General features: G+C 72.8%; 55 protein-coding genes (2 of these 55 running past the window's edge). 15 read left to right on the top strand and 40 right to left on the bottom strand.

Features of this window, described 5'->3' with window-relative positions:
* The 9 genes from ACIRVF_RS13030 to ACIRVF_RS12990 all read right to left on the bottom strand — a co-directional run.
* Positions 1–68: the 5' end (the start) of a GNAT family N-acetyltransferase gene (locus tag ACIRVF_RS13030; RefSeq protein ID WP_402816360.1), read on the bottom strand. Its footprint begins 436 nt before the window's first position; 68 of the gene's 504 nt are visible here — the first part of the coding sequence; the start codon lies at positions 66–68; its stop codon lies off the left edge, out of view.
* A 349-nt stretch (positions 69–417) separates the two neighbouring features.
* A complete protein-coding gene (locus ACIRVF_RS13025; RefSeq protein WP_402816359.1) occupies positions 418–675 on the bottom strand; it encodes a hypothetical protein in 258 nt (85 codons plus the stop codon).
* A gap of 109 nt (positions 676–784) precedes the next feature.
* On the bottom strand, positions 785–2,209 hold the full coding sequence (gene argH, locus ACIRVF_RS13020; protein ID WP_402816358.1) for an argininosuccinate lyase: 1,425 nt from the start codon (positions 2,207–2,209) through the stop codon (positions 785–787).
* Positions 2,210–2,321: 112 nt separating this feature from the next.
* Positions 2,322–2,870, bottom strand: a complete 549-nt coding sequence (locus tag ACIRVF_RS13015; RefSeq protein ID WP_270148298.1) for an arginine repressor — start codon at positions 2,868–2,870, stop codon at positions 2,322–2,324.
* A 23-nt stretch (positions 2,871–2,893) separates the two neighbouring features.
* On the bottom strand, positions 2,894–4,099 hold the full coding sequence (locus ACIRVF_RS13010) for an acetylornithine transaminase (protein ID WP_402816357.1): 1,206 nt from the start codon (positions 4,097–4,099) through the stop codon (positions 2,894–2,896).
* Positions 4,096–4,971, bottom strand: coding sequence for an acetylglutamate kinase (gene argB / locus ACIRVF_RS13005; RefSeq protein ID WP_402816834.1), 876 nt, complete (start codon positions 4,969–4,971; stop codon positions 4,096–4,098). Before argB ends, ACIRVF_RS13010 begins: the two co-directional genes overlap by 4 nt.
* 209 nt (positions 4,972–5,180) lie before the next feature.
* Complete coding sequence (gene argJ / locus ACIRVF_RS13000) at positions 5,181–6,329, bottom strand: bifunctional glutamate N-acetyltransferase/amino-acid acetyltransferase ArgJ (RefSeq protein ID WP_402816832.1); 1,149 nt, start codon at positions 6,327–6,329, stop codon at positions 5,181–5,183.
* A gap of 17 nt (positions 6,330–6,346) precedes the next feature.
* Entirely contained in the window at positions 6,347–7,375 is a 1,029-nt protein-coding gene (gene argC, locus ACIRVF_RS12995) for an N-acetyl-gamma-glutamyl-phosphate reductase (RefSeq protein WP_402816356.1), read from the bottom strand.
* A 264-nt stretch (positions 7,376–7,639) separates the two neighbouring features.
* Positions 7,640–8,851: a methyltransferase gene (locus tag ACIRVF_RS12990; RefSeq protein ID WP_402816355.1), complete on the bottom strand. Its 1,212-nt coding sequence runs from the start codon at positions 8,849–8,851 to the stop codon at positions 7,640–7,642.
* 82 nt (positions 8,852–8,933) lie between these two features.
* On the opposite strand from ACIRVF_RS12990, the gene ACIRVF_RS12985 reads away from it, so the two are divergent.
* Both ACIRVF_RS12985 and ACIRVF_RS12980 read left to right on the top strand, forming a co-directional pair.
* Positions 8,934–9,338 (top strand): VOC family protein, encoded by a 405-nt coding sequence (locus ACIRVF_RS12985; RefSeq protein WP_402816354.1) that lies wholly within the window; start codon positions 8,934–8,936, stop codon positions 9,336–9,338.
* Between the two features lie 90 nt (positions 9,339–9,428).
* Positions 9,429–9,803, top strand: coding sequence for an RNA-binding S4 domain-containing protein (locus tag ACIRVF_RS12980; RefSeq protein WP_402816353.1), 375 nt, complete (start codon positions 9,429–9,431; stop codon positions 9,801–9,803).
* A gap of 13 nt (positions 9,804–9,816) precedes the next feature.
* Here the strand turns inward: ACIRVF_RS12980 and ACIRVF_RS12975 are convergent, their stop codons facing one another.
* The 3 genes from ACIRVF_RS12975 to ACIRVF_RS12965 all read right to left on the bottom strand — a co-directional run bounded on the left by ACIRVF_RS12975 (position 9,817) and on the right by ACIRVF_RS12965 (position 11,957).
* Positions 9,817–10,326 carry an FBP domain-containing protein gene (locus ACIRVF_RS12975; protein WP_402816352.1) on the bottom strand — a complete coding sequence of 170 codons (510 nt, stop codon included), beginning with the start codon at positions 10,324–10,326 and terminating at the stop codon, positions 9,817–9,819.
* Positions 10,327–10,364: 38 nt separating this feature from the next.
* Positions 10,365–10,931, bottom strand: coding sequence for an HD domain-containing protein (locus tag ACIRVF_RS12970; protein WP_402816351.1), 567 nt, complete (start codon positions 10,929–10,931; stop codon positions 10,365–10,367).
* A gap of 141 nt (positions 10,932–11,072) precedes the next feature.
* Positions 11,073–11,957, bottom strand: a complete 885-nt coding sequence (locus tag ACIRVF_RS12965) for an SAM-dependent methyltransferase (RefSeq protein WP_402816350.1) — start codon at positions 11,955–11,957, stop codon at positions 11,073–11,075.
* A gap of 206 nt (positions 11,958–12,163) precedes the next feature.
* Here ACIRVF_RS12965 and ACIRVF_RS12960 point away from each other — a divergent pair, with 206 nt between their 5' ends.
* Positions 12,164–13,066 (top strand): polysaccharide deacetylase family protein, encoded by a 903-nt coding sequence (locus ACIRVF_RS12960; protein ID WP_402816349.1) that lies wholly within the window; start codon positions 12,164–12,166, stop codon positions 13,064–13,066.
* Positions 13,067–13,110: 44 nt separating this feature from the next.
* Here ACIRVF_RS12960 and ACIRVF_RS12955 read toward each other — a convergent pair whose 3' ends face one another.
* Entirely contained in the window at positions 13,111–13,929 is an 819-nt protein-coding gene (locus ACIRVF_RS12955) for an SDR family NAD(P)-dependent oxidoreductase (protein WP_402816348.1), read from the bottom strand.
* Positions 13,930–14,235: 306 nt separating this feature from the next.
* On the opposite strand from ACIRVF_RS12955, the gene ACIRVF_RS12950 reads away from it, so the two are divergent.
* Positions 14,236–15,105, top strand: coding sequence for a 3-hydroxybutyryl-CoA dehydrogenase (locus ACIRVF_RS12950; protein ID WP_402816347.1), 870 nt, complete (start codon positions 14,236–14,238; stop codon positions 15,103–15,105).
* Positions 15,106–15,177: 72 nt separating this feature from the next.
* Here the strand turns inward: ACIRVF_RS12950 and ACIRVF_RS12945 are convergent, their stop codons facing one another.
* The 12 genes from ACIRVF_RS12945 to infC form a co-directional block, all read right to left on the bottom strand.
* Complete coding sequence (locus ACIRVF_RS12945; RefSeq protein ID WP_402816346.1) at positions 15,178–16,266, bottom strand: substrate-binding domain-containing protein; 1,089 nt, start codon at positions 16,264–16,266, stop codon at positions 15,178–15,180.
* 234 nt (positions 16,267–16,500) lie between these two features.
* Entirely contained in the window at positions 16,501–17,343 is an 843-nt protein-coding gene (locus tag ACIRVF_RS12940) for a chitosanase (RefSeq protein ID WP_402816345.1), read from the bottom strand.
* 118 nt (positions 17,344–17,461) lie between these two features.
* The gene (locus ACIRVF_RS12935) at positions 17,462–18,427 is read right to left on the bottom strand and encodes a hypothetical protein (protein WP_402816344.1); all 966 of its coding nucleotides are present in this window, start codon (positions 18,425–18,427) and stop codon (positions 17,462–17,464) included.
* Positions 18,424–19,362, bottom strand: a complete 939-nt coding sequence (locus ACIRVF_RS12930; protein ID WP_402816343.1) for an ATP-binding cassette domain-containing protein — start codon at positions 19,360–19,362, stop codon at positions 18,424–18,426. Before ACIRVF_RS12930 ends, ACIRVF_RS12935 begins: the two co-directional genes overlap by 4 nt.
* Positions 19,362–19,799, bottom strand: coding sequence for a GntR family transcriptional regulator (locus ACIRVF_RS12925; RefSeq protein ID WP_402816342.1), 438 nt, complete (start codon positions 19,797–19,799; stop codon positions 19,362–19,364). The genes ACIRVF_RS12930 and ACIRVF_RS12925 overlap by 1 nt, the downstream gene beginning before the upstream one ends.
* Positions 19,800–19,912: 113 nt before the next feature.
* Entirely contained in the window at positions 19,913–22,414 is a 2,502-nt protein-coding gene (gene pheT / locus ACIRVF_RS12920; protein ID WP_402816341.1) for a phenylalanine--tRNA ligase subunit beta, read from the bottom strand.
* Entirely contained in the window at positions 22,414–23,535 is a 1,122-nt protein-coding gene (gene pheS / locus ACIRVF_RS12915; protein ID WP_402816340.1) for a phenylalanine--tRNA ligase subunit alpha, read from the bottom strand. Before pheS ends, pheT begins: the two co-directional genes overlap by 1 nt.
* A 256-nt stretch (positions 23,536–23,791) precedes the next feature.
* The gene (locus ACIRVF_RS12910; protein WP_402816339.1) at positions 23,792–24,895 is read right to left on the bottom strand and encodes an ATP-binding protein; all 1,104 of its coding nucleotides are present in this window, start codon (positions 24,893–24,895) and stop codon (positions 23,792–23,794) included.
* A gap of 164 nt (positions 24,896–25,059) precedes the next feature.
* Positions 25,060–25,926 (bottom strand): RNA methyltransferase, encoded by an 867-nt coding sequence (locus ACIRVF_RS12905; protein WP_030286229.1) that lies wholly within the window; start codon positions 25,924–25,926, stop codon positions 25,060–25,062.
* A gap of 118 nt (positions 25,927–26,044) precedes the next feature.
* Positions 26,045–26,440 (bottom strand): 50S ribosomal protein L20, encoded by a 396-nt coding sequence (gene rplT, locus ACIRVF_RS12900; protein WP_030055649.1) that lies wholly within the window; start codon positions 26,438–26,440, stop codon positions 26,045–26,047.
* A 109-nt stretch (positions 26,441–26,549) separates the two neighbouring features.
* The gene (rpmI, locus tag ACIRVF_RS12895) at positions 26,550–26,744 is read right to left on the bottom strand and encodes a 50S ribosomal protein L35 (RefSeq protein ID WP_153460093.1); all 195 of its coding nucleotides are present in this window, start codon (positions 26,742–26,744) and stop codon (positions 26,550–26,552) included.
* Between the two features lie 139 nt (positions 26,745–26,883).
* A complete protein-coding gene (gene infC, locus ACIRVF_RS12890; RefSeq protein WP_402816830.1) occupies positions 26,884–27,624 on the bottom strand; it encodes a translation initiation factor IF-3 in 741 nt (246 codons plus the stop codon).
* Positions 27,625–28,121: 497 nt separating this feature from the next.
* Between infC and ACIRVF_RS12885 the strand changes: the two genes are divergently transcribed.
* A complete protein-coding gene (locus ACIRVF_RS12885; protein WP_270148261.1) occupies positions 28,122–28,499 on the top strand; it encodes a DUF1844 domain-containing protein in 378 nt (125 codons plus the stop codon).
* 58 nt (positions 28,500–28,557) lie between these two features.
* Here ACIRVF_RS12885 and ACIRVF_RS12880 read toward each other — a convergent pair whose 3' ends face one another.
* Entirely contained in the window at positions 28,558–29,331 is a 774-nt protein-coding gene (locus ACIRVF_RS12880) for an SseB family protein (protein WP_402816338.1), read from the bottom strand.
* A gap of 91 nt (positions 29,332–29,422) precedes the next feature.
* On the opposite strand from ACIRVF_RS12880, the gene ACIRVF_RS12875 reads away from it, so the two are divergent.
* From ACIRVF_RS12875 to ACIRVF_RS12865, 3 genes are all read left to right on the top strand, one after another.
* On the top strand, positions 29,423–30,634 hold the full coding sequence (locus tag ACIRVF_RS12875) for an amino acid deaminase/aldolase (RefSeq protein WP_402816337.1): 1,212 nt from the start codon (positions 29,423–29,425) through the stop codon (positions 30,632–30,634).
* Positions 30,635–30,694: 60 nt separating this feature from the next.
* On the top strand, positions 30,695–31,108 hold the full coding sequence (locus ACIRVF_RS12870) for a hypothetical protein (protein ID WP_402816336.1): 414 nt from the start codon (positions 30,695–30,697) through the stop codon (positions 31,106–31,108).
* A gap of 247 nt (positions 31,109–31,355) precedes the next feature.
* Positions 31,356–32,276 carry a lytic polysaccharide monooxygenase gene (locus ACIRVF_RS12865; protein WP_402816335.1) on the top strand — a complete coding sequence of 307 codons (921 nt, stop codon included), beginning with the start codon at positions 31,356–31,358 and terminating at the stop codon, positions 32,274–32,276.
* 132 nt (positions 32,277–32,408) lie between these two features.
* On the opposite strand, the gene ACIRVF_RS12860 is transcribed toward ACIRVF_RS12865, so the two are convergent.
* From ACIRVF_RS12860 to ACIRVF_RS12850, 3 genes are all read right to left on the bottom strand, one after another.
* The gene (locus ACIRVF_RS12860; protein WP_402816334.1) at positions 32,409–33,566 is read right to left on the bottom strand and encodes a DUF2510 domain-containing protein; all 1,158 of its coding nucleotides are present in this window, start codon (positions 33,564–33,566) and stop codon (positions 32,409–32,411) included.
* Between the two features lie 133 nt (positions 33,567–33,699).
* Positions 33,700–34,515: a 3-oxoacyl-ACP reductase gene (locus ACIRVF_RS12855; RefSeq protein ID WP_402816333.1), complete on the bottom strand. Its 816-nt coding sequence runs from the start codon at positions 34,513–34,515 to the stop codon at positions 33,700–33,702.
* A 107-nt stretch (positions 34,516–34,622) separates the two neighbouring features.
* On the bottom strand, positions 34,623–36,008 hold the full coding sequence (locus ACIRVF_RS12850; protein ID WP_402816332.1) for a glutamine synthetase family protein: 1,386 nt from the start codon (positions 36,006–36,008) through the stop codon (positions 34,623–34,625).
* Between the two features lie 155 nt (positions 36,009–36,163).
* Here ACIRVF_RS12850 and ACIRVF_RS12845 point away from each other — a divergent pair, with 155 nt between their 5' ends.
* From ACIRVF_RS12845 to ACIRVF_RS12835, 3 genes are all read left to right on the top strand, one after another.
* Positions 36,164–36,892, top strand: a complete 729-nt coding sequence (locus ACIRVF_RS12845) for a gamma-glutamyl-gamma-aminobutyrate hydrolase family protein (RefSeq protein ID WP_402816331.1) — start codon at positions 36,164–36,166, stop codon at positions 36,890–36,892.
* 164 nt (positions 36,893–37,056) lie between these two features.
* Positions 37,057–38,130: a cation diffusion facilitator family transporter gene (locus ACIRVF_RS12840; protein ID WP_402816330.1), complete on the top strand. Its 1,074-nt coding sequence runs from the start codon at positions 37,057–37,059 to the stop codon at positions 38,128–38,130.
* Between the two features lie 59 nt (positions 38,131–38,189).
* Complete coding sequence (locus tag ACIRVF_RS12835; RefSeq protein WP_402816828.1) at positions 38,190–39,092, top strand: 5'-3' exonuclease H3TH domain-containing protein; 903 nt, start codon at positions 38,190–38,192, stop codon at positions 39,090–39,092.
* A gap of 73 nt (positions 39,093–39,165) precedes the next feature.
* On the opposite strand, the gene ACIRVF_RS12830 is transcribed toward ACIRVF_RS12835, so the two are convergent.
* Positions 39,166–42,021, bottom strand: coding sequence for a DEAD/DEAH box helicase (locus ACIRVF_RS12830; protein WP_402816826.1), 2,856 nt, complete (start codon positions 42,019–42,021; stop codon positions 39,166–39,168).
* 261 nt (positions 42,022–42,282) lie between these two features.
* Here ACIRVF_RS12830 and ACIRVF_RS12825 point away from each other — a divergent pair, with 261 nt between their 5' ends.
* Together ACIRVF_RS12825 and ACIRVF_RS12820 are read left to right on the top strand one after the other, a co-directional pair.
* Complete coding sequence (locus ACIRVF_RS12825; protein ID WP_030286200.1) at positions 42,283–42,657, top strand: hypothetical protein; 375 nt, start codon at positions 42,283–42,285, stop codon at positions 42,655–42,657.
* A gap of 29 nt (positions 42,658–42,686) precedes the next feature.
* Positions 42,687–43,031, top strand: a complete 345-nt coding sequence (locus ACIRVF_RS12820) for an ArsR/SmtB family transcription factor (RefSeq protein ID WP_402816329.1) — start codon at positions 42,687–42,689, stop codon at positions 43,029–43,031.
* On the opposite strand, the gene ACIRVF_RS12815 is transcribed toward ACIRVF_RS12820, so the two are convergent.
* Positions 43,028–44,200, bottom strand: a complete 1,173-nt coding sequence (locus tag ACIRVF_RS12815; RefSeq protein WP_402816328.1) for an aminotransferase class V-fold PLP-dependent enzyme — start codon at positions 44,198–44,200, stop codon at positions 43,028–43,030. The genes ACIRVF_RS12820 and ACIRVF_RS12815 overlap by 4 nt on opposite strands.
* A gap of 151 nt (positions 44,201–44,351) precedes the next feature.
* On the opposite strand from ACIRVF_RS12815, the gene ACIRVF_RS12810 reads away from it, so the two are divergent.
* Positions 44,352–44,729: a YrdB family protein gene (locus ACIRVF_RS12810; RefSeq protein WP_402816327.1), complete on the top strand. Its 378-nt coding sequence runs from the start codon at positions 44,352–44,354 to the stop codon at positions 44,727–44,729.
* A 382-nt stretch (positions 44,730–45,111) separates the two neighbouring features.
* Here ACIRVF_RS12810 and ACIRVF_RS12805 read toward each other — a convergent pair whose 3' ends face one another.
* The 5 genes from ACIRVF_RS12805 to ACIRVF_RS12785 are packed head-to-tail and all read right to left on the bottom strand — an operon-like array spanning position 45,112 to position 50,838.
* Entirely contained in the window at positions 45,112–46,089 is a 978-nt protein-coding gene (locus ACIRVF_RS12805) for an ABC transporter ATP-binding protein (protein ID WP_402816326.1), read from the bottom strand.
* Positions 46,089–47,096, bottom strand: a complete 1,008-nt coding sequence (locus tag ACIRVF_RS12800; RefSeq protein ID WP_402816325.1) for an ABC transporter ATP-binding protein — start codon at positions 47,094–47,096, stop codon at positions 46,089–46,091. The genes ACIRVF_RS12805 and ACIRVF_RS12800 overlap by 1 nt, the downstream gene beginning before the upstream one ends.
* A 1-nt stretch (position 47,097) precedes the next feature.
* Positions 47,098–48,084, bottom strand: a complete 987-nt coding sequence (locus ACIRVF_RS12795; protein WP_402816324.1) for an ABC transporter permease — start codon at positions 48,082–48,084, stop codon at positions 47,098–47,100.
* Between the two features lie 31 nt (positions 48,085–48,115).
* Complete coding sequence (locus ACIRVF_RS12790) at positions 48,116–49,072, bottom strand: ABC transporter permease (protein WP_402816323.1); 957 nt, start codon at positions 49,070–49,072, stop codon at positions 48,116–48,118.
* Between the two features lie 11 nt (positions 49,073–49,083).
* Positions 49,084–50,838, bottom strand: a complete 1,755-nt coding sequence (locus tag ACIRVF_RS12785) for an ABC transporter substrate-binding protein (protein WP_402816322.1) — start codon at positions 50,836–50,838, stop codon at positions 49,084–49,086.
* Between the two features lie 194 nt (positions 50,839–51,032).
* Here ACIRVF_RS12785 and ACIRVF_RS12780 point away from each other — a divergent pair, with 194 nt between their 5' ends.
* Positions 51,033–52,484: an aminopeptidase P family protein gene (locus ACIRVF_RS12780; RefSeq protein ID WP_402816321.1), complete on the top strand. Its 1,452-nt coding sequence runs from the start codon at positions 51,033–51,035 to the stop codon at positions 52,482–52,484.
* An 18-nt stretch (positions 52,485–52,502) separates the two neighbouring features.
* Here ACIRVF_RS12780 and ACIRVF_RS12775 read toward each other — a convergent pair whose 3' ends face one another.
* The 4 genes from ACIRVF_RS12775 to ACIRVF_RS12760 all read right to left on the bottom strand — a co-directional run.
* Entirely contained in the window at positions 52,503–52,832 is a 330-nt protein-coding gene (locus ACIRVF_RS12775; protein WP_402816320.1) for an XRE family transcriptional regulator, read from the bottom strand.
* A 213-nt stretch (positions 52,833–53,045) separates the two neighbouring features.
* On the bottom strand, positions 53,046–54,068 hold the full coding sequence (locus ACIRVF_RS12770) for a nitronate monooxygenase (protein WP_402816319.1): 1,023 nt from the start codon (positions 54,066–54,068) through the stop codon (positions 53,046–53,048).
* Positions 54,069–54,112: 44 nt separating this feature from the next.
* Positions 54,113–54,739, bottom strand: coding sequence for a response regulator transcription factor (locus tag ACIRVF_RS12765; protein ID WP_402816318.1), 627 nt, complete (start codon positions 54,737–54,739; stop codon positions 54,113–54,115).
* On the bottom strand, positions 54,736–55,015 hold the 3' portion of the coding sequence (locus ACIRVF_RS12760) for a sensor histidine kinase (protein ID WP_402816317.1). It continues 926 nt past the right edge of the window; 280 of the gene's 1,206 nt are visible here — the last part of the coding sequence; the start codon falls outside the window, past its right edge; its stop codon occupies positions 54,736–54,738. Before ACIRVF_RS12760 ends, ACIRVF_RS12765 begins: the two co-directional genes overlap by 4 nt.

The raw sequence follows: 55,015 nt of genomic DNA, 5'->3' as shown, positions 1-55,015 counted from the left end.
TACTGGAGCTTGAGGATCTGCTCCGCGTCCTCGGCCGCAGCGGCCGAGATGATCACGCTCATGCCCATGTGGAGGGGCCTCCCCAGTCGTCGTGCCCGGCGCGCACAGGGTGACGCGCTCACGCTCAGTATCCGAGCGTATGCGCCACCGTCAAGAGTGACGTTCGCCAGCGTGCTACCCGGGTGTCAGCTTCCCTCAACCTTCGGAGGGGCAGACGTGGCAAGGGTCACGCCGCGGCGGGGGTGGGGGCGCGGCGGGGCCGGAGGGGCACGGGAGGGCGCGGGGGGCACCCGGTGAGACGGGCCCGGCGGCCCGGCGGAGGTCACACAGGGCGAGATGAGGGGCGGGACGGTCGACCGGGGCCGGGGCGGACGTGACGAGGCTCAGGCAGGGCGGGGCAACGGGCGGGGCGCGTGGTCAGGGATAGCGCTCGGCGTGGAGCAGGAGGCGCAGGCAGGCCAGGCAGCGGGAGCGGGTGGGCCCGATGGAGCCCCGCGGCATGCCGAGGCGCTCGGAGAGTTCCCGGTACGTGGGTGGCGGATCCTCGGCCAGGGCGGCGATCAGCTGGGGGCAGCGGCCGGGCAGGGCGGCGACGGTCTCGCGGACCACGCGGCGGCGGTCCTCGGCGAGGTAGACGTCCTCGGCGGAGGGGCCGGACGGAAGGGGGGTGCACACACCGTGCATGACGGGCCCGGGCGGGGCCGGTTACGCCCGGACCGGGGCGCGCACGCGGGAGGGGCGCGCCGGTCGGCCCGCCGCGCCCCTCCCCCGGCCGCTCCGGGGATCAGCCCCGGGCCCACTCCTGCTGCCGCGCCAGGTCCGCCTTCACCTCGGCGAGCTGGACCGCGACGGCCGAGGGGGCGGTGCCGCCGCGCCCGTTGCGGGCGGCGATGGCGCCGTGCACGCTGAGCACCGAGCGGACCTCGGGGGTCAGGTGCTCGGAGATCGAGGCGAACTGCTCGTCCGTGAGGTCCCCGAGCTCGATGCCCTCGGCCTCGCAGACCTTGACGCAGGCCCCGGCGACCTCGTGCGCGACCCGGAACGGAACGCCCTGCTTGACCAGCCACTCGGCGATGTCGGTGGCGAGCGAGAAGCCGGCCGGGGCCAGCTCCTCCAGCCGCTCCCGGTGCACGGTGAGGGTGGCCATCATCCCGGTGAACGCGGGCAGCAGCACCTCCAGCGTGTCGCAGGAGTCGAAGACCGGCTCCTTGTCCTCCTGGAGGTCCCGGTTGTAGGCCAGCGGCAGCGCCTTGAGGGTGGCCAGCAGGCCGGTCAGGTTGCCGATCAGCCGGCCGGACTTGCCGCGGGCGAGCTCGGCGATGTCCGGGTTCTTCTTCTGCGGCATGATCGAGGAGCCGGTGGAGAAGGCGTCGTGCAGGGTGATGAAGCCGAACTCCTTGGTGTTCCAGATGATCACCTCCTCCGCGATCCGGGAGAGGTTGACGCCGATCATGGCGGCGACGAAGGCGAACTCGGCGACGAAGTCCCGCGAGGCGGTGCCGTCGATGGAGTTGCCGGCCGACCCGCCCTCGAAGCCGAGGTCGGCGGCGACCGCCTGCGGGTCGAGACCGAGCGAGGAGCCGGCCAGCGCACCGGAGCCGTACGGCGAGACGGCGGTGCGGGCATCCCACTGGCGCAGCCGCTCGGCGTCCCGGCCGAGGGCCTGCACGTGCGCGAGGACGTGGTGGGCGAAGAGCACCGGCTGGGCGTGCTGGAGGTGGGTGCGGCCCGGCATCGCGGTGTCCGGGTGCGCCTCGGCGAGGCCGACCAGGGCGTGCTGGAGGTCGAGCAGCAGGCCGCCGATGGTCCTGGCGTGGTCCCGCAGGTACATCCGGAACAGGGTGGCGATCTGGTCGTTGCGCGAGCGCCCGGCCCGCAGCTTGCCGCCGAGGTCGGCGCCGAGGCGCTCCAGCAGCCCGCGCTCCAGCGCGGTGTGGACGTCCTCGTCGGCGACGGTGCCGACGAAGGTGCCCGCCCGGACGTCGGCGAGCAGCTGGTCGAGACCGGCCAGCATGCCGGATAGCTCCTCGTCGGAGAGCAGGCCGGCCTTGTGCAGCACCCGGGCGTGGGCCTTGGAACCGGCGATGTCGTACGGGGCGAGGCGCCAGTCGAAGTGGACGGAGGCCGAGAGCCTGGCCAGCGCCTCGGACGGGCCGTCGGCGAAGCGCGCGCCCCAGAGGCGGACGTCGGAGGACTGCTGGGCGGTCATCGCGGTGGCTCCTTACACTTGTGCAGTGGGTGGCATAAGTATGCATGATGCCGTATGGAACACAAAACCCCTGCCGCGGGCCACCGCGGCAGGGGTCGAGGTCGGACGGGTGCTACTGCGCCTTGGCCTGGGCGAGTTGCATGAGGTGGTCGGCCAGCGCCTGGCCGCCGGCCGGGTCACGGCTGATCAGCAGCACGGTGTCGTCACCGGCGATGGTGCCGATGATCTCGAACACCTCGGCCTGGTCGATCGCCGAGGCGAGGAACTGCGCGGCCCCGGGCGGGGTGCGCAGCACGACCAGGTTGCCGGAGGCCGTGGCGGAGACCATGAGTTCGCCGGCCAGCCGGGCCATCCGGCCCTCGCTGGCCGACTCCCCCATCGGCGCGCGCGGCGTGCGGTCGCCGCCCTCGGCCGGGACGGCGTAGATCAGCGCACCGTCCCGGTTGCGGATCTTGACCGCGCCCAGCTCGTCCAGGTCCCGGGAGAGGGTGGCCTGGGTGACCACGAGACCGTCGTCGGCGAGCAGCTTCGCGAGCTGGCTCTGCGAACGCACGGGCTGGCGGGTGAGCAGGTCCACGATCCGCCGGTGGCGCGCGGTGCGGGTCTGCGGGACCTGCGGCGTCGGGCCGGCGGCGGACGGGCCGGAGCGGGAATCGGTCATGTGATTATTCTCCCGGACGACGGTCAACTCGCATCGGCCGGGGCGCTCTCGCGCACCGTCCGGAGGATGTCCGGCAGCGCCGCGACGAAGGCGTCCGCCTCCTGCTCGGTGAGCACCAGCGGCGGCGCCAGCCGTACGGCGTCCGGGACGGCCGCGTTGACCAGGAAGCCCGCCTGCTGGGCGGCGGCCTGGATCCGGGCGGAGACCGGCTGGGTGAGGACGATGCCGAGCAGCAGGCCGGCCCCGCGCACGTGCGAGACCAGCGGGTCGCCGATCGCCTCGATGCCGTGCCGCAGTCGGTCGCCGATCTTGCGGGCGTGCTCCAGCAGGCCCTCGGACTCGATGGTGTCCAGCACCGCGAGGCCGGCCGCGGCGGCCACCGGGTTGCCGCCGAAGGTGGTGCCGTGCTGGCCCGGGGTGAGCAGTTCGGCGGCCTCGCCGAAGGCCAGGACCGCGCCCATCGGCAGGCCACCGCCGAGCGCCTTGGCCAGGGTGACGACGTCCGGCTCGACGTCCTCGAAGGCCTGGTGGGCGAACCAGTGGCCGGTGCGGCCGATGCCGGTCTGGATCTCGTCCAGGATCAGCAGGGTGCCGGTGGCCCGGGTGATCGCGCGGGCGGCCGCCAGGTAGCCCTCGGGCAGCGGGATCGCGCCGTTCTCGCCCTGGACCGGCTCCAGGAAGACGGCCGCGGTCCCGGTGGTGACGGCCGCGCGCAGCGCCTCGACGTCGCCGAACGGGACGTGGGTGACGTCCCCGGGCAGCGGGCGGAACGGGTCCTGCTTGGCGGGCTGGCCGGTGAGCGCGAGGGCACCCATCGTCCGGCCGTGGAAGCCGCCCTGGAGGGCGACCAGGTGGGTGCGGCCGGTGCGCCGGCTGATCTTGAAGGCGGCCTCGTTGGCCTCGGCGCCGGAGTTGCAGAAGAAGACCCGGCCACCCTCGCGCCCGTCCAGCCGCAGCAGCCGCTCGGCGAGGGCGATGGTCGGCTCGGCCATGAAGAGGTTGGAGACGTGGCCGAGGGTGGCGATCTGCTTGCTGACGGCCTCGACGACGGCCGGGTGGGCGGTGCCGAGGACGTTGACGGCGATGCCGCCGAGCAGGTCGGTGTACTGCTTGCCGTCCGCGTCCCAGAACGTGGCGCCCTCGCCGCGCACCAGCGGGATCCGGGGGGTGCCGTAGTTGTCGGTGAAGCTGTGCTGCCACCGCTCGGTGAGCTGCTCGTTGTGCGTCATGCCAGTCCCCCGGTCACGGTCGGTTCGTCGTCCGGCACGACCATCGTGCCGATGCCCTCGTCGGTGAAGATCTCCAGCAGCAGGCTGTGCTGCACCCGGCCGTCCAGCACCCGGGCGGTGCCCACGCCGGAGCGGACGGCACGCAGGCAGCCCTCCATCTTGGGGAGCATGCCGCTGGCCAGACCGGGCAGCAGGGCCTCCAGTTCGCCGGCGTTGAGCTGGCTGATCACGTCGTCGGAGTTCGGCCAGTCCTTGTAGAGGCCCTCGACGTCGGTCAGCACCACCAGCATCTCGGCGCCGAGGGCGACCGCCAGGGCGGAGGCCGCGGTGTCGGCGTTGATGTTGTAGACGTGGCCGTCGGCGCCGCGAGCGATCGAGGAGATGACCGGGATCCGGCCGTCGGCGATCAGCGCCTTCACCGCGCCGGCCTCGATGTTGACGATGTCGCCGACCAGGCCGATGTCGACCTGCTCGCCGTCGACCACCGCGTAGCGCTTGACGGCCGTCATGGTGTGGGCGTCCTCGCCGGTCATGCCGACGGCGAACGGTCCGTGCCCGTTGAGCAGGCCGACCAGCTCGCGCTGGACCTGGCCGGCCAGCACCATCCGGACCACGTCCATGGTCTCGGGGGTGGTGACGCGCAGGCCGTTGGTGAAGTTGGACTCCAGGCCGAGCTTGTCCAGCTGGGCGCTGATCTGCGGGCCGCCGCCGTGCACCACGACGGGGTGCAGTCCGGCGTAGCGGAGGAAGACGACGTCCTGGGCGAAGGCCGCCTTGAGACTCTCGTCGACCATGGCGTTGCCACCGAACTTGATCACGATGGTCTTGCCGTGGAAGCGCTCCAGCCAGGGCAGCGCCTCGATCAGCGTCATGGCCTTGGGCAACGCGGTGTTGTTGCGGGCCTGTTCGCCCTTGGGTGCGATCTGCACGGGATTCCTCGTCGTGGGGGTCCCCCGGCCGGAGGCTGGGGGAGGATGTCGCGGATCAGCGGACGGTGGCCGCCGGACCGGCCCTCGGCGGACCGGCTCTCGGCGGACCGGCTCTCGGCGGACCGGCTCTCGGCGGACCGGCTCTCGGCGGATCAGCTGGAGTAGGCGCTGTTCTCGTGGACGTAGTCGGCCGTGAGGTCGTTGGTCCACAGCGAGGCGCTCGCCGTACCGGCGTTGAGGTTCGCGGTGATGACGACGTCGCGGGCCTTCATGTCCACCAGGTCGCGGTCCTCGCCCACGCCGCCGTCCTTGCACACCCAGACGCCGTTGATGGCCACGTCGAGCCGGTCGGGGTCGAAGGCGGCGCTGGTGGTGCCGATCGCGGACAGCACCCGGCCCCAGTTGGGGTCCTCGCCGTGGATGGCGCACTTGAGCAGGTTGTTGCGGCTGATCGTGCGGGCGACCTCGACGGCCTCGTCCTCGGTGGCGGCGCCGGTGACGTCGATCCGGATGTCCTTGCTGGCGCCCTCGGCGTCGCCGATCAGCTGGCGGGCCAGGTCGGCGCTGACGGTGCGGACGGCCTCGGCGAACTCGGCGCGGTCCGGCGTGATGCCGGTGGCGCCGGAGGCGAGCAGCAGCACGGTGTCGTTGGTCGACATGCAGCCGTCGGAGTCGATCCGGTCGAAGGTGGTGCGGGTGGCGCCGCGCAGCGCCGCGTCCAGCTCGGCGGAGTCCAGGTCGGCGTCGGTGGTGAGCACGACCAGCATGGTGGCCAGGCTCGGGGCGAGCATGCCCGCGCCCTTGGCCATGCCGCCGACCGTCCAGCCGGCCGGGCTGGTGAACCGGGCGGTCTTGTGCACGGTGTCGGTGGTCTTGATGGCGATCGCGGCGGCCTCGCCGCCGGTCTCGCTGAGCTGCCGGGCGGCCAGGGTGACGCCGGGCAGCAGGACGTCCATCGGCAGCCGGACTCCGATCAGGCCGGTGGAGGCGACGGCGACCTCGCCGGCGTTGAGCTCCAGCTCCGCGGCGACGTGCTCCGCGGTGGCGTGGGTGTCCTGGAAGCCGGCCGGTCCGGTGCAGGCGTTGGCGCCACCGGAGTTGAGGACGACGGCGGAGACCCGACCGCCCTTGAGCACCTGCTGGGACCAGAGCACGGGCGCGGCCTTGACCCGGTTGGCGGTGAAGACGCCGGCCGCGGCGAGCGAGGGGCCGTCGTTGACCACCAGGGCCAGGTCCGGGGTGCCGGAGGCCTTGATGCCCGCGGTCACGCCGGCGGCGCGGAAGCCCTTGGCGGCGGTCACGCCGGTGTTCTGGGTGGTCACGGTGCGACTCCGTTCAGCGGAAGGCCCAGCTCCTCGGGCAGGCCGAGGGCGATGTTCATGCTCTGCACCGCGCCGCCCGCGGTGCCCTTGACGAGGTTGTCGATCGCGCTGATCGCGATGATCCGCCCGGCGGTGGCGTCCAGGGCGACCTGGACCAGGGCGGTGTTGGCGCCGTAGACGCTGCTGGTCTGCGGCCACTGCCCCTCGGGCAGCAGGTGGACGAAGGGCTCGTCCCCGTACGCCTCGGCGTAGGCGGCGCGCAGGCTCTCGGCACTCACGCCCGGCTTCGCCTTGGCGGAGCAGGTGGCGAGGATGCCGCGCGGCATCGGGACGAGGGTGGGGGTGAAGGAGACGGTCACCGGCTCGCCGGCCACCGGGGTGAGGTTCTGCACCATCTCCGGGGTGTGCCGGTGCACGCCGCCGACGCCGTACGGGCTGACGCTGCCCATGACCTCGCTGCCGAGCAGGTGCGGCTTGGCGGCCTTGCCGGCGCCGGAGGTGCCGGACGCGGCGACCACCACGGCCTCCGGCTCGGCGAGCCGGGAGGCGTACGCCGGGAACAGCGCGAGGGAGACGGCCGTCGGGTAGCAGCCGGGCACGGCGATCCGGTTGGTGCCCTTCAACGCGGTGCGGTGTCCGGGCAGTTCGGGCAGGCCGTAGGGCCAGGTGCCGGCGTGGGAGGTGCCGTAGAACTGCTCCCAGTCGGTGGCGGCCTTGAGCCGGAAGTCGGCACCGCAGTCGATCACCAGGACGTTCTGGCCGAGGGCCTCGGCGACGGCGGCGGACTGGCCGTGCGGCAGCGCCAGGAACACCACGTCGTGGTCGGCCAGCACCTCGGGGGTGGTGGGCTGGAGGACGCGGTCGGCCAGCGGGACCAGGTGCGGCTGGAGCTCGCCCAGCCTGCTGCCCGCGTTCGAGCCGCCGGTCAGCGCCCCGATTTCCATCTCGGGGTGGCCGAGCAGCAGTCGCAGCACCTCGCCGCCCGCGTATCCGCTCGCACCGGCGACGGCGACTCGCAATGCCATGGCGTTCCTCCTTCGTTGTGGCATGAATATACGCGGGAGGGAAAATCCATGCAAGACTGGGTGTCGGACTCCCCCGGGCCGGTGTCAGAGGCGGGGGGATCGAAGTGATCACCGTGGACCGGCCCGGGTGCCGGTGGTGGCCGGCCGGTGGCGGGAGTTCGAGGAGTGCACCGGACTCCCACCGACCGGGCCGGGTGGCCACCGAGGCGTGGCGGCGCGGCTGGGGCGTGACCGGACCGCACTGCCGGCCGGGGCCGCCACGCGCTACCGCTTGACCGCGCGCAGCACCACGAACTTGGGGTTCCCGGCGACCAGTTGGCAGTTGCCGAACAGCTTGCGCAGCTTCACGTGGTACCCGAGGTGCCGGTTGCCGACCACCCAGAGCTCGCCGCCGGGCCGCAGCGCCCGCCGGGCACCGGTGAACATCCGCCAGGCGGTGGCGTCGGTGGTGGCCTGGTGGGAGTGGAACGGCGGGTTGTTGAGCACCAGGTCCACCGAACCGGCCGCGAACACCGCCGGGTCGAGCGCGTCGGCGGTGCGGAACTCGGCCGGGGCGTCCGGGCCCAGGTTGGCGCGGAAGGTCTCCTCGGCGGAGGCCACCGCCTGGTGGGACTCGTCCACGAACACCAGCTCGGCGCCCGGCCCGGCCAGCGCGGCGGCCGTGCCGACCACGCCGTTGCCGCAGCCGAGGTCGACCACCCGGTCGCCGGGGGCGGGGGCGGGCAGGTGGGCCAGGAAGAAGCGGGTGCCGATGTCGAGCCGCTCGGCGCAGAAGGTGCCCGCGTGGTTGACCACCGTACGGCCGGCGGCCGGGCCGATGTCCGGCGGCAGTGCGTAGCGGTGCGGCCACGGGCTGGGACCGGGGTCGAGCGCCGGGTCGGGGGTGCAGAAGACCAGCCGGGCCTTGCGGACGGCCAGCGAGGTGCGAGTCGGGCCGAGGACCTTCTCGAACAGCTGCAGGGTGGAGGTGTGGATCTCGGTCACCATGCCGGTGCCGACCACGACGGTGCCGGGGTGGATCGCCGGGGCGAGCCGGTGCAGCTGGTCCTCCAGCAGGGCCAGGCTCTTGGGGACGCGCACCAGCAGGACGTCGATCCGCTCCGGCGGGGTGTCCCGGGTGGTGAGCAGCCGGGCCTCGTCGACGGCGGCGCCGGCCCGGGCGAGGTTCTCCCGGGTGGCCTGCCGGCCGAGGTGGGAGTCGGCGATCTGGACCGGTTCGTACGGCGCCAGCGCGGTGGTGAGCGCGCCCCAGCGGTCACCGAGGACGGCGATCCGGCGGCCGGCCAGCTCGGTCGGGACGCCGTCGGCGCTGTCGGCCTCGCCGGCGAGGTGACGCAGCAGGTACTCGTCGGCCGCGTCCCAGGCCCGCAGCCGCTCGCGCGGGTCCACCGGGAACCGGGTGAGGTCGAGGGCGCCCCAGGGCGTGGCGAACGAGGTGGCCGGCGCGGGCCCGGCGGACGTGGTCTGCGGATTCATCGTGTTCTCAGGCTATCCGAAGGCCCACCGGGGAACGGTTCGGGCAGATACTGGAAGTGCCCGACCGAGAGGGGTGAGGGCAATGGATTGGAAGCTCGAAGTCGTGGTGCTCCCGGTGACGGACGTGGACCGCGCGAAGCTCTTCTACGAGGAGCAGGCCGGCTTCACGGTGGACCACGACACGCGGCTGCGCGACGGGGTCCGGGTGGTCCAGCTGACTCCCCCGGGCTCGCGCTGCTCGATCGTGGTCGGCACGGGGGTGATCGACGCGGCGCCCGGCTCGGTGAAGGGGCTCCAGCTGGTGGTCGCCGACATAGAGAAGGCGCACGCGGAACTGCTGGCGCGCGGTGTGGAGGTGAGCCCGGTCCAGCACTTCGTGGCGGGGACGCGGGTGAACGGGCACGGCGAGGCCTGGAACAACTTCGTGTTCTTCAACGACCCGGACGGCAACGGCTGGGCCGTCCAGGAGGCGCCCGCCGCCGCTTAGGAAGCGGCTCGGAGCCGCACGGCTCGGCTGCTCGGCTGCTCGGCTCGGCACGGGACGCGGCTCGGGAAGCGGCTTGGGTAGGCTCCGGGGATGGCTGAACACGAGGGAAGCGTGCGGGTGGACGTCTGGATCTGGTCCGTCCGCCTGGCCAAGACGCGCTCGCTGGCGGCGGCCGCCTGCAAGGCCGGCCACGTACGGGTGAACGGCGAGCGGGCCAAGCCCGCCCAGACGCTCAAGCCCGGGGACGAGGTCCGGGTCCGTGAGGAGGGCTACGAGCGGGTCGTCGAGGTGCGCAAGCTGATCCGCAAGCGCGTCGGGGCCCCGGTCGCGGCGGAGTGCCTGGTCGACAACAGCCCGCCGCGACCGCCGCGCGAGCTCACGGCGCCCGTCTTCGAGCGGGACCGCGGCGCGGGGCGCCCGACCAAGCGGGAGCGCCGCGACCTGGACCAGCTGCGCCGCCGGTAGCCGGTCGCGGCCCTCAGGCCGCCACGGTGTCGGTGAGCACCCGGGCCAGGAAGGCGTCGAGGTTGAGCACCGTGCGGGCGACCTGGTCCTCCAGCGGCATCGACTCGTCGGGGCGGGTCACCAGGGTGGACTTCTTCAGCCCGCGGACGTAGAGCGAACAGGCCAGGTCCGCGCAGATGTACGTGCCGACGGTGTTGCCCTCGCGCCCGGCGGCCCCGGCCCGGCGGGCGGCCAGCAGCGCCACGCCCGACCCGGCGTGCGCGGTGATGCACAGCGAGCACACGTTGGTCTTGGTCAGGCTGCGCCGGACCATCGGCGAGCGCAGCGTCACCCCGACCAGCTCGCCCCCGTACGGCGCCACCAGGTACGCCCGGTCGGGCGCGCCCTGGTCCCGCCAGCCGAGGAAGTCCAGGCTCTCCCAGGGCAGTTCGGCCAGGCCCCGGGGCAGGTTGAGCCGACGGGCCTCGCCCTTGGAGCAGTTGACGAAGGACGCGCGGATCTCTGGGTCGCTGAGGGGTTCCATGCCGCGGAAGCTAGCACCGTCCGACGGGCCCTGTCGCGTCAATTTCGCCCGGTACGCACCGGATGGGCGGCCTGCACCGCGAGCCGCCGCGGGGCGTCCTCGCCGATCCGGGTGAGCAGGTCGTCCAGGGCGAGGAAGGCCTCCCAGCGCTCCCGGCCGGTGGCCTCGGCGAGCCGGTCGACCACGAGATCCTCCAGGTCCTGGACGCGCTGGTTCTTCCAGGCCTTGTCGGCCAGGCTGACCAGCAGTTCCTCGGTGGTGGTGCCGGGTTCGCCCCAGCTCGCGTGGCTGCGGGCGAAGCGGGCCAGCGGCTCGGCCACGCCGTGGGCCAACAGCAGGGCGTGGCCCGCGGGTTCGTGCGCGGAGCCGGGGCCGGAGAGTTCTTCCGGATGGACGGCCTTGCCGATGTCGTGGGTGGCGGCTCCGAAGCGGACGGCCTCGCCGTCGAGGGTGAGGCCCTCGGCGGCGCAGAACTCGGCGATCCGCTCGGCGACCTGGTGCACGAGCGCGAGGTGGGCGACCAGTCGGGGCGGGGCGTCGACGGCCCGCAGCAGCTCGGCGGCGGCGGGCGGCAGGGGCGGGAGCGGCGGCAGTGCGGTGGTCACGCCGCAGGGTATCCGGGCCGGTGCGGGGTTGTCAGTGCTCGCCCGTAGCCTGCGAAGGCCGGTCCCGGCGCCGGCGGGGGGCGCCGGGACGGGCCACGGCTCAGGGCCGGTACGCCCTTACGGCTCCATGCCCTTACGGCCTCACGCCTTGACCGCGACGCCCGCGTACGCGGAGACGTCCTGCCACCCCTCCGGCAGATCGGCGGTGCGGACGTGCCCCGCGACCGGGCGCCAGAGCGGCAGTTGGACGAGCCCGGGGCCGACGAACTCGAAGTCGCCGAAGAAGGGTTCGACGGCCGCCCGGGGCCGCAGCACCAGCGGAGCGCTGGCGCTCCGGTAGATCCGGGTGCCCTCGGCGGCGCTCTCCCGGGAGGCGAAGTCCGGGCTGCCGTGGGAGAGGATCAGGGCGCTGCCGGGGGCGAGCGCGTCGCGCAGGGTGCGGACGATCCGCTCGGCGCCCTCCTCGTCGCGGATGAAGTGCAGCACCGCGACGAGCATCAGCGCGACGGGCTGGGAGAGGTCGACGGCGGCGGCCAGCGCGGGGTGGCCGAGGATCGCCTCCGGGTCGCGCAGGTCGGCCTCGATGACCGAGGTGTGGCCGGCCGGGTGGCCGGCCAGCAGGGCACGGGCGTGGGTGGCGACGATGGGGTCGTTGTCCACGTAGACGACCCGGGCGTCCGGGGCGACCCGCTGGGCGACCTCGCTGGTGGAACCCACGGCCGGGATCCCGGTGCCGATGTCGACGAACTGGCGGATCCCCCGGCCCGCCGCGAACTCGACGGCCCGACCGAGGAACTGCCGGTTGGTGCGGGCCAGCAGCGGCAGCGCCGGGTAGGCGGCTATCGCGGCCTGGGCGGCTTTGCGGTCCGCCTCGAAGTTGTCCTTGCCGCCCAGGTAGTAGTCGTACATCCGGGCGGTGTGCGGGATGCCGGTGTCGAGCTCGCTCGGCGGCTGCCAGTCGTCGGCTCTGGCCCACTCCCAGTCGGTGCGGGTGTCCCGGTCGACGGCCGCGGTGTCCTCGTGCATCCTGTTCCGCCCCCAATGCGCAATGCCGGAATGTGCCTACTGCCCCGTAACACGCGGTGCGCGGTGATCGTATCCAAGGACCCGCCTTGGAAACAGCGGGAGTTCAGGTTTACGCAACACCCGCAAAAGAGAGTGTGTGCACGTCAAAGCCACGAACGGCGGCACCGGATCGCCTGGCGGTGCCGCGCTCTCTATGCTGGCTGCCGATGACTGCCGACCGCCGCACCGTACTGCGCACCGCCGCCAAGCTGGCCGCCCTGTCCGCCTCCGGCGGACTCCTCACGTCCTGCGGCAGCCGCACGCCCCGCCGCGCCGAGCCCGGGGCGGCGCTCGCCGCGCACCCCGGCAGTGTCGACCCCCAGCACACCACCGACCCGGCCTGGAACGGCGGCGAGGGGCCTGCCTCCTCCGCCGCGCCCTCCCCGGCGCCCACCGCCACGGCGGCCCCGGCCACCGCCCAGGCCTCCGCCCCGCCGACCCCGCCGGTGCTGCCGCCGCTGGCCGCCGGCACGCCGTACGAGGTGGTGCACGGGCCACGCACCGGCAAGAACGTGGCGCTCACCTGCCACGGGAGCGGCGACCCGAAGCTCGCCACCGCCCTGCTGGAGGCCGCCGAGCAGCACGGCGCCAGGCTGACCGTGATGGCGGTCGGCAGCTGGCTGGACCAGCAGCCGCAGATGGTCCGGCGGATCCTGGACGCCGGCCACGAGCTGGGCAACCACACCCAGAACCACCTCAACATCTCGGCGATGACCCCGGATCAGGCCCGCGCCGAGATCGCCCAGTGCGCCGACCGGCTGAAGGCGCTGACCGGCTCGATCGGCCGCTGGTTCCGCCCCTCCGCCGCGCAGTACGCCACGTCGATGGTGGCCGAGCAGGCCAAGGCCGTCGGCTACGAGCACGTGCTGTCCTTCGACGTCGACCCGCGCGACTACAACGACCCGACCGCCGCCGAGCTGCAGCGCCGGGTGCTGAACGCGGTGCGCGGCGGTTCGGTGGTGGCCCTGCACATGGGCCACCAGTGCACCATCGACGCGCTGCCGGCGATCCTGGACGGGCTGGCCAAGGCGGGGCTCAAGGCGGTCACCGCCAGCCAGCTGTGCGCCTGAGCGGGCGGGCGACCGGATGACCGGATGACCGGGCGCCGACCCGGTCAGGCCATCGGGTCGTCTTCCTTGTACGGGCGCAGCCGCAGCGTCCGGGCGTCCGACGTCCGGATCTGCTCGGCCCGCTGGACCAGCTCCTCCAGGTCGTCCCGCCCGGCGTGGATGAACCGCCCGTGCAGCGCGTCGAAGCGGCCCCGGGCGGCGTCCACGGTGACCGCGACCATGTACGGGATGGAGCCCCAGGCCTTCATGTCCCGGAACATCGGCATCCCGGCGGTCATGTCGGTGGCCACCGCGCCGGGGCTGATGTCGAGGACCACGACGTCGTGCCGGGCCAGCGAGTCCGCCATGTTGTCGGAGAGCTGGAGCAGCGCGCCCTTGGAGGTCGCGTACGCGGTGTAGTTGCCGTCCGGGCGCAGCGCGAACCCGGAGTTGAGGTTGACCACCCGGCCGCTGCGGCGGGCGACCATGCCGGGCAGGACGCAGCGCAGCAGGTTGTAGGGGCCGCGCAGATTGGTCTCGACCACCTGCCACCACTGGGTGGGGTCGGTCTCCCACAGCGGCACCTCGTCCCGGTCGACCAGGCCGGCGTTGTTGACCAGCAGGTCGGTCGGACCGAGGTCGCGCTCGATCAGCCGGACCGCCTCGCGCACCGAGCCGTGGCGGCAGACGTCGGCGGTGACGGCGACACCCCGGGAGCCGTGCTTGACGCACTCCTTGAGGGTGGCGGTCAGCGTGTCGTGGGTACGGCCGACCAGGCCGACGGCCATGCCCTCGGCGGCCAGCCCGATGGCGATCTCCCGGCCGATTCCCCGGCCGGCGCCGGTGACCAGGGCGACCTGTCCTGTGAGCGATCCCGTCGGCACCGTGTGCTCCCTTCCCGTCCCCGGCCCCCGTCTGCGGCATTCTGTCGGGCGCCGGGCGGCGGCGGCCCCGGGCACACGCGCGGGCGGCGCGGCCTCACCCGTTCGGAGGGCCCGTCCGGCCGGCGCCGCGCCGGGGAGCGCGCCGGCACTGCGCCGGGGAGGGGGTGACCTACTCGCCGGTACGGAGTAGTAACGTCGTCGGGGCGGTGACCGGTGCACCCATTCCGGTACACCGACCCGTTGACCAGCAGCTCGCTGGGCCACCAGTTCGCTGGGCGACCCCCAGCACCACCGAAGGGCAACTGAGTGAGTGACATCGCGCGCGTCGGAGTAGTCGGCTGCGGCCTGATGGGATCGGGCATCGCCGAGGTCTTCGCCCGGGCCGGGCTGGACGTCATGGTGTCGGAGGCCAGCGGTGAGGCGCTGGAGTTCGGGCGTACCCGGCTCACCAACTCCCTGGAGACGGCGGTCAAGCGCGGCAAGCTGACCCCGGAGCAGCGGGACGAGGCGATGGCCCGGCTGTCCTTCACCGTCGACCTGTCCGACTTCGCCGACCGCGACCTGGTGGTCGAGGCGGTCGCCGAGCGCGAGGACGTCAAGGTCAAGATCTTCGAGACGCTGGACCGGGTGATCGAGCGCCGCGACGCGATCCTGGCCTCCAACACCTCCTCGATCCCGATCGTGAAGCTGGCCGCCGCCACCTCCCGCCCGGAGCAGGTCATCGGCCTGCACTTCTTCAACCCGGCGCCGGTGCAGAAGCTGGTCGAGGTCATCCCGACCCTGACCACCTCGGCCGCCACCACCGAGCGGGTCGAGACCTTCGCCTCCCAGGTCCTCGCCAAGGAGCCGATCCGCGCCCGCGACCGGGCCGGCTTCGTGGTGAACGCGCTGCTCGTGCCGTACCTGCTCTCCGCGGTGCGGATGTTCGAGTCGGGCGTGGCCACCGCCTCCGACATCGACAAGGGCATGGAGGCCGGCTGCGCCCACCCGATGGGCCCGCTGCGACTGTGCGACCTGATCGGCCTGGACACCATCGTCTCGATCGCCGAGTCGATGTACGACGAGTACAAGGAGCCGCTGTACGCCGCTCCGCCGCTGCTGTCCCGGATGGTCGACGCCGGTCTGCTGGGCCGCAAGTCGGGCCGCGGCTTCTACGACTACACCGCGAGCGCCTGACGTTCGACGACGAGGGCGCGGCCGCACCGGTTCGGTGCGGCCGCGCCCTCGTCGGTTACCCGGTGGCCCGGGCTACTTGACCCCGGCCTCCGCGCAGGCATCCTGGTACTGCTGGGTGCAGATGTCGGCCGCCTTGTAGAGCCCGCCGGCGACCACGGTGGCCTCCACCCTGGACTTGGTCACCACGATCGGGGTGAGCAGCAGCGAGGGGATCCGCAGCCCGCCGCTGTCCGTGGACGAGGTCGCGGTGGTGCTGATGTCCATGCCCTCGGCCAGCTGGACGGCGATGGTGCCCGCCGCGTCCGTCTCGGGCTTGTACGGCTTGTAGATGGTGTAGGCCTGCTCGCCCGTGAGCACCCGGCGGACCGCGTCGATGGAGGCGTCCTGGCCGCCCACCGGCACGTTCTTGATGCCCGCGGCCTTCAGGGCCTCGATGACGGCGGCGGCCATCCCGTCGTTCGCGGCGTAGACGGCCTGGATCCCGTTCTTGCCGAGGCTCTGGATGGCCTCGTTCGTCTTCGCCGTGGCCACATCCGGCTTCCACTCGCCGGACTGCTCATAGGCGATCTTGACCTTGCCGTCCAGCGCCAGGTGCGCGCCCGTCTTGAACTGCCCCGCGTTGGGGTCGGACTCGGCGCCGTCGATCATCACGACGTTGGCCGAGGAGGCCTTCGGGCCGAGGGCGTCGAGCAGGGACTGGCCCTGGAGCTGGCCGGTCCGCTGGTTGTCGAAGGAGACGTACGCGGCGACCTTGCCCTGGGCCAGCCGGTCGTAGGCGACGACCTTCACGCCCTTGGCGTTGGCGTCGTCCACCCACGGAGCGGTGAGCTTGGCGTCGACCGGGTCGAGCAGGATGACCTTCACGCCCTTGGCGACCAGGTCGTCGAACTGCTTCTTCTGGACCTTCGCGTCGCCGCCCGCGTTGGCGTAGCTCACCGTGCACTTCGTGCAGAGGCCCGTCACCGTCTGCTCGATCAGCGGCTTGTCGAACGCGTCGTACCGGGTGGAGGAGGTGCTCTCCGGCAGCAGCAGACCGATGCCTTCGCTGCCTCCGCCGGCCGCCGGCGTCTGGGGCGCGGCGGTCTGGCCGCAGGCCGAGAGGACGAGGGCGAGCGACACGGCGGCCGTGCCCGCGGCCGCGAGACGCATGGGTCTGATCATGATCGGTGGTGCCTCCTGTGCTGCGCCGCGACTCTGCGGCAGAGGAGGGAGTCAAACCCCACCGGGCGAATGAGTCAATGCGGGAGGGATCCTTCGTTATCCCCCTGCTCGATTCGTTACGGGATGAACAGGACTTTCACACTCCCTTGGGTATTTCGCGGGGGGGGAGGGCTGAATGCCGTTATGGCGGGAGGCCGGGACGGACGGCCTCCCGCCACTGCCGCGACCCGGGCGTCAGCTGGTGATGCTGTAGCTGTCGCCGTAGACCTTCCACTTGAGCGGCGGGTTGAGGTCGAAGTTCCCGGCGTTGAGGAACACCAGCTGCTCGGTGTCGACCCGGCTGGTGTCGGAGTGCGCGGCCTCCTTCTTCATGACCACCTTGCGGGCGTCCAGGAAGGCCTTGAGGTAGGTCGCCTCGTCGCCGCCCTGGGCGGGCGTCCTCGCCTTCTTCATGGCGGCGGCGCGGATGCCGCCGAAGCTGTCGGAGCTGTTGCCCGGGCCGTGCATCACGATGGCGTCGTAGTAGGCGAACTGGCCGAGCGCGCGCAGGCCGTCGGCCTTGGCCTGGTCGACGGCGGGGTTGAAGTACACCCGGTCGCGCTCGTCGTTCTGGGCCTGCTGGAAGGCCGGGTCCTTGGCGGCGGCGGCCCAGTCCCTGGTGAAGGCGGTGCCGAGGCCGGCGTGCGAGTCGCTGCCGTTGACCTTCCTGAGCGCGGGCAGGTACTTGGCGAGGACGTTGCCGGGCTTGAGGTCGGTGTAGTGCTGGACCAGGTCGAGCATGTCGCCGGTGCCCGAGCAGAAGCCGATGATGCCGGCGGTGTAGCCGCGGCCGTCACCGATGTCCTCGATGTACTTGTACTGGGCCTTCCAGTCCAGCGAGGAGTTCTCCGCGCTGGACACCAGCTGCATCGCGATGTCCTTCTTGTGCGGGTCGTCGAGGCCGGCCCCCTTGAGCCGGACGGAGGCCGAGGCCGCGGGGGCGGCCTGGGCGGCCGAGGTGGCCGCGGCGGTGAGGGGCGCGGCCACCAGGGCGGCGGCGAGGGCCAGGCGGAGGGCACGACGGGGCTGAGGGCGCATGGGGATGCTCCGGTTCCTCGGGGGTTAGGAAACCTTCCTAACGAGAAGCAAAGCTCCAGAGCCCCGACGCCGCAAGGGCTTTGACGAATTCACTTCAAGCTCTTGTGAACGGCCCAGCTCAGGCCGCCCGGCGCCGCACCCACCAGACCGCCGCCGCGCACAGCGCCACGGCGAGCAGGGTCGTCCAGCCGAACTCGATCCACTGGAAGGGCCAGAACCGGTCGGCCGGCTGGTACACCTCGTGCACGGTGTAGCCGCCGTCGCGCACCAGGGACTGGAGGTGGGCGTAGTCGCCGCCGAGGCGGTAGAGGTCGGCCTCGGAGATGCGGTTCCCGGCCGGGTCCGAGTACCAGACGCTCAACACCCAGCGGTCGTCCACCGCCAGGGACGCCATGGTGTGCACCGGCTCCTCCAGCGGTGCCATGTAGTGCGAGCGCACCGACTCGGAGAGGAGCGGCAGGGCGACCGAGGCCGCCAGACCCAGGCCCACCGCGAGGACGGTGCGGCGCAGCACCGCGCCGGCCAGCGCCGCGACCCCGAAGGCCACCAGTACCCGGCCGATCAGCACCGGCGACGCCTGCACGAAGAGGTCCGGGTGGAACTGTCCGCCCATGAGCACCAGCGGCGCGCTCCACCAGCGCAGCACCAGCCCGAACAGTGCCGCCACCAGCGCCAGCACCGCACCTCCCAGAACCAGCCCACCCGCCGTCCAGCGGGTCCGCCCGGCCCCCTGGGTCCAGGCGAAGCGAACCGTGCCGTGCTCGAACTCCCGTGCCAGCAGCGGGCCGCCGAGGAACGCGCCGAACACGCCGCCGAGGACGTAGGCCACGCTGCCGAGCATCGGCATGCTGCCGGCGTACTCGTGCAGGTACCGCTTGAACGTGGCCGCACAGGCGGCGTCGGCCGGATCGCAGGAGCCCGCGCCCGTGCGATCCAGACCGTCGTGCAGGTACCAGCCGTGCAGCAGCAGGACGAGCGAGACCGCTCCCATCACCGCGAGCAGGGTCAGCAGTGCCGGCCGGTGGCGCAGCCCGGCGGCGCGCAGCACGGCGGAGCGGGGCGGGGCGAGGGTGGTCGAACTCACGACAGTACCTTCTGGTTCGTAGCCTGCTGGTTCGTACGGACGGCCCCGCGCGGGCCGGGCAAGGCGGAGGCGGTCGGCTCGCGCAGGTAGGCGAGCACCAACTCCTCCAGACCGATGCGCTGTTGGCGCCAGCCGTCGGAGACCGGGGCGTCCACGCCGCCGGTGCGGACCAGCAGGTGGGACTGGCTGCCCGCCCGGCGGTCGCGGACCACCGGCAGGCGCTCGGCGACCGCGTCCGCCCCGGCGGTCGGGCCGGTGAGCATCCGGTGGCCGGCCAGCAGGTCGTCCACCTCCCCCGACACCTGGACCCGGCCGCCGGTCAGTACCACCAGGTAGTCGCAGCTCTGCTCCAGCTCGTTGACGGCGTGCGAGGAGAAGACCACCGAGAGGCCGTCCTCGGCCACCGCGGTGAGCAGCACGGACATGAAATCGTGCCGGGCGAGCGGGTCGAGCGCGGCCAACGGCTCGTCGAGGAGCAGGAGTTCGGGCCGCTTGGCGAGGGCCAGGGCGAGCGAGACCTGGGCCTGCTGGCCGCCGGAGAGCCGGCCGTACTTGCGCTCCAGAGGAATGCCGAGGCCGTCCAGGTGGTCGCGCGCCCGGGCGTCGTCCCAGCGGCGGTTGAGGTGGCGGCCGATCGCGAGCAGGTCGCGGACGGGCAGGCCGGGGTAGAGGGCGGCGTTCTGGGCGACGAAGCCGATCCGGTCCAGGGCCCGCGGTGAGCCCGGGACTTGGTCGCCGAGGACGGTCATCGCGCCCTCGCTCGGCAGGGTGAGGCCGGCGGCCAGGCTGAGCAGCGTGGTCTTTCCGGCACCGTTCGGCCCCACCAGGGCCACCACGTGGCCGGCCGGGACGGCGAGGTGGCAGTCCCGAAGCGCCCAGGAGCGGCGGTAGCGCTTGCCGATCCCGCCGCAGTCGATCACCGTGTCCGTCGCCATCACGCCACCACCCCGTCGCGGCCCTCGCGCAGGTCGCGCAGCGCGTCCTCGAACACCGCGACCATCCCCCCTTCGTCCAGCCCGGCGGCCCGCGCCGAGCGCATCCAGTCCAGCAACCCCCGCCGCAGCGCCGCCCGTTCGCGCAGCGGCACCACTCCGGCGGGCAGCCCGCGCACGAAGGTGCCCTGGCCGCGCCGGCCGGCCGCCAGGCCGCGGTGCTCCAGCTCCCGGTAGGCCTTGAGCACGGTGTTGGGGTTGATCGCCAGCCCGGCGACCACCTCGCGCACCCGGGGCAGCCGGTCGCCCTCCGCCAGCCAGCCCATCCGAAGCGCCTGTTCGACCTGCTGCACCAGCTGCAGATAGGTCGGGACACCGGAGGCCGGATCCAGGCGGAACTCGATCGGGGAGGCCCGGTCGGCGTCTTTATCTAGTTCCATAGTTAATGAGTTAAGTGGAGATGGTGACGGCTTGTCAATCCGGGAAAGCCGAAGGGCCCCGCCCGGACCGAGGTGGTCCGGACGGGGCCCTTCGCAGGCCCTGCCGAGAGGGGTCAGGCCCCGCGCAGCACCGCGCCGGTGCGGCTGACGGCCTCGGCCACGGCCGCCTCGCGGGCGGCGGTGGCCTCGTCGGCGGTCAGCGTGCGGTCGGCGGCACGGAAGCGCAGCGCGTAGGCCAGCGACTTCTTGCCCTCGCCGACCTGCTCACCGGTGAACACGTCGAACAGCCGGATGGCCTCCAGCAGTTCACCCGCCCCCGAGCGCAGCGCGGCCTCGACCTCGGCGGCCGGGACGGCGGTGTCGACGATCAGCGCGACGTCCTGGGTGGCCACCGGGAAGCCGGAGACCGCCGGGCCGCTGACCTTCTTCGGGCCGTCCGCCGTCAGCAGGTCGATGTCGACCTCCATCGCCGCCGCACGGGCCGGCAGCCCGAGCGCCTTGACCACGCGCGGGTGCAGCTCACCTGCATGGCCGACCACCCGGTCGGTGCCGGCCACGACCAGCTCGGCGCAGCGGCCCGGGTGCCAGGGCGCCCGCTGGCCCTGGCGGACGGTCAGCTCGACGCCGGCCGCGCGGGCCACCGTGCGGGCCGCCTCGACGGCGTCCGCCCAGCAGGCCTGGGCACCCTTGCCCCACCAGCCGGAGGGCAGCCGCTCGCCCGCGAGGGCGACCGCGACCCGGCGCGGCTGGTCCGGCAGCGCGGCGTCCAGCGCGGCCAGCTCCTCGTCGCTCGGCCGGTGGTCGACGGCCGGGCGCGGGGCCACGGTCAGCTCGTCCTTCGGCAGGAACACGGTGCCGGTCTCGTAGATCGCCAGGTCGGTGTTGCCCCGGCCGATGTTGCGGCGCAGGGCGCCGAGCAGGCCCGGGAGCAGCGTGGTGCGCAGCGACGGTTCCTCGTCGTTGAGCGGGTTGACCAGCTTGACCGTACGACGGCGGCGGTCGTCCGGCTCCAGGCCGAGCGCCTCGAAGGCGGCCTCGCCGAGGAACGGGTAGTTGTTGACCTCGACGTAGCCGGCCCCGGCCAGCGCGACGCCGATCCGGCGGTGGATCCGCTGGGCCTCGGTCAGGCCCTTGCCCGGCGGCACGTTGGGCATCCGGGCGGGGACGTTGTCGTAGCCCTCCAGCCGGATGACCTCCTCGGCGAGGTCGTACGGGTCGGTCAGGTCGGGCCGCCAGGTCGGCGGGGTGACCTCCAGGACGTCGGCGCCCGCGACCGAGCAGCCGATCTCCTGCAGCCGCCGGGTGACGGTCTCGCGGCCGTAGGCGGTGCCGGCGACCCGGTCGGGCAGGTCGGCGGCGATGGTGATGGTGCGCACCGGGTGCGGGGCCGCGATGTCGGTGACCCCGGCCTCGGCGGTGCCCCCGGCGATCAGCACCAGCAGGTCGACGGCGCGCTGCGCGGCGGCGCGGGCGGCCTCCGGGTCGACGCCGCGCTCGAAGCGCTTGGACGCCTCGGAGGGCAGCTTGTGCCGCTTGGCGGTGCGGGCGATGGAGACCGGGTCGAAGTGCGCGGCCTCGATGATCACCTCGGTGGTGCCCGGACCGGCGGCCGGGTCGAGGATCTCGGTGGAGGCGCCGCCCATCACGCCGGCCAGGCCGATCGGGCCGCTGTTGTCGCAGATCAGCAGGTCCTCGGCGGCCAGCTTGCGCTCGACGCCGTCCAGGGTGGTGAGGGTCTCGCCCTCGGCCGCCCGGCGGACCGTGATCGGGCCGTCCACCCGCTGCTTGTCGTACGCGTGCAGCGGCTGGCCGACCTCCAGCATCACGTAGTTGGTGATGTCGACGGTCAGCGAGATCGGGCGGATGCCCGACTTCTGCAGGCGGCGCTGCAGCCAGATCGGGGACTTGGCGTTCGGGTCGACGCCGACGACCGTGCGGGCCACGAAGCGGTCGCAGCCGGCCGGGTCGTTGACCTTGACCAGGTAGCCGAAGGAGTTGGCCGGCGGCACGTCCAGCAGCGCCGGGTCCGCCAGCGGCAGCCCGTACGCGGCGGCGGCCTCACGGGCCACGCCGCGCATGGACAGGCAGTAGCCGCGGTCCGGGGTGACGGCGATGTCCAGCACCTCGTCGACCAGCTGGAGCAGCTCGATGGCGTCGGTGCCGGGCTCGTACTCCGGCGGGAGCACGATGATGCCGTTGTGGTCGTCGCCCATGCCCAGCTCGCGGGCGGAGCAGATCATGCCGGCCGAGGTGTGGCCGTAGGTCTTGCGGGCCGAGATCGGGAACGGGCCGGGCAGGACGGCGCCCGGGAGCACCACCACGACCTTGTCGCCGACGGCGAAGTTGGTCGCGCCGCAGACGATCTCCTGCGGCTCGCCGGTGCCGTTGGCGTCGCCGACGTTGACGAAGCAGTGCCGGATCGGCTTCTTGAAGCCGGACAGCTCCTCGATGGAGAGCACCTCGCCGACCACCAGCGGGCCCTTGAGGTCGGCGCCGAGCTGCTCGACGGTCTCGACCTCCAGGCCGGCCCGGACCAGCCGCTCGGCCACGTCACGGCCGGTCTCGCCCGCGGGCAGATCGACGTACTCGCGCAGCCAGGAAAGCGGGACGCGCATCAGATCTCCATCCCGAACGGGAGGGTGAAACGCACGTCACCCTCGACCATGTCGCGCATATCGGCGACGTTGTGACGATTCATCAGGATCCGCTCCAGGCCGAGGCCGAAGGCGAAGCCGCTGTAGCGGTTCGGGTCCACGCCGCAGGCGACCAGCACCCGGGGGTTGACCACGCCGCAGCCGCCGAGCTCGATCCAGCCCTCGGAGGAGCAGGTGCGGCACGGGCGGTCCGGGTTGCCGACGCTCTCGCCGCGGCACACGAAGCACTGCAGGTCGATCTCGGCGCTCGGCTCGGTGAACGGGAAGTACGACGGGCGCCAGCGCAGTTCCAGGCCGCCGCCGATCAGCTTCTCGACCAGCACCTCGATGGTGCCCTTGAGGTCGGCGAAGGTGATGCCCTCGTCGACGGCGAGGCCCTCGACCTGGCGGAACACCGGGGTGTGGGTGGCGTCCAGCTCGTCGGTCCGGTAGACCCGGCCCGGGCAGACCACGTAGACGGGGGGCTCGCGGTCGAGCATGGTGCGGGCCTGGACCGGGGAGGTCTGGGTGCGCAGCACCACGCCCGAGTCGGCGGAGCCGTCCGGGGCCTGGACGAAGAAGGTGTCCTGCATCGAGCGGGCCGGGTGGTCCGGGCCCAGGTTGAGGGCGTCGAAGTTCAGCCACTCGGCCTCGACCTCGGGGCCCTCGGCGACCTGGTAGCCCATCGCGACGAAGGTGTCCTCGATGCGCTCGGCCAGCGTGGTCAGCGGGTGACGGGCGCCGCGCGGGGCGCGGTCGTACGGCAGGGTGACGTCCACCGCCTCCTCGACCAGCACACGGGCGTCCCGCTCCGCCTCCAGCTCGCCCTGCCGCTTGGCCAGGGCCTGGTTGACGGCTCCGCGGGCCTGGCCGATCAGCTTGCCCGCGGCGGCCTTGGCGTGCGGCGGGAGGGCGCCGATCTCGCGGTTGGCGAGCGAGAGCGCGGAGCGGTCGCCGGTGTGGGCGACCTTGGCCTGCTTCAGCTCGTCGAGCGTGGTGGCGGCGGCGAAGGCGGCGACGGCCTCGTCCCGCGCCTGCTCCACCACCTCGGGCTTGAGGGCCTCGACCTCGACCGGGTCGTACGACTTGTTGGGTGCCGACATCTCTATCTTTCCCGTGCTCCTGCTCGTCCGTGCTCAGGTGTGTGGGCTCGCCTTCGCGTCACGCCCGGCGGGGCCGGGGCACGGGCAGCCCGTCTCCGTACTGACGGGGAGGGGTGTCCGCGGCTCAGCCGCGCAGGGCGTTGCGCAACGCCAAAGGTCGAGTGTAGTCGCAGCGCGTAGCGCGGCTGCCGTCAAGCCCGTCCGGACCCCGACCCCGGCATGCTCGGAGCACGCCGTGTCTGTCGTTCGTGCTCTTTCAGAGCATGAAGTCGGGCACCCCGGCGGGCAGGATAAATCGGAACCGGGCCCCGCCGCCGGGCGCGCGGTCGACCCTGATCGAGCCGCCGTGGGCCTCCACGATGCCCTTCACGATGTAGAGCCCCAGGCCGGTGCCACCGCGCTTGGAGCCCCGCCAGAAGCGGGTGAAGACGCGCGGCATCGACTCCTCGGGGATGCCGCTTCCTTCGTCGCTCACGGTGACCGCTGTGCCTTCCACGATGCGGGACGGGGTGCCGGAGCGCTCCCAGACGGGCGCCTCGACGACCTCCTTGGCCGGTGCCACCTCGATGGTGACAGTTCCCTCGCCGTGCCGCACCGCGTTTTCCAGCAGGTTGGCCAGCACCTGGTCGACCTTGTCCGGGTCCGCCCACAGCACGGTCAGCGGCTCGGTGATCCGGATGTCGAAGCGCTCCTCGGGGATGCCGGTGGCCACCTTGCGCTCGACGTGCCGGCGCACCGCGGCCGCCAGGTCGACGACCTGCTTGCGCAGCTCCAGCCGCCCGGCGTCGATCCGCGAGATGTCCAGCAGCTCGGTGATCAGCCGGGTGACCCGGTCGGCGTCGGCGTCCACCGTCTCCAGCATCAGCCGCTTCTGCCCGTCCGTGAACCGCTCCCACTTGGCCAGCAGCGTCGCCGTGAAGCCCTTGACGCTGGTCAGCGGGGAGCGCAGCTCGTGCGCGACCGTGGCGATCAGCTCGGCATGGCTGCGCTCGGTACGGCGCCGGGCCTCGGTGCCGCGCAGGGCGATCACCAGGCGCTCCACCGGCCCGAGCGGCACCGCACGGACGTACCGGGCGGAGACCAGCACCTCCCGGCCGCCGGGCAGCAGCAGGTTGCGCTCGGGCTGGCGGGTGCGGATCGCCAGGCCGCCGTACGGATCGGTCAGCTGCCACCAGCGGCGGCCGTCCAGGTCCTCCAGCGGCAGGACGTCCTCCAGCTTGCTGCCGAGCGCGGCTTCCGGGAGCACGCCGGTGAGCCGGGCCGCTGCCCGGTTGAAGCGGACCACCCGGCCCGTCGCGTCGGCGACCACCAGGCCGTCCGGCAGGTCGTCCGGGTCGAGCTCGGCTCCGCTGCCGACCATGGGTTGCCTCCCCGATTACCCACCGTGCCGTTCCCCCCACAGAGGCAGACCCTAGCGCCTCCCAGGCCCCGGCAGTAGGGCTTGCAGCGTGGTGATCCCGGCGCGCCCGGGAGCGTGTCGGCCGTCGGACGGGGCACTCGGCCGTCGCCGTCGGGCGGGGCGTGTCAGCCGTTCGAGCGGCAGCCGCCGGGCGAGCGCTGCGCCCGGGCCGAGGCGTACAGGCAGACGGCCGCGGCGGTGGCCAGGTTGAGGCTCTCCGCGTGCCCGTGGATCGGGACGCGCACGACCTCGTCGGTGAGCGCGCGGGTCTCCTCCGGGAGCCCCCACGCCTCGTTGCCGAACACCCACGCGCCCGGCGCGCCCAGGGTGCCCTCGTCCAGCTCCTGATCGAGGTCGCGCTCCCCCGCGCCGTCCGCGGCGAGCACCCGGACCCCGGCCGCGCGCAGCTGCCCGACCGCCTCCTCGACCGGCACGCCGACCGCCACCGGCAGGTGGAACAGGCTGCCGACGGAGGCCCGGACGGCCTTGGGGTTGTACAGGTCCACCGAGGCGTCGGTGAGCACCACGGCGTCCGCGCCGGCCGCGTCGGCGGTGCGCAGCACGGTGCCGGCGTTCCCGGGGTCGCGCACGTGGGCGAGGATCGCCACCAGCTTCGGCCGGGCCGCGAGCACCTCGGCGAACGGGGTGTCGATGAAGCGGCACAGCGCCACGATCCCCTGCGGGGTCACCGTGTCGCAGATGTCGGCGATCACCTCGTCGGTGGCGGTCAGCACCGGCAGCCCCTCGGCCAGGGCGGCCTCGACGATGTCCGCGTGCCGCTCGGCGGCCTCCAGGCCCACGTACACCTCGACCACGGCGTGCTCGGCCGTCCCCGGCAGCTTGCCGAAGGCGATGGCCTCCCGGACGGCCTGCGGGCCCTCGGCCAGGAAGCGGCGCTCCTTGGTGCGCTGGTTCCGCTTGGCGAGCCGACGGGCGGCGACGACGCGCGGCGAGCGCAGGGAGGTGAGCAGGGGGGTCTCGGTGCTCGGCATGGTCTCGTTCTCTGGAGGCGCTGACTCGGTCTGACTCTGGCGGTGCTGAGGGTGAACGCAGAACCGGACCCGCAGGAGAGCCTGCGGGTCCGGTCGGAGCTCAACCGATCTCGGAAGATCAGGCGGCGTCGGCGGCAGCCTTCGGGGCGTTCACGTCGGCCGGCAGCGCCTTCTGGGCGACCTCGACCAGGGAGGCGAACGCACCCGGGTCGTTGACGGCCAGGTCGGCCAGCATCTTGCGGTCGATCTCGACGCTGGCGGCCTTCAGGCCCTGCACGAAGCGGTTGTAGGTGATGCCGTTGGCACGGGCCGCAGCGTTGATGCGCTGGATCCACAGCTGACGGAAGTCGCCCTTGCGCTTCTTGCGGTCGTTGAAGTTGTAGACCAGCGAGTGGGTGACCTGCTCCTTGGCCTTGCGGTACAGGCGCGAGCGCTGGCCACGGTAGCCGCTGGCGCGCTCCAGGATGACCCGGCGCTTCTTGTGGGCGTTGACTGCCCGCTTGACGCGTGCCACTTGATTACTCCTTGGGTTGGACCACGGACTACTTCACGTGGTCCGTCATTCGAATGGGTCGGGAAGGATCAGCTGCCCCGCACACGGCTCGCGCCGGGCGGGAGGGCGATCACTTGCCGAGAAGCTTCTTGATCTTCTTGGCGTCAGCGGGGGCCATCTCGATCGTCCCGGCCAGCTTGCGGGTCAGCGTCGAGGGCTTGTGCTCCAGGAGGTGGCGGCGGCCGGCGCGCTCGCGCAGCACCTTGCCAGAGCCACTGATCTTGAAGCGCTTGCTGGCGCCACTGTGCGTCTTCTGCTTCGGCATTTCGCCGTATCTCCTCGTCGGTCCCGTTCACGCCCGCGCGGCCTGCGCCACGCGGGCGTGAACTGGATGGATCTGCGGTGACCGGGCGGGTGCCCCGTCACCGTGGGGGCCGACCCCGGACTGCCGTGAGCCTCGCGGCTCAGGCGCCCTGGGGAGCGGCCGGCTGCTCGACCGGAGCCTCGGCCTCGGGGGCCTCGGCCTCGGCCGGAGCGTCCTGCGCCTCGGCCACGGCGTCCTCGGTCGCGACGTCCTCGGTCACGACGTCCTCGTCCGCGGCGGCGGCGTCGGCGTCGGAACCGGTGGTCCGACCCAGCCGCTCGGCCTTGCGGGCGTCCGCGAGGGCGCGGGCCTCGGCCATCGCCTCGGTCTTCTTCTTGTGCGGGCCAAGAACCATGATCATGTTCCGGCCGTCCTGCTTCGGCGAGGACTCGACGAAGCCCAGGTCCTGGACGTCGTCGGCGAGCCGCTGCAGCAGACGGAAGCCCAGCTCGGGGCGGGACTGCTCACGACCACGGAACATGATCGTGATCTTGACCTTGTCACCCTGCTTGAGGAACCGGACGACGTGACCCTTCTTGGTGTCGTAGTCGTGCGGGTCGATCTTCGGCCGGAGCTTCATCTCCTTGATGACCGTGTGCGCCTGGTTCTTGCGCGCCTCACGGGCCTTCATGGCCGACTCGTACTTGAACTTGCCGTAGTCCATGAGCTTGCACACCGGCGGCCGGGCGGTCGCCGCGACCTCGACCAGGTCGAGGTCGTACTCCTGCGCGAGCTCCAGCGCCTTGGCAAGCGGCACGATGCCGACCTGCTCGCCGCTGGGACCGACGAGTCGCACCTCCGGGACGCGAATCCGGTCGTTGATGCGGGGCTCGGTGCTGATGGGGCCTCCTCGGTTGCACCTTCTGCGATGCGGCCGTCGGACGGCGGTCGCACGTAGTGGACTCGACCACTGGGCGGGGCTTCATTCGTGCTGCGCTGCCCGGTGCTGGTTTCGACACCATGTGCACCGCGACACGAAAAAAGCCCCGCTCGGTACAAGCGGGGCTCCACACAACCGGGGGCGGCGTCCGGTGAGGGACGCTGCGGGCGACTCGGCGCCGTGGCGCCCGTCGCGGACCGGACCCGTCGACCGTGAGGCCGATCAGGTGGGAGACTTTCGCGGTTGCCCTCTCGGGCCTCCTGTGGTGGAGCCTCCACTTGCTGGCCAGGTGCCCATGCGGGATCCCGGCCGGTCAGTCTCGAAGCTTACAGCGTCGCGCGGTCGAACGCTATTCCGCCCCGGCGCGGCGGTTTCGCGGCGTACTGCCCTCCCGGCGGCTCCGGGGCCCCCTTGTACGCTCCACGTGTACCCACACCGCACGACGGAACGAGCCACCCTTGAGCAGCGAGCCCACCCAGAACCCCGGCGCGGACGACGACGCGATCGGCTTCGACGACCTCACCCGCGACATCGCCGAGGTCCCGGCCGTCGAGGTGATCACCACCGTCGCGGTGCACCTGATGAGTGCGGCCGCGGTCAAGTGCGGTCTGGCCGAGGGCGGCGAGAAGGACAAGGACCTCGACGAGGCCCGCAAGCTGATCACCGCGCTCGCCGGGCTCGTCACCGCGGGCGCCCCGGAGATCAGCAACTTCCACGCGGCCCCGCTGCGGGACGGGCTGCGCTCGCTGCAGCTGGCCTTCCGCGAGGCCTCGCTGGTGCCGGACGCGCCGGGCGCGGGGCCGGGCGAGAAGTTCACCGGGCCGGTCTACAGCTGAGCCGTTCTCCCAGCGGGCATCACCTACGAAATTTCGTAGGTGATGCCCGCTGGCTTCTTCACCGGCGATAGAGCGGCTCCCCCGGCAGCTGCGCACTCGCCGGCAGCACCGCGAGGTCCAGCCCCCGGTCCAGCCGCACCCGCAGCACCGGGTCCCCGGCCACCGCCCGGCCGACCCGCTGCGCGGCCTCCTGCAGCCCCGGCTGGTCCAGCGCCGGGTCGAACACCACCGCGAGCACCCCGTCCGAGTCCTCCGACGGCGCCAGCAGTCCGCTCAGCACCTGCGGCTCGGCCGCCAGCAGCGCCCGGACCGCCTCCCGCACCTCCGGGTCCCGCACCGGCGGCAGGTACGGGCGGTTCTCCGCCAGCGCCCGCAGCCGGGCACCGCTCAGCAGGAAGGGCACCGGCCCGGCCGGGTCGATCAGCAGGGTGTCGGCGCGCTCGGAGAAGGCCACCATCGCGGCCTGGGGGGCCGCCGTCGGCGCCGGACGGGCGTCGGCCCGCCAGCGGGTGAGCGACTCCAGCGAGGTGAAGGCCGGCAGCGCGCGGCGCCCGTCCGGGGCCTCCAGCACCGGGACGGCCATGTCGCTGCTCTTGTCGTGCTTGTGCCCGTGGTCGTCCACCTCGACCTCGCCGAGGATGGCGACGATCGGCACCATCAGCCGGGTCGGGGTCAGCGCCGCCAGCACCTCCGGCTCGGCCGCGCGGTCCTGCGACCAGCGGGCGAGGGCCTCGGTCAGCGCAGGGTCCGCCGTGCCGTCGTCGTCGGAGAAGCCGGGATTCGGGATGCTCTTGCCGACGAACGCCGGGTTGGAGAAGTCTTTGCGGTCCACCCGGCCGACCCTATGCCACCTCGGACCGCCGCCCCCATTTCCCCGCACGCGCCCCCTACCCAGCGGTAGCCCCCTGTGGCACCCTGCGCGCATGGTCATCCTCGTAACCCGCACTCCGGTATCCGACCGGCACCGGTACGACCGGGCCACCGCCCACCTGGACGGGCCGGTGGCCGTGGTGGACCTCGCCGCCTTCGACGCCAACGCCGCCGACCTGGTGCGCCGGGCGGGCGGAAAGCCGATCCGGGTGGCCAGCAAGTCGCTGCGCTGCCGGGCGCTGCTGGAACGGGTGCTGGCCGTGGAGGGCTTCGCCGGGGTGATGGGCTTCACCCTGGACGAGTCGCTCTGGCTGGCCCGCACCGGTGTGCGCGACGTGCTGCTCGCCTACCCCTCCACCGACCGGGCCGGCTACGCCGAGCTGACGGCCGATCCCGAGCTGGCCCGCCGGGTCACCGTCGTGCTGGACGACCCGGCCCAGCTGGACCTGATCGACAAGGCCCGCTCCGGCGACGCCGAGGTGCGGGTCTGCCTGGAGCTGGACACCGCGCTGCACCTGCTCGGCGGGCGGGTCCGGGTGGGCGCGCGGCGCTCGCCGCTGCGCACCCCGGAGGAGCTTGGCGCCTTCGCCGAACTCGTCCAGCGGCGCCGGGGCTTCCGGGTGGTCGGCCTGATGGCGTACGAGGGACACGTCGCCGGGGTGGGCGACCGGGTGCCGGGGCGGCCGCTGCGCTCCCAGCTGATCCGGCTGATGCAGGCGAGGTCCCGGACCGAGCTGGCCGAGCGGCGCGCGGCGGTGGTCCGGCGGTTGCGGCAGGTGGCCGAGCTGGAGTTCGTCAACGGCGGCGGCACCGGCAGCGTGGAGTCCACCGTGGCCGAGAGCGCCGTCACCGAGGTCGCCGCCGGTTCCGGGCTCTACGCGCCGCGGCTCTTCGACAACTACCGCTCCTTCCGGGGCCGTCCGGCCGCGCTGTTCGGCCAGCCGGTGGTGCGCCGCCCCGGGGTCGGGGTGGTGACGGTGCTCGGCGGCGGCTACCCGGCCTCCGGCGCCGCCGGGCCGGACCGCTCGCCGGTGCCGTACCTGCCGCCGGGGCTGCACTACGACCCGATGGAGGGCGCGGGCGAGGTGCAGACCCCGCTGATCGGGCCGGCCGCCGACGACCTGCTGATCGGTGACCGGGTCTGGTTCCGGCACGCCAAGGCGGGCGAGCTGTGCGAGCGCTTCGCCGAACTGCACCTGATCGAGGGGGACCGGGTCGTCCGGAGCGTCCCCACCTACCGGGGTGAGGGAAGGACGTTCCTCTGACCGGCCGTCGGACCGTGCCCTACCGTGGAGTCGACAACGCGGTAGCGACGAGGGAGCGTTATGGAAGCCGAGTTGGTGGAGCTTGCGACCAGGGGCGCGACCACGGTGGTCGGTCTGATGGCCACCGAGGCCTGGGCACAGCTCAAGCCGCGCGTCGCCGCCCTGTTCGGACGGGGCCGGGAGGAGGAGGTGGCGCAGGAGCTGGACGAGATCCGGGCCGAGATCACCGAGGACCCGGAGAGCATCGACGCCCATGTGCCGGAGTGGCAGGCGCGGTTGCGCCGGCTGCTGCGGAACGACCCGGAGGCGGTCGCCCGACTCAGGGCGATCCTGGACGAGTTCACGCCGGATGCGCCGTCCCGGCCGGCCGCCGTCGTCCACAACGAGCTCAGGGACATGACGGTCCGCGGCAACGTCATCCAGGGCGGAAAGGTCGTCCAGGCGGAGACGATCAACGGCAACCTGAACTTCTGAGCCCGACCTTTCGACAGCCTTAAGCGGGCCCGATGGAACACCTAACCCGGGTGTTCCATCGGGCCTTTGCGCTGTTCGGAGCCGATGTTGCGTCAACAACCGCTGACCGCACGACTATTGCCTTCTGGTCCAGACCAATCCTACGCTCTGGCCGGGGGTCCGCGATCCGGGCCGGCGGCCCCCGAACGGGCAGGCGTGTCCGCTCCCCCACACCCGCCCGGAACGACGGCCGAGGAGTCCCCACCCCATGTCCATCAAGCGAAGCGCCCTGTCCGTCGGCGTGGTCGGCGCCGCGGTCCTCGCGGTGGCCGCGACCACCGCCGGCACCGCGAGCGCCCACGGCACCATGACCGGCCCGGTCAGCCGGGTCGCCGCCTGCTACGCCGAGGGCCCCGAGCACCCGGTGTCCCAGGTCTGCAAGGACCTCGTCGCCACCGGCGGCACCCAGCCGCTGTACGACTGGAACGAGGTCAACATCGCCAACGCCAACGGCAACCACCAGGCGCTGATCCCGGACGGCCGGCTCTGCTCGGCCAACCGCGACAAGTACGCGGCCCTGGACTGGCCGCGCACCGACTGGCCGGCCACCCCGGTCGGCGCGGGCAGGTTCACCTTCCAGTTCCGCACCACCGCGCCGCACGTGGGCACCCAGACCGTCTACATCACCAAGCCGGGCTACGACCCCACCAAGCCGCTGAAGTGGTCCGACCTCGACCCGACCCCGGTGGCCCAGGTGCAGGTCGACCGCACCGCGGTCAACGGGTACTACACCTACTCGGGCACCCTGCCGCAGCGCACCGGCCGCCAGCTGCTCTACACGATCTGGCAGCGCAGCGACAGCCCGGAGGCCTTCTACAGCTGCTCCGACGTCGACTTCGGCACGCCCGGAGCCGCCGGGACCCCGGCCCTCTCCTCGCTCGCCGCCCCGGCCGCCCCCGACGACGCCCGGATCGCCGCCGACGCCTCCAAGTCGACGGTCGCCCACCACGGCCACGGCGGGGACCCGAACGCCCCGGCCGGGCAGCCGCTCCCGACCAGTTCCGCGGCCGTGGCCGGCACCTCCGCCGCCGGCCCGCTGCTGCTCGCCGGTGCCGCCGCGCTCGGCGTCGGCTGGGCCGGCATGGTGCTCCGGCGCCGTCGCGTCGAGGCTGTTCGACGCGACTCCTGACGCCGGACGACGCGGGGCCGGGCCGGCCCACCCCCGTCCGGTCCGGTTCCGTGCCTCCCTGACGAACGGAGACGGCCCACCCGGGAGGATCTTCCTCCCGGGTGGGCCGTCGCGGTGTGAGGAGCGGAGGGCTCAGGTGCTCTCGGTGCCGGAGCCGTCGGGGCTGCTGCCACCGGAGCCCGAACCGCCGCCGGAGCCGGAACCGGCACCGGAACCGCCGGAGCCCGGCGTGCCCGGCATCCCCGGGAGGCCCGGGATCTTGCCCTTGAAGTCGGCGATGCCCTTGACGATGGTGTCCATCACCCCGACGTCCGGCGCCTTGTCGGCGATGTCGAAGCCGAAGTGCACCGAGACCAGGTTCTTGCCGTCGCTGGACGGGAAGACCACGGTCTCCACGTAGCCGTTGTTGCCCTTGGCGGCGTCGACCTTCCAGCGGACCAGGTAGCCGTCCTGGCCGTTGACCTTCACGGCCTCGGACCTGAGCTCCTGGTGCCCGGTGATGTCGCCGTAGGCGGCCTTGGCGGCCTTGTCGATGTCGGCCTTCGCCGCCGCCTGGGCGTCCGTGCCGCCGCCGTCGATCCGGCCGGTGTTCACGCCGCCGAGGGTGCACTTGTCGGAGCCGTCCGGGCACTTGTAGTCGCCCACGGTCAGCGCGGCGTAGCCGTCGTCGGTGGTGCCGGCCTGCCAGCCGGAGGGCACCGGCAGGGTGAGGCCGTTCACCATGTCGATCGCCTTGTTGGCGCCCGGCCTGGCCTTGCCGCTGCCACCGCCGTTCCCACCGCCGCCGGTCCCACCGCCCTTGCCCTTGCCGCCACCGAGGCCCGGGAAGCCGAACGGCCCGTCGCCGCCGTCGTTCGGCGCCGGCTGGGGCCGGGCAGCGCTGCGCTGCGAGCCGCCGTCGTGCTTCCCGTCCATCACCAGGTAGGTGATCCCCGAGCCGGCGCCCAGCCCCAGCACGGCGGCCACGGCGGTGGCCACGACCAGCCGGGAGGGCTTGCGCCGGGCCTTGCGTGGCGGGCCGCCGGGAGCGCCGTACGCGGTGCCGAAGGGCGGGGGCTCCGGGTAGCGGACCGTCGGCCCGCTGTCCAGGACCTCGCCCTCCAGCACCCTGGGCTGTTCCGCCGTCCCCGGCCCCGGGGCCGCGGCGGCCGGGGACTCCGGCTGCGGGGCGTCCGAGGGTGCGGGCCGGGTGTCGGACGTCCAGCCCTTGCCGTCCCACCAGCGCTGCGGTCTCGGGTCGCCGGTGTTCTTCGGGTCCGGGTACCACCCGGCGGGGATCTGCTCACTCACAGCAAAGAATCTAAAGGTAGCCGGATAAACGCGAAATCAGCGCAGCCGGGGATTCCTCGGGTTTTCGATGAGATTACGGTGAGAAGCCCCCGACGGCCCGGCTCGGCCCCCGGTGGCGCCCCCACGCCGACTCCTACAGCGGGGTGACGTACGCCCCGGAGATGCCGCCGTCCACCAGGAACTCGCTCGCGGTGATGAACGAGGAGTCGTCGCTCGCCAGGAAGGCCACCGCGGCGGCGATCTCCTCGGCCCTGGCGAACCGGCCGAGCGGGATGTGCACCAGCCGGCGGGCCGCCCGCTCCGGGTCCTCGGCGAACAGCTCGCGCAGCAGCGGGGTGTCCACCGGCCCGGGCGACAGCGCGTTCACCCGGATCCCCTCCCGGGCGAACTGCACGCCCAGCTCGCGGGACATCGCCAGCACCCCGCCCTTGGAGGCGGTGTACGAGATCTGCGAGGTGGCCGCGCCCATCCGGGCCACGAAGCCGGCGGTGTTGATGATCGAGCCGCGCCCGTGCCGGCGCATGTAGGGCAGCGCGGCCTTGCAGCACAGGAAGACCGAGGTCAGGTTGACCTCCTGGACCTTGTGCCAGGCGTCCAGGCCGGTGGTCAGGACCGAGCCGTCCTCCGGCGGCGAGATGCCCGCGTTGTTGAAGGCGACGTCCACGCTGCCGTAGGTCTCGTACGCCTCGTCGAACAGCGCCTCGACCATGTACGGGTCGGTGACGTCGGTGTGCACGAACAGCCCGCCCACCTCCTTGGCGGCCGCCCGACCGGTCCCCTCGTCCAGGTCCGCGCAGACCACCTTGGCGCCCTCGGAGGCGAGCCGGCGGGCGGCCGCCAGGCCGATCCCGCTGCCCGCGCCGGTGACCACGGCGGTACGGCCGACCAGGCGGCGGCAGACGAGGTCGTTGCCACTCGTCGGACTGGCGCTCGTCGGACTGGCGCTCATCGGACTGTCACTCCTCGCTGTGGATGAAGACGTTCTCGGCCTCGGTGAAGTGGCGGGGTGGCGAGGTGGCGGGGTGGCGGACGGCGCTGCCCCGAGTCGCTCACGCCTCACAGCCGTTCGAAGGACCGGTAGCGCTCCCAGTCGGTGACGGCCCCGTCGTAGGCGGCCTGCTCGACCCGGGCCATGTTGAGGTAGTGCTCGACCACGTCGTCGCCGAAGGCCGTCCGGGCCAGCTCACTGCCCTCCCACAACTCGGCGGCCTCGCGCAGCGATCCGGGCACCCGGGGGTACTCCTCGACCGCGTAGGCGTTGCCCAGGCAGGGCGTGGGCAGGTCGAGCTTGTGCTGCAGGCCGTGCAGGCCGGCCGCGATCATCCCGGCCACCGCGAGGTACGGGTTGACGTCGCCGCCGGGCACCCGGTTCTCCATCCGCAGGCCCGGGCCGTGGCCGACCACCCGGTAGGCGCAGGTGCGGTTGTCCCGGCCCCAGGCGACGGCCGTCGGGGCGAAGGATCCTGGGCGGTAGCGCTTGTAGGAGTTGATGTTCGGCGCGTACAGCAGGCTGAACTCGCGCAGTGCGACGAGCTGTCCGGCCAGGAAGTGCCGCATGGTGTCGGTCATCCGGCCGTCCCGGTCGGCGAAGGCGGGGGCGCCGACCGCGTCGCGCAGCGACAGGTGGATGTGGCAGCTGTTGCCCTCGCGCTCGTCGTACTTGGCCATGAAGGTGAGCGCGCAGCCCTGTTGGGCGGCGATCTCCTTGGCGCCGGTCTTGTAGACGCTGTGCTGGTCGCAGGTGGTGAGGGCGTCGGCGTAGCGGAAGGCGATCTCGTGCTGGCCGAGGTTGCACTCGCCCTTGGCGGACTCGACGGTCAGCCCGGCGCCGGCCATCTCGTTGCGGATCCGGGACAGCAGCGGCTCGACCCGGGCGGTGCCGAGCATCGAGTAATCGACGTTGTAGAGGTTGGCCGGGGTCAGGCCGCGGTAACCGCCCAGCCAGGCCTGCTCGTAGGTGTCCCGGAAGACCAGGAACTCCAGTTCGGTGCCGATGTCCGCGGCCAGGCCGTACTCGGCGAGCCGGGCGATCTGGCGGCGCAGCAGCTGCCGCGGGGCGGCGTCCACGGGGTGGCCGCCGTGCCGGGCCAGGTCGGCGGTGACCTGGGCGGTGCCGGGCTGCCAGGGGGTAAGCCGCAGGGTGCCGAGGTCGGGGCGCATCGCGAAGTCGCCGTAGCCGGTGGCCCAGGAGGAGAAGGCGTAGCCGTCCACGGTGTTGAGGTCCACGTCCACGGCCAGCAGGTAGTCGCAGGCCTCGGCGCCGTTCTCCGCCACCTCGTCGAGGAAGAAGCGGGCGGCGAACCGTTTCCCCTGCAGGCGGCCCTGCATGTCGGTGAAGGCGAGCGCGACGGTGTGCACCTCGCCCGCGTCCACCAGGGTGCGCAGCTCGTCCAGGGTCAGTGGCGGCCGGGGCCGCGATCCCGCGGCGGTGTTCTCGGGCATGCCGGAACCCTCCTCCTCGATCACTCTTCGAGATCAAGCGGTCACAGCGAACCGTACGGCCTGCGGCTCGCGGGGCGGAAGAGGGCGGGCTGGTGTGGCGCGCCGACGCGCGTGATTGACGGGACATCAGACGGTGCGGGAGGAGAATGCCCGCCATGGATCGCAGGCCTTTCATCGGTGTCAGCACCTATCTGGTGGACGCGAGTTGGAGCGACTGGCGGGGCCGTCGCGTCGCCCTGTTGCCGGAGCGGTACACCGCGTACGTCCAGGCGTCCGGCGGCATCGCCGTCCTGCTGCCGCCGGACGCCCCCGAGCGCGCGCCCGAGGTGCTCGCGCGGCTCGACGCCCTCGTGATCGCCGGCGGGCCGGACATCGACCCGGCCTACTACGGGGAGCCGGCCCACCCGTTGACCGACGTGTCCTCGCCGGAGCGGGACGTCTGGGAGGTCGCCCTGCTGCGCGGCGCCCTGGCGGCCGGGATGCCGGTGCTGGGCATCTGCCGGGGGATGCAGGTGCTCAACGTGGTGTGCGGCGGGACGCTGGTGCAGCACCTGCCGGACGTCGTGGAGGTCGACGTCCACGGCGGTTCGCCGGGCTGCTACGGCGCCCACGTGGTGCGGCCGGTGCCCGGGACGCTGGTGGGCGGGCTGCTGCCGGAGAGCGAGCTGGAGGTGCCGACCTTCCACCACCAGGCGGTGGGCCGGCTCGGCGCGGGCCTGCGGGTGAGCGCCCTCGCCCCGGACGGAACGGTGGAGGCCGTCGAGGGGCCGGGGTTCACGGTGGGGGTGCAGTGGCACCCGGAACAGGGCGGCGACCTGCGGGTGATGCGGGCCCTCGTCCAGGCCGCCACCGCGGCGGCGCTGGACGCGGTGGCGCTCGGCTGAGCGGGGCCGCGGCGCTCGGTTGAGCAGGGCCGCGGCGCTCGGTTGAGCGGCAACGACAACGGTCACCAGTACAGCCTTTGGATCTTTGTCGATTCTGCGGTTCACTTCGAGTGCGGGGCGATCGCGCCCGCCACCTCCCACCCGTGCGTCCAGAGAGGACTTCGATGGCCGGGCACGAGCATTCCCACGATGATCATGCGCATGACCACCAGAACGCGCCCGGCCGCAGCCACAACCACAGCCACGGGCACGGGCACGGGGGTCACGGCGGGCACTCGCACGGCGTCGCCGCGGATGCCGACCGCCGCTGGCTGGTCACCGCCCTCGCCCTGATCGTCGTCTTCATGGCCGGCGAGGTCGTGGTGGGCTTCGCCGCCCGGTCGCTGGCCCTGATCTCCGACGCGGCGCACATGCTCACCGACGCCGCCTCGATCGTGCTCGCCCTGGTCGCCATGCGGCTCGCCGCCCGCCCGGCCCGCGGCGGTTACACGTACGGGCTCAAGCGCGCCGAGATCCTCTCCGCGCAGGCCAACGGCGTGACCCTGCTGGTGCTGTCGGCCTGGCTCGGCTACGAGGCGGTCACCCGGCTGATCGAGCCGCCCGAGGTCACCGGCTCGCTCGTGCTGGTCACCGCGCTGGTGGGGATCGTGGTCAACCTCGCCGCCGCCTGGTGCATGTCGAAGGCCAACCGCAGCTCGCTGAACGTCGAGGGCGCCTTCCAGCACGTGCTCACCGACCTCTACGCCTTCATCGCCACCGCCGTGGCCGGTGTGGTCATGCTGACCACCGGCTTCGTCCGGGCGGACGCCATCGCCTCGCTGATCGTGGTCGCGCTGATGCTCAAGGCGGGCACCGGGCTGGTCCGGGACTCCGGGCGGATCTTCCTGGAGGCCGCCCCCGCCGGGATCGACCCGGACGCGGTGGCCGACCGGCTGGTCACCCAGCCGCTGGTCGAGGAGATCCACGACCTGCACATCTGGGAGATCACCTCCAACCAGCCGGCCCTGTCCGCACACATCCTGGTCACCCCCGGCGGCGACTGCCACGCCGTCCGGCGCGAACTGCAGCGCCGGCTGGCCGCGGAGTACGGCATCACCCACAGCACCCTCCAGGTCGACCACGTCGGCGAGGACGAGACGGGCGCGCTGCTGCAGATCGCCGGCCCCGGCGAGCCCCCGGCCGAACACTGCGCCGACGCGCACGGCCCGGTGCACCGCGCCGGACCGCACGAGCACTGAGAACCGGGCCTCCGTCGGCGCGGTGCGGCATGATCTGAGGCGTGACCGCACCGCGACTGATGCTGCTCGACTCCGCCAGCCTGTACTTCCGGGCCTACTTCGGCGTACCGGACACCCTGCGCTCGCCGCAGGGTGAGCCGGTCAACGCCGTCCGCGGCCTGCTGGACTTCATCGCCCGGCTGGTCCACGACCACCGGCCCGACGAACTCGTCGCCTGCATGGACGCCGACTGGCGCCCCCAGTGGCGGGTGGACCTCGTCCCCTCCTACAAGACCCACCGGGTCGCCGAGGCGGCCGTCGACGGCGAGGAGGAGGTGCCGGACACCCTCGCCCCGCAGGTCCCGGTGATCGAGCAGGTGCTCGACGCCCTCGGCATCGCCCGGGTCGGCTCCCCGGGCTACGAGGCCGACGACGTCATCGGCACCCTGACCGCCCGCGCCAAGGGCCCGGTGCAGATCGTCACCGGCGACCGCGACCTCTTCCAACTGGTCGACGACGCACGGCAGATCACCGTGCTCTACCCGGTCAAGGGCATGGGCAACCTGCAGACCACCGACGACGCCCTGCTGCTGGAGAAGTACGGCGTGCGCGGCGCCCAGTACGCCGACATGGCCGCCCTGCGCGGCGACCCGTCCGACGGCCTGCCCGGCGTCAAGGGCATCGGTGAGAAGACCGCCGCCCAGCTGATCAACGAGTACGGCGACCTCGCCGCCATCCGCGCCGCCGCCCTGGACGTGGGCTCCAAGCTCACCCCGGCCCGCCGCCGCAACATCGTCGAGGGTGCCGCCTACCTCGACGTCGCCCCCACCGTCGTCCGCGTCGCCACCGACGCGCCCCTCCCCGACTTCGACCCCGCCCTCCCCCGCGAGCCGTTGGACCCGATGACCCTCGAACACCTCGCCACCCGCTGGGGCCTCGGCACCTCCCTCGACCGCCTCCTGGAGTCCCTCGCCACCCGCTGAGCCCGGGCGTCCGTCGGGCCCGCGCGTTCGACACGAACGCGCGGGCCCCTTCACATGTGGGGGCGGGTGGGGCTCAGCCCACGGAGGAGTAGGCGATGATGCCGCGGCGGAGGCCGTCGACGGCTTTGCGGGCGGTCCTGCGGAGTTCGGGGTCCTGGGCGGCGGCGTCCTGGATCTGGCCGAGGACGTCGATGAGCTGCTTGGTCCAGCGGACGAAGTCGCCGGCCGGCATGTCGGCGTCGCGCAGGACCTGGTCCAGGTTGTGGCCGAGGGCCCAGCGGTAGGCGGCCCAGGCGAAGCCGAGGTCGGGTTCGCGCTGGCCGACGCCCTCGGCGGTGTTGATCCGGTGCTGCTCCTCCAGGGCGTCGAGGTGGCCCCAGATGCGGACCATCTGGCCGAGCGCCTCCTTGGCCGCGCCCTCCGGCACCCGGGGGGCGCCGGCGTCGTCGGACTGGCGCGACTCGTAGACCAACGCCGAAGCGCAGGCGGCGAGTTCGGCGGCGGCCAGACCGCTCCAAACGCCCTCACGGATGCACTCGGAGGCGAGCAGGTCGAGTTCGCCGTAGAGCCGCCCGAGGCGCTTGCCGTCGTCGGTGACGGTGTCGCCCTGGAGGTAGCCCAGGTCGGTGAGCAGCGCGCAGACCCGGTCGAAGGTGCGGGCGATGGTGTGGGTGCGGGAGCGCATCCGGCGTTCCAGCAGTTCGGTGTCGCGGTGCAGCCGGTGGTAGCGCTCGGCCCAGCGGGCGTGGTCCTCGCGGTCGGTGCAGCCGTGGCACGGGTGCCGGCGCAGTTCGGTGCGCAGCCGGGTGATCTCCGGGTCGTCGGCGGCGGCCGCGCGGCCGCGCCGGAACCGCTCGGGTTCGAGGTGGCCGGCCTTGGTGCGCAGCGCGGAGGCGAGGTCGCGCCGCGACTGGGGGCTGCGCGGGTTGAAGGACTTGGGGATGCGCACCCGCTCGATCGCGGCGACCGGGTGCGGGAAGTCGATCATCGCGAGCCGCTTGACCTGCCGTTCGGCGGTGAGCACCACCGGGCGCGGGCCGTCCTGGAAGTCGGGGTGGCGCGGGCCGCCCCGGCCGGAGCGGCTGACCGGCGGCAGCCCCGGGTCGAGGACCAGCGCGAGGCCGGCGAACTTGCCGGTGGGAACGTGGATGACGTCGCCCGGCTTGAGCTGCTCGATCGACTCGACGGCGGCGGCCCGGCGCTGGCTGGTGCCCTCGCGGGCCAGCTCGTTCTCGCGGTCCTTGAGCCGGCGGCGCAGCTCCATGTACTCGTCGAAGTCGCCGAGGTGGCAGGTCATCGACTCGCGGTAGCCCTCCAGTCCCTCCTCGTTGCGCTGCACCTGGCGGGCGATGCCGACCACCGAGCGGTCCGCCTGGAACTGGGCGAAGGAGGTTTCCAGCAGCTCGCGCGAGCGGTGCCGGCCGAACTGGGAGACCAGGTTGACGGCCATGTTGTACGACGGCCGGAACGAGGACTTGAGCGGGTAGGTGCGGGTGCCCGCCAGGCCGGCCAGGGCCTCCGGGTCGAGGCCGCGCTGCCAGAGCACCACGGCGTGGCCCTCGACGTCGATGCCGCGCCGCCCGGCCCGGCCGGTGAGCTGGGTGTACTCGCCGGGGGTGATGTCGGCGTGGGTCTCGCCGTTCCACTTGACCAGCTTCTCCATGACCACCGAGCGGGCGGGCATGTTGATGCCGAGGGCCAGGGTCTCGGTCGCGAAGACGGCCTTGACCAGGCCCTTCACGAAGAGCTCCTCGACGACCTCCTTGAACCGCGGCAGCATCCCGGCGTGATGGGCGGCGATGCCGCGCTCCAGCCCGTCCAGCCACTCGAAGTAGCCGAGGACGTGCAGGTCCTCGTCGGGGATGTCGGCGCAGCGCTCCTCGACGATGGCGCGGACCAGGGCGCGGTCGGCGTCCTTGTTGAGGCGCAGGCCGGAGCTCAGGCACTGCTGGACGGCGGCCTCGCAGCCGGCCCGGCTGAAGATGAAGGTGATCGCGGGCAGCAGGCCCTCGGCGTCGAGCCGGTCGATGACGTCGACCCGGCCCGGCGTCCAGACCCGGCCGGGACGGCCGTTGGGCATCGAGCGGCCCCGGCCGCGGCCGAAGCGGTCGCGCGGGTTGCGGTCGAGCTCGGAGCGGGCGAGCCGGACCAGCTCCGGGTTGACGGCCTTGCCGGGGTTCTTGAGGCTGTTCTTGGGGCGGCCGTCCCGGTCGGGGTTGGCGAACAGGTCGTACATCCGGTTGCCGGCCATCACGTGCTGCCACAGCGGCACCGGGCGGGTCTCGGAGACGATCACCTTGGTACCGCCGCGGACGGTGTCCAGCCAGTCGCCGAACTCCTCGGCGTTGGAGACGGTCGCGGAGAGCGAGACGAGGGTGACCGACTCGGGGAGGTGGATGATGACCTCCTCCCACACGGCGCCGCGGAAGCGGTCGGCGAGGTAGTGCACCTCGTCCATGACGACGTAGCCGAGGCCGTCGAGCGTGCTGGAGCCCGCGTAGAGCATGTTGCGCAGCACCTCGGTGGTCATGACCACCACGGGGGCGTCGCCGTTGACGGTGTTGTCGCCGGTGAGCAGGCCGACCTTGGCGGCGCCGTAGCGCTTGACCAGGTCGCCGTACTTCTGGTTCGACAGCGCCTTGATCGGCGTGGTGTAGAAGCACTTGCGGCCCGCTGCGAGGGCCAGGTGCACGGCGAACTCGCCGACGATGGTCTTCCCGGAGCCGGTGGGGGCGGCGACCAGCACTCCCGATCCGGCCTCCAGCGTCTCGCAGGCCTCCAACTGGAAGTCGTCCAGCGGGAAGTCGTACAGCTGCTGGAAGCCGTACAGGGCGGAGGCCTGCTCCTTGGCCCGTCGACGGCTGGCCGCGTACGCCTCGGCGGGGCTGAGCTCCCGGTCTTCCTGGGGCTCTGGATCGGGGGTGTTCATCGCCGTCCGGGTGTGGTTGGTGTGATCTCGCATCTCAGCGAGAGGTTACCCGGGTGGAGTGACATCGATAGCACCGTTTTCCGCGCGAGGAGATCACTCCTCTCCCAGATCCATAGTTGCAAATGTCTTCAACTGATCAGGAGGGAACCAGATCCGAACGTCTCCGGTCATCTGCGGTGGAACGCGGGGATAGCTCCCTACCTTCGGTGACCACGGCACCCACGGGTGCCCCGGTCACCGACTCACGGGAGGACAGCCACGATGGCGAACCTGGAGATGTCCCTCAAGGAAGCCATGGCGATCGACGGCGCGATCGGCGTCGCCCTGGTCGACTACGGCAGCGGGATGGCCCTCGGCAGCCTCGGCGACGGCGGCGAGATGGACCTCAACGTCGCCGCGGCCGGCAACACGGACGTGGTCCGCGCCAAGATGCGGGCGATGGAGATGCTCAACCTGCACGACAACGAGATCGAGGACATCCTGATCAGCCTGACCAACCAGTACCACCTGGTCCGGCCGATCACGACGCCCAGCGGGCGGGGCCTGTTCCTGTTCCTCGCCCTCAACCGCAGCCGCTCCAACCTCGCGATGGCCCGCCACCAGCTGAAGCGGATCGAACTCTCGCTGGAGATCTGAGCCCGCCGACACCAGGGAAGGGGGGCCTCGTGACGGTAGCGATCTACCAGGCGAAGGCCGAGTTCTTCCGGATGCTCGGCCATCCCGTCCGGATCCGGGTGCTGGAGCTGCTCCAGGCCGGACCGACGCCCGTCCGCGGTCTGCTCGCCGAGCTGGGGGTCGAGCCCTCCAGCCTGTCCCAGCAGCTCGCGGTGCTGCGCCGGTCCGGCATCGTCACCGCCACCCGGGAGGGCAGCACGGTGGTCTACGCGCTGGCCGGCGGCGACGTCACCGACCTGCTGCGGGCAGCCCGGCGGATCCTCACCGGGCTGCTCGCCGACCGGGACGTCCTGCTCGCGGAGCTGCGGGCGGCCGGCGACCAGGACGGACCCTAGTTCTTCAGAACCTCCGCCAGGCCGTCCGCGAGCCGTTCGTACTCCGCCGCCCGGTTGTACAGCTGGGCGCTGACCCGCAGCACCCCGCCGCCGGCCCACGGCCGGACCGCCACGCGGACGCCGAGCCGCTGCCAGACCCCGGCCACCAGCGCCCGGGCGGACTCCTCGGTCTCGAACCGGCCCTCCGGCAGCCGTACGGAGCGCATCCACACCCCGGGCGTCGCGGGCAGCGCCCGCAGGCCCGCGCGCTCGACCAGCGCCCGCTGACCGTACGCGGCGAGCGAGGAGTTGTGCGCGGCGACCGCCTCCGTGCCCAGTTCGCGCAGCAGCTCGAAGCCGGCCGGAGCGGCCAGCCAGGGGGTGTAGTCGCAGGTGCCGCGCCACTCGACGCTGTACGGGAAGCCCCGGTGGTGCTCCCAGGACAGCGCGAGCGGGCGCACCCGCGCCGTCCACTCGGGGCGGACGGACAGCACGCCGGTGGCCCGCGGGGCGAAGGCCCACTTGTGCAGGTTGCCGAACCAGAAGTCGGCGTTCGGGTCGACCGGGTCGGGCAGCATGCCGGGCGCGTGGGCGCCGTCGACCAGCGTGGTCACCCCGCGCTCGCGCAGCTCGGCGACCAGGGCCGGGGAGGCGACCGCACGGGCGGTGGGCGAGGTGATCCGGTCCAGGACCGCGACGGTGGTGCGCCCGTCCACCGCGGCGAGCACCGCCTCCCGGACGGCCCGCTCGTCCGGGGCGTCCACCGGCAGCTCGGCCACCACCAGTTCGGCGCCGGCCTCGGCGGCCCTGCGGGCGGCGGCCTGGGTGACGGCGCCGTAGCCGTGGTCGGTGACCAGGATCCGGTCGCCGGGGGCGAAGGGGATGCTGTCCAGGGCGATCGCGGCCGCCTCGGTGACGTTGGAGACCATCGCCAGCCGGTCCGGGTCGGTGGCCAGGTCCGCGGCGATCCGCCGCCGGGCCGCGGCGATCCGGTCCGGCAGGTCGGCGAAGAAGAGGTCCGGGTCCCGCTCGTGTTCGGCGCGCAGCGCCTCCTGGGCGCGCTGGACCGGGAGCGGTACGGCGCCGAACGAGCCGTGGTTCAGGTGCGCGGCGTGCGGCGAGACGCTGAACAGGCCCTCGGCGGCCGGCAGCGGGACGGGGGCTTCAACGCTGCTCAGGTCCTCGGTCACTGACGGCCTCCCCATGGTGATGTGTGACATTTCATAAATACTCTAGCGGCCGCGGTCGGACGATCCGTTGAGTCCGCCCGGGCCGGACTGGGACACTCCCCACAACCGCCGCCCGGCCCGGGCGGCTCGGCGGGACGGGGAGAGCACGGGGATGAAGATCGCGAGACCGGGCCCGGTCGGCCGGCGTCAGTGGACCCCGCTGACGGCGGCCAACGCGGGCCTCGCCTTCGGGCTGGAACTCGCCATGCTGGCGGCGCTCTGCTACTGGGGTTTCAGGACCGGCTCCACGCCGGCCGTGCGGCTGCTGCTGGGGATCGGCGCGCCCGCCCTGGCGGCCACCGTCTGGGGCCTGTTCCTGGCCGCGGGCGGGCCGAAGTTCCGCCCGCCGCTGGGAGTGGAGATCGCGCTCAAGGTGCTGGTCCTGGAGACGGCGGCGCTCGCGCTGCACGCCTCCGGCCGGTCCACCCTGGCGGTGGTCTTCGCGGTACTGGTGGTGGTCAGCGTGGCCGTGGAGTACACCGCGAACTGACCGACGCGCCGCGGACGCACGGCAAGGGCTCCGGATCCCGGCCGGCTCCCGCGGTGTTGATCGCCGGCGCGGCCTTGCCGCCCTCCGCCGGGTCGTCGCTGCTGCGCATCGCGGCGACGCTCAGGTGCGGGAAGGCCGGTCCGATCCCGCCGCCCGCGACGAACAGCGCCGGCGCGGCGAGCAGCAGCAGGACGTACGCCCAGCGCCGGCCGCCGAACTGGGCGGACGGCCCGCCGAGGGGCCGGGGCCCGGCTGCTGCTGCCGCACGAGGAGCAGTAGCGGAACCCCGACAGTGGTGCCCGGTCGGACTGCGGCCCTCGTGCGGCTCCCCACCGCGTCCGACCGGGGGCTCGTGGCGGGCGCTACGGGCCCGCAGGGGCTCTCAGGCCTCGGGGAAGTGGCAGGCCGCCTGGCGGCCGCCCGTACCGACGACCTCCAGCAGTGGCCGCTCCGTCCGGCAGCGCTGCTGCGCCTTCGGGCAGCGCGGGTGGAAGCCGCACCCGGTGGGCGGGTCGGCCGGACTCGGCGGGTCGCCGAGCAGCACGATCCGCTCCCGGGCCCGTTCGGCCGCCGGGTCCGGCAGCGGGACGGCGGACAGCAGCGCCCGGGTGTACGGGTGCGCCGGGTTGCCGTAGACCTCCGCCTTGTCGCCGATCTCCACGATCCGGCCCAGGTACATCACCGCGACCCGGTCGCAGACCCGCTTGACCACCGAGAGGTCGTGCGCGATGAACACGTACGCCAGACCCAGTTCCCGCTGCAACTGCTCCATCAGGTTGACCACTTGGGCCTGGACGGAGACGTCCAGCGCGGAGACCGGCTCGTCCGCGATCACCAGCTTCGGCGAGGTGGCCAGCGAGCGGGCGATGCCGATCCGCTGCGCCTGGCCGCCGGAGAACTCGTGCGGGTAGCGGTCGAGGTGTTCGGGGATCAGCCCGACCAACTCCATGAGTTCACCGGCCCGTTGACGTGCCTCCTCGGCGCCCGCGCCCTGGACGAGCAGCGGTTCGGAGATGATCCGGGCCACCGTCTGCCGGGGGTTGAGCGAGGAGTACGGGTCCTGGAAGACCATCTGGAGGTGCCGCCGGTGCGGGCGCAGCCTGACCTGGGAGAGGCCGCCGATCTCGGTGCCGTCGAAGGTGACGGTGCCCGAGGTCGGGTCGAGCAGCCGGACGATCATCCGCCCGGTGGTGGACTTGCCGCAGCCGGATTCGCCGACCAGGCCCAGCGTCTCACCCGCGCCGAGGTCGAAGCTCACCCCGTCCACGGCCCGGATCGGGGCACCGGCCCGGCCGGTGCGCCCGCGTCGTCCGGCGAACGTCTTCACCAAGTCCCGTACGGAGAGCAGTGGTTCGGCCATCAGACGATCCCTTCCGGCACCAGGGGCAGATGGCAGGCGGCCAGGTGGCCGGCGGCCGGCGGGCCGAAGCGGTCGAGCGGCGGGCGCTCGGCCAGGCAGCGGGCGTGCTCCTCGGCGGACGCGGCGGTGGTGCGGGCGCAGCGTGGCGCGAAGGAGCAGCCGGGGGCGGGGGCGAGCAGGGACGGCGGGCTGCCGGGGATGGCCCGCAGCGGGGCGTCGTCGGTGTCGTCCAGTCGCGGCAGCGAGTCCAGCAGGCCGCGGGTGTACGGGTGCACGGGCGCGGCGAACAGCCGTTCCGCCGGGGCCTGTTCGGCCGCCCGGCCGCCGTACATGACCAGCACCTCGTGGGCGACCCGGGCGACCACGCCCAGGTCGTGGGTGATCATCACGACACCGAGGCCGCGGTCCTGCTGGATCCGGGCGATCAGGTCGAGGATCTGGGCCTGGACGGTGACGTCCAGGGCGGTGGTGGGCTCGTCGGCGATCAGCAGGTCGGGTTCGCAGGCGAGCGCCATGGCGATCATGACGCGCTGGCGCATCCCGCCGGAGAACTGGTGCGGGTACTCGTCGACCCGGCGGGCCGGTTCCGGGATGCCGACCTCGGCGAGCATCTCGATCGCCTTGGCCCGTCCGGCCTTCCGACCGGCCCGGAAGTGCACCCGGTAGTGCTCGGCGATCTGTTCGCCGACGGTGTAGAAGGGGTGCAGGCTGGACAGCGGGTCCTGGAAGATCATCGCGATCCGCCGGCCCCGGACGGCGCCCAGCTCCCGCTCCCCCAGCCCGGTCAACTCCTGTCCGTGCAGCCGGATCGAGCCGCTGACGGCGGCGCCCGGGTGCAGTCCCATGACGGCCAGCGAGGTGACCGACTTCCCGCTGCCGGACTCGCCGACCAGCCCGAGGGTGCGCCCGGCCTCGACGGCGAAGGAGATGCCGTCCACGGCCCGGACGGTGCCGCGCGGGGTGTCGAAGGTGACCTTGAGGTCCTCGACCTCCAACAGGACGGCCATCTCAGTACCTCACTCTCGGGTCGACGTACGCGTACAGCACGTCGACCAGCAGGTTCGCGACGACGATGAAGGTGGCCGCGAGCAGGGTGACGCCGAGGATCACCGGCTGGTCGGAGCGCACCAGCGCGTCGTAGAAGAGCCGCCCGACGCCGGGCAGTCCGAAGATCGACTCGGTGATGACGGCGCCGGCCAGCAGCCCGCCGAGGTCCATCCCGAAGATGGTCAGGATCGGCGTCATCCCGGAGCGCAGCCCGTGCTTGACCGTCACCGTGCGCGGCGGCAGTCCCTTGGCCCGGGCGGTGCGGATGTACGGCTCGGCCATCGCCTCGATCATCGAGTTGCGGCTCTGCCGGGCGTACATGGCCGCGTACAGCAGGGCGAGGGCGATCCAGGGCAGCAGCAGGTTGGAGGCCCAGGCGACCGGGCCGTCGGTGAACGCGTGGTACGACGGGTAGGGCAGCAGTCCTGCCGTCCTGACCACGCCCCAGATCAGCATGATCGAGGTGAAGTAGACCGGCAGCGAGGCCGCCCCGACCGAGAACACCATCAGCGCCTTGTCGACGGCCTTGCCCTTGCGCAGCGCCGAGGTGACGCCCGCGCCCAGGCCGAGGACCAGCCAGAGCAGGGAGGCGCCGACGGCCAGCGAGACGGAGACCGGCAGACGGTCGGTGAGCAGCCCCCAGACCGGCAGCGAGTACTCGTAGGAGTAGCCGAGGCAGGGGAAGCCGCAGTGGGTGGCACCGGCTCCGGTGCCGTAGTCGCGTCCGGCGAAGATGCCGGTCACGTAGGTGGCGAACTGTTCCCAGACCGGCTTGTCCAGGCCCATCGCGGCCTTGACCTCGGCGACCCGCTCGGGGCTGCAGGTCTTGCCGCAGGCGGCCACGGCCGGGTCGGCGGGCAGCAGGTAGAAGATGGTGAAGGTGATCGCGCAGACCGCCAGCAGGATGCCGAGCGCGCCGAGCAGCCGGCGGCCGAGGTAGAGGATCACGACCGCCCTCCCCTGGGGTCGAGGTGGAGGGTCATGACCGGCCTCCCCGGGGATCGAGGATGTCGCGCAGCGCGTCGCCGAGCAGGGTGAAGGCGAGCACGGCGAGGAACAGGAAGGCCGTCGGGATCAGGAAGTAGGTCGGGTCGGTCTCGTAGAAGCTGATGCTCTCGGCGATCATCTGGCCCCAGGAGGGGGTCGGCGGGCGCACGCCCACGCCGAGGTAGCTGAGCGCCGCCTCGGTGGCGATCATGCCGGGCACCAGCAGCGTGGTGTAGGCGATGACCGGGCCGGAGACGTTGGGGAGGATCTCCCGGGTGAGGATCCGCCAGGGGCGGGCGCCGCCGACCCTGGCGGCCTCGACGTACTCGCGGTGCCTGAGCGAGAGGGTCTGGCCGCGCACCACCCGGGCGATGCCGGGCCAGGTGAACAGCCCGATCACCAGGGTGATCAGGAGGATCCGGTTGACGTCCTTGGCCACCGACATCATCGAGATCATGAAGATCAGCGAGGGGAAGGACATGGTCAGGTCCATCAGCCGGGACAGCACGGTGTCGGTGCGCCCGCCGAAGTAGCCGGCCGCGATGCCCACCAGGGTGCCGGTGACCACCACCAGGGCGGTGGCGGTGAAGGCGATCAGCAGCGAGACCTGGCCGCCGTGCAGCACCCGGGCGAACAGGTCGCGCCCGGTGGCGGGTTCGACGCCCAGCCAGTGCCGGGTGCCGATGCCGCCGAAGTCGCCGATCGGCTGGCCGCCCAGGTACGGGTCCACGGCGCGCTTGTCGAACTCCTCGGGGGTCCAGCCGCCGAGCTCGCTCAGCGGCTCGGCGAGGACGGCGAGCAGGATCAGCAGGGCGACGGTGACCAGGGCGAAGCGGGCCGAGCCCTTGGCCCGGAGCTGGTCCCAGACCAGCCGCCAGGGGCCCCTGCCGGAACGTTTCGTCTTGGTCGGCGGCGCTTCGGCCGTAGCGGTTTCGAGGGTGGTGCTCATCGGACGGGACCTCAGCCCTTGCTCTTCGAGGGGTCCTTGAGGCCGATCGTGGCGAAGTCCCACTGACCGGTCCACACCGGGGAGCCGAACGCCCCGGCCACGTTCGTCCCGGCCAGCAGCGGGCGGCGCTGCCACAGCAGCGGCACGGTGGGCGCCTTCTTCAGCAGGTCCTCGTTGAGCTGCTGCCACGCCTTGTTGGCCTCGGCGACGTCGGACATCGCGCTGATCCGGTCGATCCGGTCCGAGGTGGCCTGGTCGCGGAACTGCTCGACGTTGCCCTGGTTGCCCTTCTCCTTGATGGTGCGGCCGTCGAAGACCTGCGGCAGGAAGGTCGCGCCGGACGGGTAGTCCGGACACCAGCCGAGGATGGCCAGGTCGGGGGCGTTCCTGGTGTCGCCGATGGTGTCGTAGTAGACGGACGGGTCGGCGGTGGTGATGGTGACCTGGATGCCGACCTTCGCCAGCGACTGCTGCAGCGCCTCGGCCCGGGTCTTGTCGCCGGTGGAGACGGTCAGCGAGACCTTGAGGTCGGTCCTGCCCGCGTCCTTGAGCAGCTGCTTGGCCTTCTCCGGGTCACCGGTGGACGGGATCTTCAACGGGTCCAGCTTGGTGCCGCCGGTCAGCGCGGGCGGCAGGTAGGAGGTGGCCACGTCGCCCATCGCCGGGCCGCCGTTCGCCGTCACCTGGGCATCCCGGTCGACGGCGTACATCAGGGCCTCGCGCACCTTGGGGTCGTCGAAGGGCGCCTTGGAGGTGTTGGGGTACAGCATGTCGGTGCAGCCCTCCTGCTCGGCGATCAGCCGGGACCGCACGTCCGCCTTGGGCAGCACCTTGGAGACGGACTCCGGCCGCAGGTTCATCCACTCGACCGAGGAGGCGTCCGCGCCGTCGCTGGCGATGATCCGGTCGTCCACCTGGCCGGCCTTCAGGCCCTGGGTGACCACGATCCTGTCCGGGTACGCCTTGCGGACCGGGTCGGTGGACTGGTCCCAGTTGGTGTTGCGGACCAGGACCAGCTGCTTGCCGCGGTCGTAGGTCTCGATCTTGTACGGCCCGGAGGAGAACGGCCGCAGGTCGTACTGGGGGCCCTTGTCCTGGGACTGCGGCACGGGGGCGAAGGTCGGCAGGGTCGCGGTGTACGAGAACTCGGCGACCGGGCGCCTGAGGTGGAAGACCACGGTCCGGTCGTCCGGGGTCTCGATGCTCGCCAGGTGCTCACCGTTCAGCGGGCCCTTGTAGTTGTCGTCGTCGGCCAGGTACTGCTGGGCGTAGTCGGGGCCGCCGGTGAGGTCGGGGGCGAAGGAGCGCTCGACGTTGTACTTGATGTCGGCGGACTTGATCGGCGTGCCGTCCTCGTACTTGACGCCCTCTTTGAGGGTGAAGGTCCAGGTCTTGCCGCCGTCCGAGGGGCGGCCGAGGTCGGTGGCGAGGTCCGGGACGATCTCGCTGCCCGCGGCGCCCGGCTCGGCCTTGAAGGTGACCAGGGTGCGGTAGAGCAGCCGGATGCCGAAGTCCATGTTCGGCATGGTCCAGTTGCGGGCCGGGTCGAGGTGGGCGAAGTCCTGGTTGGACAGCACCGTCAGGGTGCCGCCCTTCACCGGGGTGCCGCCGACGATCGTCCCGGACTCGGCGCCGGGGGCCCGGGTGCTGCCGGCCGCGGTGTCGGCGCCGCCGCTGTCGCTCTTGTCGTTCTTGCAGGCCCCGAGGCCGAGGGTGAGGGCCGCCGCGAGGGCGGTGGCGAGGATGGCATGGGTGCGCCTGGTCATGTGGCAACTCCGCTGTGGGGGGCCTGCGTTGGCCGGCCCTGAGCCTGGTTCGGTCGCGGGGCTCGGCTCTGGCCGCACCGCCGTGTGACCCGTAACATAGTAATGTGAAATTGCACTGCACAAGAGGTGGCGACCGCCGTTACCCAGCTGTGTCCGTGCGCCCCAGCTCCCCACCCCCGCCTAGGAGTTCACCGGTGACCCTCCCGCAGCCCGGACTCACCACCGGAAGCCACGACCTCCCGGTCTCCCCCACCCTGGACGCCTTCATGGCCTCCCACTGGGCCGCCACCCCGCTCCCCGCCGACCAGCGCGTCCCCGGGTACGACCGCTTCCCCGGCCGCCGCGCCCGGCTCTCCGCCGCCTTCCCCGGCGAACGCCTCATCGTCCCGGCCGGACGCCTCAAGGTCCGCTGCAACGACCTCGACCACCGCTTCCGCCCGCACAGCGCGTACGTCTGGCTCACCGGGCTCACCGGCGAGGACCAGGCCGACCACGTCCTCGTCCTCGAACCGGCCGGCGCCGCCGGGCACGAACCGGTGCTCTACGTCCGACCCCGCTCCCCGCGCGACGGCGGCGAGTTCTACCGCGACCGCCGCTACGGCGAGTTCTGGGTCGGCCGCCGCCCCGACCTCGCCGAGGCCGCCCAGCTCACCGGGCTGCGCACCGAACACCTCGACGACCTGGGCAAGCTGCTCACCGGACCGCAGCCGCCCACCCGGGTGCCGGCCGGCACCGACCCCTTCGTCGACTCTGCGCTCGGCCTGGACGGCGACTCGTTGCGGAACGGCGAACTCGCCGCCGTACTCTCCGAGTTGCGGCTGGTCAAGGACACCTGGGAGGTCCAGCAGCTGCAACTCGCCGTCGACCACACCGTCAGCGGCTTCGAGGACGTCGTCCGCTCACTGCCCGCCGCCCTGCGCCACCACCGCGGCGAACGCTGGATCGAGGGCGTCTTCGACCTGCGCGCCCGCGCCGAGGGCAACGGCCCCAGCTACACCACCATCGTCGCCTCCGGCGCCCACGCCTGCGTCCTGCACTGGATCCGCAACGACGGCGCCCTCGACCCGAACTCCCTGCTCCTGCTGGACGCCGGCGTGGAGACCGACACCCTCTACGCCGCCGACATCACCCGCACGCTCCCCCTCGGCGGCACCTTCACCCCCGTCCAGCGCCAGGCCTACGAACTCGTGCTCGCCGCCCAGAGCGCCGGCATCGCCGCCCTGCGCCCCGGCGCCCGCTTCCGCGACTTCCACCACGCCGCCATGCGCGTCATCGCCGAAGGCCTGGCCGACTGGGGCGTCCTGCGCGTCCCCGCCGAGCAGGCCCTCGCCGAGGACAACGGCCTGCACCGCCGCTACACCCTCTGCGGCAGCGGCCACATGCTCGGCCTCGACTACCACGACTGCGCCAAGGCCCGCGCCGACCGCTACGTCGACGGCACCCTGGAAGCGGGCATGGTCCTCACCGTCGAACCCGGCCTCTACCTCCAGCCCGACGACGAAACCCTGCCCCTGGAACTGCGCGGCCTCGGCATCCGCATCGAGGACGACCTCGTCATCACCGAGGACGGCGCCCATCTGATGTCCGCCGCCCTCCCCCGCACCGTCCCCGCCATCGAGTCCTGGATGGCGGACCTGCTCAGCTGAGGACGGCCGAGTGGACGATCAAGCCACCTTGATCGTCCGCTCCCCCTGCTTCACGGTCACCTCGACCTCGCCGCCGATCGCGGCAGCGTAGGCGCGCAGGTTGTCCAGGCTGTCCAGCTGCCCGTGCTCGATTTGCGACACCCTCGCCTGACTCACCCCGAGCAGCTCCGCCACGTGCTTCTGGGTGAGCCCGGCCTTGCGCCGCAGCTCGGCCAGTTCGTACCCGCGAATCTGAGCCAGGGACTCCTGACGCATCCGCGCGCGCCTGGCCTCCGCCTCCGGCGTCGCCAGCTCCGGAAACCGCTCCATGACCTCGGCCCGCACCTCGGTCCAACTACGCCCCTTCATCGGCGTACTCCGTTCCGTTGCTCCTCGACGTAATCCGCGTAGCGCTTCTCCGCCAACGGGATCGACTCGTCGTACCACTCCTCAACCGGCGACAGAAGGGTGATCTCCCACATACGAGCACATTAAGCTGTCCCTTATAGGCTACCTCGCGCTTTCCCGCTCAATCCACTCCTGCGAGCGACAACACGCCCCGCGCGGCGCGCGCCGGGCGCACTACCCCCGCGCGCTCCGCCACAGCTCCGCCACGATGTCCTCCGCCGGGCCCGTGCGGGCCAGCCGGTGGGCGGTGCCCGCCCAGAGGTGCATGGCAGTGGTGTCGGCACGGCGGGCGGCGGCAGCCCGCAGGGGCGCCGTCAGGTGGTGGACCTCGGGGTAGGCGGGCGGGGCGTACGGGCCGTGGCGGTCGATGAAGGCGTTGCGCAGGCCGCGGGCCGGGCGGCCGGTGAAGGCGCGGGTGACGACGGTCTCCGGGAGTTCGGTGAGCGCGGCCCGGTGGGCGGCCGAGGCGCCGGACTCGTCGGAGCGCAGCAGCGCCGTCCCCAGCTGCACCGCGACCGCCCCGGCCCGCAGCGCCGCCGCGACCGCCGCACCGTCGCCCAGCCCGCCCGCGGCGACCAGCGGCAGCGGAGTCACCGCCCGTACGGCGGCCAGCAGTTCCAGCAGCGGCAGCTCCCCCGGCGGGTCCGCCGCCCGGTGGGTGCCGCGGTGCCCGCCGGCCTCCGGGCCCTGCACGCACAGCGCGTCCATCCCGACCGACTGCGCCGCCCGCGCCTCCTCCGGCGTGGTGACGGTACCGACCTGCGTCGTCCCCGCCGCCCGCAGCGCCGCCGCCTCCTCGGCCGTCGGCAGCCCGAAGGTGTAGGAGACCACCGGCACCGGGTCGGCGAGCAGCAGGGCGAGCTTGGCCTCCCAGTCGTCCCGGTCCGGCCCGATCTCCTCCGGCAGTACGACGCCCCACCGCTCTGCCTCCGGCCACAGCCGCTCCCGGTAGGCCGCGACGGCCTCCGGATCCCCGGGCGGCCCCGGCACGAAGAGGTTCACCCCGTACGGCCGGTCGGTCGACTTCCGCAGGGCGGCGATCTGCTCGGCCATGCCCTCCGCGCTCCTGTAGCCCGCGGCCAGGAACCCCAGGCCGCCAGCCCGGTTCACCGCCGCCGCCAGCTCGGGCGTCGAGGGCCCGCCCGCCATCGGGGCGCCGATCACCGGTACGGCGAGTTCGTCGAGACGCACGGCCATCGGGGGCTCCTCCCACTCCTCCGGGTGTCCCACTCACCCTACGCTCAGCGGATCAGCCCCCGCCCGCGCGCCGCCCGCACCGCCGCCGTGCGCGAGTCCACCCCCAACTTGGTGTAGATGTGCACCAGATGGGACTTCACCGTGGCCTGGCTCAGGTGCAGCCGCTGGCTGACCTGCTGGTTGGTCAACCCGTCCGCGACCAGCCCCAGCACCTCGGTCTCCCGCGCGCTGAGCGCCGCCGCGGGCGTCCGCATCCGCTCCAGCAGCCGGTCCGCGACGCTCGGCGCCAGCGCGCTGCGCCCGGCCGCGGCGGCCCGTACGGCCCGGGCCAGTTCCTCGGGCGGGGCGTCCTTCAGCAGGTAGCCGGTCGCGCCGGCCTCCAGCGCCGGCAGGGTGTCCGCGTCGCTGTCGTAGGTGGTGACCACCAGCACCCGCGGCGCGCCCGGCCTGGCAGTGATCGCCGCGGTCGCCTGGGCCCCGTTCATCGCCGAAGCGGGCCCGAACTGCAGGTCCATCAGGACCACGTCCACCTCCGGTCCGGCGGCCAGCTCGACGGCCCGCTCGGCGGTCGCCGCCTCCGCCACGATGGCGAAGTCCGGCTCGCTCTCCAGCACCGCCCGCAGCCCGGCCCGCACCACCGGGTGGTCGTCGGCGATCAGCAGCCGGATCACGGCCCGACCTCCGGGGTGACGGGCAGCTGCACCGCCAGCGCGGTGCCCTCCCCGGGCGCCGACTCCACCGTGAAGCTGCCGCCGAGCGCCCGCGCCCGGGCCCGCATCGACGGCAGCCCGAAGCCGCCGTCCCCGCCGGTGCGGCCGGCCACCGCCGCCGGGTCGAACCCCGCCCCGTCGTCGAACACGTCCAACGCCACCTCGCCCTCCATGTAGCTGAGTGTCACCTCGGCCCGCGTGGCCTTCGCGTGCCGCACCGTGTTGCCGAGCGCCGAC

The organism is Kitasatospora sp. NPDC101157 (genome assembly GCF_044768255.1).
In the GTDB taxonomy this organism is placed as follows: domain Bacteria; phylum Actinomycetota; class Actinomycetes; order Streptomycetales; family Streptomycetaceae; genus Kitasatospora.
The sequence above is the reverse complement of the archived record's forward strand: the minus strand, read 5'-3'. Positions and strand labels throughout refer to the sequence as shown.

What these genes read in the sequence shown, in the direction of transcription:
- argH (WP_402816358.1), bottom strand. Translation starts at nt 2,209, where the DNA reads ATGACCGCCCAGCAGTCCTCCGACGTCCGCCTCTGGGGCGCGCGCTTC.
- ACIRVF_RS13015 (WP_270148298.1), bottom strand. Translation starts at nt 2,870, where the DNA reads ATGACCGATTCCCGCTCCGGCCCGTCCGCCGCCGGCCCGACGCCGCAG.
- ACIRVF_RS13010 (WP_402816357.1), bottom strand. Translation starts at nt 4,099, where the DNA reads ATGACGCACAACGAGCAGCTCACCGAGCGGTGGCAGCACAGCTTCACC.
- argB (WP_402816834.1), bottom strand. Translation starts at nt 4,971, where the DNA reads ATGACGCTGATCGAGGCGCTGCCCTGGCTGGAGCGCTTCCACGGCAAG.
- argC (WP_402816356.1), bottom strand. Translation starts at nt 7,375, where the DNA reads ATGGCATTGCGAGTCGCCGTCGCCGGTGCGAGCGGATACGCGGGCGGC.
- ACIRVF_RS12990 (WP_402816355.1), bottom strand. Translation starts at nt 8,851, where the DNA reads ATGAATCCGCAGACCACGTCCGCCGGGCCCGCGCCGGCCACCTCGTTC.
- ACIRVF_RS12985 (WP_402816354.1), top strand. Translation starts at nt 8,934, where the DNA reads ATGGATTGGAAGCTCGAAGTCGTGGTGCTCCCGGTGACGGACGTGGAC.
- ACIRVF_RS12980 (WP_402816353.1), top strand. Translation starts at nt 9,429, where the DNA reads ATGGCTGAACACGAGGGAAGCGTGCGGGTGGACGTCTGGATCTGGTCC.
- ACIRVF_RS12975 (WP_402816352.1), bottom strand. Translation starts at nt 10,326, where the DNA reads ATGGAACCCCTCAGCGACCCAGAGATCCGCGCGTCCTTCGTCAACTGC.
- ACIRVF_RS12965 (WP_402816350.1), bottom strand. Translation starts at nt 11,957, where the DNA reads ATGCACGAGGACACCGCGGCCGTCGACCGGGACACCCGCACCGACTGG.
- ACIRVF_RS12960 (WP_402816349.1), top strand. Translation starts at nt 12,164, where the DNA reads ATGACTGCCGACCGCCGCACCGTACTGCGCACCGCCGCCAAGCTGGCC.
- ACIRVF_RS12945 (WP_402816346.1), bottom strand. Translation starts at nt 16,266, where the DNA reads ATGATCAGACCCATGCGTCTCGCGGCCGCGGGCACGGCCGCCGTGTCG.
- ACIRVF_RS12940 (WP_402816345.1), bottom strand. Translation starts at nt 17,343, where the DNA reads ATGCGCCCTCAGCCCCGTCGTGCCCTCCGCCTGGCCCTCGCCGCCGCC.
- ACIRVF_RS12930 (WP_402816343.1), bottom strand. Translation starts at nt 19,362, where the DNA reads ATGGCGACGGACACGGTGATCGACTGCGGCGGGATCGGCAAGCGCTAC.
- ACIRVF_RS12925 (WP_402816342.1), bottom strand. Translation starts at nt 19,799, where the DNA reads ATGGAACTAGATAAAGACGCCGACCGGGCCTCCCCGATCGAGTTCCGC.
- pheT (WP_402816341.1), bottom strand. Translation starts at nt 22,414, where the DNA reads ATGCGCGTCCCGCTTTCCTGGCTGCGCGAGTACGTCGATCTGCCCGCG.
- pheS (WP_402816340.1), bottom strand. Translation starts at nt 23,535, where the DNA reads ATGTCGGCACCCAACAAGTCGTACGACCCGGTCGAGGTCGAGGCCCTC.
- ACIRVF_RS12910 (WP_402816339.1), bottom strand. Translation starts at nt 24,895, where the DNA reads ATGGTCGGCAGCGGAGCCGAGCTCGACCCGGACGACCTGCCGGACGGC.
- ACIRVF_RS12905 (WP_030286229.1), bottom strand. Translation starts at nt 25,926, where the DNA reads ATGCCGAGCACCGAGACCCCCCTGCTCACCTCCCTGCGCTCGCCGCGC.
- rpmI (WP_153460093.1), bottom strand. Translation starts at nt 26,744, where the DNA reads ATGCCGAAGCAGAAGACGCACAGTGGCGCCAGCAAGCGCTTCAAGATC.
- ACIRVF_RS12875 (WP_402816337.1), top strand. Translation starts at nt 29,423, where the DNA reads ATGGTCATCCTCGTAACCCGCACTCCGGTATCCGACCGGCACCGGTAC.
- ACIRVF_RS12870 (WP_402816336.1), top strand. Translation starts at nt 30,695, where the DNA reads ATGGAAGCCGAGTTGGTGGAGCTTGCGACCAGGGGCGCGACCACGGTG.
- ACIRVF_RS12865 (WP_402816335.1), top strand. Translation starts at nt 31,356, where the DNA reads ATGTCCATCAAGCGAAGCGCCCTGTCCGTCGGCGTGGTCGGCGCCGCG.
- ACIRVF_RS12855 (WP_402816333.1), bottom strand. Translation starts at nt 34,515, where the DNA reads ATGAGCGCCAGTCCGACGAGCGCCAGTCCGACGAGTGGCAACGACCTC.
- ACIRVF_RS12850 (WP_402816332.1), bottom strand. Translation starts at nt 36,008, where the DNA reads ATGCCCGAGAACACCGCCGCGGGATCGCGGCCCCGGCCGCCACTGACC.
- ACIRVF_RS12845 (WP_402816331.1), top strand. Translation starts at nt 36,164, where the DNA reads ATGGATCGCAGGCCTTTCATCGGTGTCAGCACCTATCTGGTGGACGCG.
- ACIRVF_RS12840 (WP_402816330.1), top strand. Translation starts at nt 37,057, where the DNA reads ATGGCCGGGCACGAGCATTCCCACGATGATCATGCGCATGACCACCAG.
- ACIRVF_RS12835 (WP_402816828.1), top strand. Translation starts at nt 38,190, where the DNA reads ATGCTGCTCGACTCCGCCAGCCTGTACTTCCGGGCCTACTTCGGCGTA.
- ACIRVF_RS12830 (WP_402816826.1), bottom strand. Translation starts at nt 42,021, where the DNA reads ATGAACACCCCCGATCCAGAGCCCCAGGAAGACCGGGAGCTCAGCCCC.
- ACIRVF_RS12825 (WP_030286200.1), top strand. Translation starts at nt 42,283, where the DNA reads ATGGCGAACCTGGAGATGTCCCTCAAGGAAGCCATGGCGATCGACGGC.
- ACIRVF_RS12810 (WP_402816327.1), top strand. Translation starts at nt 44,352, where the DNA reads ATGAAGATCGCGAGACCGGGCCCGGTCGGCCGGCGTCAGTGGACCCCG.
- ACIRVF_RS12805 (WP_402816326.1), bottom strand. Translation starts at nt 46,089, where the DNA reads ATGGCCGAACCACTGCTCTCCGTACGGGACTTGGTGAAGACGTTCGCC.
- ACIRVF_RS12800 (WP_402816325.1), bottom strand. Translation starts at nt 47,096, where the DNA reads ATGGCCGTCCTGTTGGAGGTCGAGGACCTCAAGGTCACCTTCGACACC.
- ACIRVF_RS12790 (WP_402816323.1), bottom strand. Translation starts at nt 49,072, where the DNA reads ATGAGCACCACCCTCGAAACCGCTACGGCCGAAGCGCCGCCGACCAAG.
- ACIRVF_RS12785 (WP_402816322.1), bottom strand. Translation starts at nt 50,838, where the DNA reads ATGACCAGGCGCACCCATGCCATCCTCGCCACCGCCCTCGCGGCGGCC.
- ACIRVF_RS12775 (WP_402816320.1), bottom strand. Translation starts at nt 52,832, where the DNA reads ATGAAGGGGCGTAGTTGGACCGAGGTGCGGGCCGAGGTCATGGAGCGG.
- ACIRVF_RS12770 (WP_402816319.1), bottom strand. Translation starts at nt 54,068, where the DNA reads ATGGCCGTGCGTCTCGACGAACTCGCCGTACCGGTGATCGGCGCCCCG.